Annotated in this window: 57 protein-coding genes and 3 pseudogenes (2 of these 60 only partly in view); 32 read left to right on the top strand and 28 right to left on the bottom strand. The window is 71.8% G+C overall.

Annotated features, from left to right (window positions below; all coding sequences use genetic code 11):
* Together ACZ42A_RS35940 and ACZ42A_RS35935 are read left to right on the top strand one after the other, a co-directional pair.
* Positions 1-297: the 3' end of a threo-3-hydroxy-L-aspartate ammonia-lyase gene (locus ACZ42A_RS35940; protein ID WP_468531539.1), read on the top strand. It extends 684 nt beyond the left edge of the window; only the last 297 of its 981 coding nucleotides appear in the window; its start codon lies beyond the left edge, outside the window; its stop codon occupies positions 295-297.
* A 152-nt stretch (positions 298-449) separates the two neighbouring features.
* A complete protein-coding gene (locus ACZ42A_RS35935; RefSeq protein WP_468531538.1) occupies positions 450-815 on the top strand; it encodes a cupin domain-containing protein in 366 nt (121 codons plus the stop codon).
* A gap of 74 nt (positions 816-889) precedes the next feature.
* On the opposite strand, the gene ACZ42A_RS35930 is transcribed toward ACZ42A_RS35935, so the two are convergent.
* The 3 genes from ACZ42A_RS35930 to ACZ42A_RS35920 all read right to left on the bottom strand — a co-directional run bounded on the left by ACZ42A_RS35930 (position 890) and on the right by ACZ42A_RS35920 (position 4062).
* Positions 890-2263, bottom strand: a complete 1374-nt coding sequence (locus ACZ42A_RS35930) for a vWA domain-containing protein (protein WP_468531537.1) — start codon at positions 2261-2263, stop codon at positions 890-892.
* Positions 2260-3117 (bottom strand): AAA family ATPase, encoded by an 858-nt coding sequence (locus ACZ42A_RS35925; RefSeq protein ID WP_468531598.1) that lies wholly within the window; start codon positions 3115-3117, stop codon positions 2260-2262. The genes ACZ42A_RS35930 and ACZ42A_RS35925 overlap by 4 nt, the downstream gene beginning before the upstream one ends.
* Positions 3118-3216: 99 nt before the next feature.
* Positions 3217-4062, bottom strand: a complete 846-nt coding sequence (locus tag ACZ42A_RS35920) for an NAD(P)H-binding protein (protein WP_468531536.1) — start codon at positions 4060-4062, stop codon at positions 3217-3219.
* 96 nt (positions 4063-4158) lie between these two features.
* On the opposite strand from ACZ42A_RS35920, the gene ACZ42A_RS35915 reads away from it, so the two are divergent.
* Positions 4159-4548: a winged helix-turn-helix transcriptional regulator gene (locus ACZ42A_RS35915; RefSeq protein ID WP_468531535.1), complete on the top strand. Its 390-nt coding sequence runs from the start codon at positions 4159-4161 to the stop codon at positions 4546-4548.
* Between the two features lie 18 nt (positions 4549-4566).
* On the opposite strand, the gene ACZ42A_RS35910 is transcribed toward ACZ42A_RS35915, so the two are convergent.
* Positions 4567-5343, bottom strand: a complete 777-nt coding sequence (locus ACZ42A_RS35910) for an SDR family oxidoreductase (protein ID WP_468531534.1) — start codon at positions 5341-5343, stop codon at positions 4567-4569.
* 199 nt (positions 5344-5542) lie between these two features.
* Here ACZ42A_RS35910 and ACZ42A_RS35905 point away from each other — a divergent pair, with 199 nt between their 5' ends.
* Positions 5543-6415: a helix-turn-helix transcriptional regulator gene (locus tag ACZ42A_RS35905; RefSeq protein ID WP_468531533.1), complete on the top strand. Its 873-nt coding sequence runs from the start codon at positions 5543-5545 to the stop codon at positions 6413-6415.
* Positions 6416-6455: 40 nt separating this feature from the next.
* Here the strand turns inward: ACZ42A_RS35905 and ACZ42A_RS35900 are convergent.
* Positions 6456-7040: pseudogene (locus tag ACZ42A_RS35900) on the bottom strand (GyrI-like domain-containing protein); the annotation flags it as partial.
* Between the two features lie 180 nt (positions 7041-7220).
* Between ACZ42A_RS35900 and ACZ42A_RS35895 the strand changes: the two are divergent.
* On the top strand, positions 7221-7538 hold the full coding sequence (locus tag ACZ42A_RS35895; RefSeq protein WP_468531532.1) for a hypothetical protein: 318 nt from the start codon (positions 7221-7223) through the stop codon (positions 7536-7538).
* Positions 7539-7576: 38 nt separating this feature from the next.
* On the opposite strand, the gene ACZ42A_RS35890 is transcribed toward ACZ42A_RS35895, so the two are convergent.
* Positions 7577-7759: a hypothetical protein gene (locus tag ACZ42A_RS35890; protein ID WP_468531531.1), complete on the bottom strand. Its 183-nt coding sequence runs from the start codon at positions 7757-7759 to the stop codon at positions 7577-7579.
* 89 nt (positions 7760-7848) lie between these two features.
* Between ACZ42A_RS35890 and ACZ42A_RS35885 the strand changes: the two genes are divergently transcribed.
* A complete protein-coding gene (locus ACZ42A_RS35885) occupies positions 7849-8331 on the top strand; it encodes a hypothetical protein (RefSeq protein WP_468531530.1) in 483 nt (160 codons plus the stop codon).
* A gap of 89 nt (positions 8332-8420) precedes the next feature.
* Positions 8421-9236 (top strand): Crp/Fnr family transcriptional regulator, encoded by an 816-nt coding sequence (locus ACZ42A_RS35880; protein WP_468531529.1) that lies wholly within the window; start codon positions 8421-8423, stop codon positions 9234-9236.
* 37 nt (positions 9237-9273) lie between these two features.
* On the opposite strand, the gene ACZ42A_RS35875 is transcribed toward ACZ42A_RS35880, so the two are convergent.
* The 6 genes from ACZ42A_RS35875 to rhaI form a co-directional block, all read right to left on the bottom strand.
* Positions 9274-9942: a LutC/YkgG family protein gene (locus ACZ42A_RS35875; protein ID WP_468531528.1), complete on the bottom strand. Its 669-nt coding sequence runs from the start codon at positions 9940-9942 to the stop codon at positions 9274-9276.
* A complete protein-coding gene (locus ACZ42A_RS35870) occupies positions 9939-11417 on the bottom strand; it encodes a LutB/LldF family L-lactate oxidation iron-sulfur protein (protein WP_468531527.1) in 1479 nt (492 codons plus the stop codon). Before ACZ42A_RS35870 ends, ACZ42A_RS35875 begins: the two co-directional genes overlap by 4 nt.
* On the bottom strand, positions 11414-12169 hold the full coding sequence (locus tag ACZ42A_RS35865; protein ID WP_468531526.1) for a (Fe-S)-binding protein: 756 nt from the start codon (positions 12167-12169) through the stop codon (positions 11414-11416). Before ACZ42A_RS35865 ends, ACZ42A_RS35870 begins: the two co-directional genes overlap by 4 nt.
* A gap of 132 nt (positions 12170-12301) precedes the next feature.
* Positions 12302-13738 carry a rhamnulokinase gene (locus ACZ42A_RS35860; RefSeq protein WP_468531597.1) on the bottom strand — a complete coding sequence of 479 codons (1437 nt, stop codon included), beginning with the start codon at positions 13736-13738 and terminating at the stop codon, positions 12302-12304.
* Between the two features lie 8 nt (positions 13739-13746).
* On the bottom strand, positions 13747-15786 hold the full coding sequence (locus ACZ42A_RS35855; protein WP_468531525.1) for a bifunctional aldolase/short-chain dehydrogenase: 2040 nt from the start codon (positions 15784-15786) through the stop codon (positions 13747-13749).
* A 108-nt stretch (positions 15787-15894) separates the two neighbouring features.
* Entirely contained in the window at positions 15895-17055 is a 1161-nt protein-coding gene (gene rhaI / locus ACZ42A_RS35850) for an L-rhamnose isomerase (RefSeq protein ID WP_468531524.1), read from the bottom strand.
* Between the two features lie 229 nt (positions 17056-17284).
* On the opposite strand from rhaI, the gene ACZ42A_RS35845 reads away from it, so the two are divergent.
* The 9 genes from ACZ42A_RS35845 to ACZ42A_RS35805 all read left to right on the top strand — a co-directional run bounded on the left by ACZ42A_RS35845 (position 17285) and on the right by ACZ42A_RS35805 (position 27158).
* Positions 17285-18802, top strand: a complete 1518-nt coding sequence (locus tag ACZ42A_RS35845) for a sugar ABC transporter ATP-binding protein (RefSeq protein ID WP_468531523.1) — start codon at positions 17285-17287, stop codon at positions 18800-18802.
* The gene (locus tag ACZ42A_RS35840; protein WP_468531522.1) at positions 18799-19839 is read left to right on the top strand and encodes an ABC transporter permease; all 1041 of its coding nucleotides are present in this window, start codon (positions 18799-18801) and stop codon (positions 19837-19839) included. Before ACZ42A_RS35845 ends, ACZ42A_RS35840 begins: the two co-directional genes overlap by 4 nt.
* Positions 19832-20803: an ABC transporter permease gene (locus ACZ42A_RS35835; protein WP_468531521.1), complete on the top strand. Its 972-nt coding sequence runs from the start codon at positions 19832-19834 to the stop codon at positions 20801-20803. Before ACZ42A_RS35840 ends, ACZ42A_RS35835 begins: the two co-directional genes overlap by 8 nt.
* A 79-nt stretch (positions 20804-20882) precedes the next feature.
* Entirely contained in the window at positions 20883-21965 is a 1083-nt protein-coding gene (rhaS, locus tag ACZ42A_RS35830; protein ID WP_468531520.1) for a rhamnose ABC transporter substrate-binding protein, read from the top strand.
* A 29-nt stretch (positions 21966-21994) separates the two neighbouring features.
* Positions 21995-22315 carry an L-rhamnose mutarotase gene (locus ACZ42A_RS35825; RefSeq protein ID WP_468531519.1) on the top strand — a complete coding sequence of 107 codons (321 nt, stop codon included), beginning with the start codon at positions 21995-21997 and terminating at the stop codon, positions 22313-22315.
* A gap of 22 nt (positions 22316-22337) precedes the next feature.
* On the top strand, positions 22338-23753 hold the full coding sequence (locus tag ACZ42A_RS35820; protein WP_468531596.1) for a BNR repeat-containing protein: 1416 nt from the start codon (positions 22338-22340) through the stop codon (positions 23751-23753).
* Between the two features lie 79 nt (positions 23754-23832).
* Positions 23833-24858, top strand: a complete 1026-nt coding sequence (locus ACZ42A_RS35815) for a LacI family DNA-binding transcriptional regulator (protein ID WP_468531518.1) — start codon at positions 23833-23835, stop codon at positions 24856-24858.
* 138 nt (positions 24859-24996) lie between these two features.
* Entirely contained in the window at positions 24997-26298 is a 1302-nt protein-coding gene (locus tag ACZ42A_RS35810) for an alpha/beta fold hydrolase (protein WP_468531517.1), read from the top strand.
* Between the two features lie 119 nt (positions 26299-26417).
* Positions 26418-27158, top strand: a complete 741-nt coding sequence (locus ACZ42A_RS35805) for a PIG-L deacetylase family protein (protein WP_468531516.1) — start codon at positions 26418-26420, stop codon at positions 27156-27158.
* A 7-nt stretch (positions 27159-27165) separates the two neighbouring features.
* Here ACZ42A_RS35805 and ACZ42A_RS35800 read toward each other — a convergent pair whose 3' ends face one another.
* A complete protein-coding gene (locus ACZ42A_RS35800; protein ID WP_468531515.1) occupies positions 27166-27366 on the bottom strand; it encodes a DUF5999 family protein in 201 nt (66 codons plus the stop codon).
* Between the two features lie 140 nt (positions 27367-27506).
* Between ACZ42A_RS35800 and ACZ42A_RS35795 the strand changes: the two genes are divergently transcribed.
* Complete coding sequence (locus ACZ42A_RS35795) at positions 27507-28337, top strand: pentapeptide repeat-containing protein (RefSeq protein WP_468531514.1); 831 nt, start codon at positions 27507-27509, stop codon at positions 28335-28337.
* Positions 28338-28459: 122 nt separating this feature from the next.
* A complete protein-coding gene (locus ACZ42A_RS35790; protein WP_468531595.1) occupies positions 28460-29185 on the top strand; it encodes a DUF2470 domain-containing protein in 726 nt (241 codons plus the stop codon).
* On the opposite strand, the gene ACZ42A_RS35785 is transcribed toward ACZ42A_RS35790, so the two are convergent.
* The 4 genes from ACZ42A_RS35785 to ACZ42A_RS35770 all read right to left on the bottom strand — a co-directional run bounded on the left by ACZ42A_RS35785 (position 29153) and on the right by ACZ42A_RS35770 (position 33186).
* Positions 29153-30313: a lactonase family protein gene (locus ACZ42A_RS35785; protein WP_468531513.1), complete on the bottom strand. Its 1161-nt coding sequence runs from the start codon at positions 30311-30313 to the stop codon at positions 29153-29155. The two genes, ACZ42A_RS35790 and ACZ42A_RS35785, sit on opposite strands and share 33 nt — an antisense overlap.
* A 61-nt stretch (positions 30314-30374) precedes the next feature.
* Entirely contained in the window at positions 30375-31628 is a 1254-nt protein-coding gene (locus ACZ42A_RS35780) for an FUSC family protein (RefSeq protein ID WP_468531512.1), read from the bottom strand.
* A gap of 53 nt (positions 31629-31681) precedes the next feature.
* Complete coding sequence (locus ACZ42A_RS35775; protein WP_468531511.1) at positions 31682-32176, bottom strand: FBP domain-containing protein; 495 nt, start codon at positions 32174-32176, stop codon at positions 31682-31684.
* 140 nt (positions 32177-32316) lie between these two features.
* Entirely contained in the window at positions 32317-33186 is an 870-nt protein-coding gene (locus tag ACZ42A_RS35770; protein WP_468531510.1) for a hypothetical protein, read from the bottom strand.
* A 248-nt stretch (positions 33187-33434) separates the two neighbouring features.
* Here ACZ42A_RS35770 and ACZ42A_RS35765 point away from each other — a divergent pair, with 248 nt between their 5' ends.
* Both ACZ42A_RS35765 and ACZ42A_RS35760 read left to right on the top strand, forming a co-directional pair.
* A complete protein-coding gene (locus tag ACZ42A_RS35765) occupies positions 33435-34724 on the top strand; it encodes an ROK family transcriptional regulator (protein ID WP_468531509.1) in 1290 nt (429 codons plus the stop codon).
* Between the two features lie 75 nt (positions 34725-34799).
* Positions 34800-35057, top strand: coding sequence for a hypothetical protein (locus ACZ42A_RS35760; RefSeq protein WP_468531508.1), 258 nt, complete (start codon positions 34800-34802; stop codon positions 35055-35057).
* A 182-nt stretch (positions 35058-35239) separates the two neighbouring features.
* Here ACZ42A_RS35760 and ACZ42A_RS35755 read toward each other — a convergent pair whose 3' ends face one another.
* From ACZ42A_RS35755 to ACZ42A_RS35745, 3 genes are all read right to left on the bottom strand, one after another.
* Entirely contained in the window at positions 35240-36268 is a 1029-nt protein-coding gene (locus ACZ42A_RS35755) for an SDR family oxidoreductase (protein ID WP_468531507.1), read from the bottom strand.
* A gap of 291 nt (positions 36269-36559) precedes the next feature.
* Entirely contained in the window at positions 36560-37225 is a 666-nt protein-coding gene (locus ACZ42A_RS35750; protein WP_468531506.1) for an HAD family hydrolase, read from the bottom strand.
* Positions 37226-37265: 40 nt separating this feature from the next.
* Complete coding sequence (locus tag ACZ42A_RS35745; RefSeq protein WP_468531505.1) at positions 37266-38294, bottom strand: PHP domain-containing protein; 1029 nt, start codon at positions 38292-38294, stop codon at positions 37266-37268.
* A gap of 138 nt (positions 38295-38432) precedes the next feature.
* Between ACZ42A_RS35745 and ACZ42A_RS35740 the strand changes: the two genes are divergently transcribed.
* Complete coding sequence (locus ACZ42A_RS35740) at positions 38433-39242, top strand: SDR family oxidoreductase (protein ID WP_468531504.1); 810 nt, start codon at positions 38433-38435, stop codon at positions 39240-39242.
* A 130-nt stretch (positions 39243-39372) separates the two neighbouring features.
* On the top strand, positions 39373-39609 hold the full coding sequence (locus ACZ42A_RS35735) for a hypothetical protein (protein ID WP_468531503.1): 237 nt from the start codon (positions 39373-39375) through the stop codon (positions 39607-39609).
* 12 nt (positions 39610-39621) lie between these two features.
* Here ACZ42A_RS35735 and ACZ42A_RS35730 read toward each other — a convergent pair whose 3' ends face one another.
* The 3 genes from ACZ42A_RS35730 to ACZ42A_RS35720 form a co-directional block, all read right to left on the bottom strand.
* Positions 39622-40854 (bottom strand): ricin-type beta-trefoil lectin domain protein, encoded by a 1233-nt coding sequence (locus ACZ42A_RS35730; RefSeq protein ID WP_468531594.1) that lies wholly within the window; start codon positions 40852-40854, stop codon positions 39622-39624.
* A gap of 242 nt (positions 40855-41096) precedes the next feature.
* Complete coding sequence (locus tag ACZ42A_RS35725) at positions 41097-41471, bottom strand: anti-sigma factor antagonist (RefSeq protein ID WP_468531502.1); 375 nt, start codon at positions 41469-41471, stop codon at positions 41097-41099.
* 159 nt (positions 41472-41630) lie between these two features.
* Positions 41631-42581, bottom strand: coding sequence for an NADP-dependent oxidoreductase (locus ACZ42A_RS35720; RefSeq protein ID WP_468531501.1), 951 nt, complete (start codon positions 42579-42581; stop codon positions 41631-41633).
* A 71-nt stretch (positions 42582-42652) separates the two neighbouring features.
* Between ACZ42A_RS35720 and ACZ42A_RS35715 the strand changes: the two genes are divergently transcribed.
* The 7 genes from ACZ42A_RS35715 to ACZ42A_RS35685 all read left to right on the top strand — a co-directional run bounded on the left by ACZ42A_RS35715 (position 42653) and on the right by ACZ42A_RS35685 (position 49142).
* A complete protein-coding gene (locus ACZ42A_RS35715) occupies positions 42653-43612 on the top strand; it encodes a GlxA family transcriptional regulator (RefSeq protein ID WP_468531500.1) in 960 nt (319 codons plus the stop codon).
* A 70-nt stretch (positions 43613-43682) separates the two neighbouring features.
* Positions 43683-44537, top strand: coding sequence for a hypothetical protein (locus tag ACZ42A_RS35710; protein ID WP_468531499.1), 855 nt, complete (start codon positions 43683-43685; stop codon positions 44535-44537).
* A 257-nt stretch (positions 44538-44794) separates the two neighbouring features.
* A complete protein-coding gene (locus ACZ42A_RS35705) occupies positions 44795-46531 on the top strand; it encodes a sensor histidine kinase (protein WP_468531498.1) in 1737 nt (578 codons plus the stop codon).
* Between the two features lie 5 nt (positions 46532-46536).
* Positions 46537-46947 carry a roadblock/LC7 domain-containing protein gene (locus tag ACZ42A_RS35700; RefSeq protein ID WP_468531497.1) on the top strand — a complete coding sequence of 137 codons (411 nt, stop codon included), beginning with the start codon at positions 46537-46539 and terminating at the stop codon, positions 46945-46947.
* Entirely contained in the window at positions 46944-47315 is a 372-nt protein-coding gene (locus ACZ42A_RS35695; RefSeq protein WP_468531496.1) for a DUF742 domain-containing protein, read from the top strand. The genes ACZ42A_RS35700 and ACZ42A_RS35695 overlap by 4 nt, the downstream gene beginning before the upstream one ends.
* Positions 47296-47901, top strand: coding sequence for a GTP-binding protein (locus ACZ42A_RS35690; RefSeq protein ID WP_468531495.1), 606 nt, complete (start codon positions 47296-47298; stop codon positions 47899-47901). The genes ACZ42A_RS35695 and ACZ42A_RS35690 overlap by 20 nt, the downstream gene beginning before the upstream one ends.
* Positions 47898-49142: a cytochrome P450 gene (locus ACZ42A_RS35685; RefSeq protein WP_468531494.1), complete on the top strand. Its 1245-nt coding sequence runs from the start codon at positions 47898-47900 to the stop codon at positions 49140-49142. The genes ACZ42A_RS35690 and ACZ42A_RS35685 overlap by 4 nt, the downstream gene beginning before the upstream one ends.
* A 63-nt stretch (positions 49143-49205) precedes the next feature.
* Here ACZ42A_RS35685 and ACZ42A_RS35680 read toward each other — a convergent pair whose 3' ends face one another.
* Both ACZ42A_RS35680 and ACZ42A_RS35675 read right to left on the bottom strand, forming a co-directional pair.
* Positions 49206-50948, bottom strand: a complete 1743-nt coding sequence (locus ACZ42A_RS35680) for a hypothetical protein (protein ID WP_468531493.1) — start codon at positions 50946-50948, stop codon at positions 49206-49208.
* Between the two features lie 328 nt (positions 50949-51276).
* Positions 51277-51554, bottom strand: a pseudogene (locus ACZ42A_RS35675) (amidohydrolase family protein); the annotation flags it as partial.
* Here ACZ42A_RS35675 and ACZ42A_RS35670 point away from each other — a divergent pair.
* A pseudogene (locus ACZ42A_RS35670) lies at positions 51548-51801 on the top strand (pyridoxamine 5'-phosphate oxidase family protein); the annotation flags it as partial. The pseudogenes ACZ42A_RS35675 and ACZ42A_RS35670 overlap by 7 nt on opposite strands.
* Positions 51802-51882: 81 nt before the next feature.
* Positions 51883-52275, top strand: a complete 393-nt coding sequence (locus tag ACZ42A_RS35665; RefSeq protein ID WP_468531492.1) for a VOC family protein — start codon at positions 51883-51885, stop codon at positions 52273-52275.
* Between the two features lie 45 nt (positions 52276-52320).
* Here ACZ42A_RS35665 and ACZ42A_RS35660 read toward each other — a convergent pair whose 3' ends face one another.
* Both ACZ42A_RS35660 and ACZ42A_RS35655 read right to left on the bottom strand, forming a co-directional pair.
* Positions 52321-52623, bottom strand: a complete 303-nt coding sequence (locus ACZ42A_RS35660; RefSeq protein ID WP_468531593.1) for a DUF4235 domain-containing protein — start codon at positions 52621-52623, stop codon at positions 52321-52323.
* Positions 52624-52649: 26 nt separating this feature from the next.
* Entirely contained in the window at positions 52650-53666 is a 1017-nt protein-coding gene (locus ACZ42A_RS35655; protein ID WP_468531491.1) for a glutathione S-transferase family protein, read from the bottom strand.
* Between the two features lie 477 nt (positions 53667-54143).
* On the opposite strand from ACZ42A_RS35655, the gene ACZ42A_RS35650 reads away from it, so the two are divergent.
* A complete protein-coding gene (locus ACZ42A_RS35650) occupies positions 54144-55061 on the top strand; it encodes a cation diffusion facilitator family transporter (protein ID WP_468531592.1) in 918 nt (305 codons plus the stop codon).
* Between the two features lie 148 nt (positions 55062-55209).
* Here the strand turns inward: ACZ42A_RS35650 and ACZ42A_RS35645 are convergent, their stop codons facing one another.
* Positions 55210-55586, bottom strand: partial view of a hypothetical protein gene (locus ACZ42A_RS35645; RefSeq protein WP_468531490.1) — the 3' portion only. Its footprint extends 70 nt past the window's final position; only the last 377 of its 447 coding nucleotides appear in the window; its start codon lies beyond the right edge, outside the window — the gene reads right to left on this strand; the stop codon is at positions 55210-55212.

Below are 55586 nucleotides of genomic sequence, written 5' to 3'. Positions count from 1 at the left end.
GTGCCGCGCACCATCGCCGACGGCCAGGCCCTGCACACGCCCGGCGAGCTGACCTTCTCCGTCAACCGGCACCTGGTCGACGAGATCGCCCTGGTGAGCGATGACGAGATCAGAGCGGCGATGCGATTCGCCTTCGAGCGGCTGAAGATCGTCGCCGAACCCAGCGGCGCCACCCCGCTGGCCGCGCTGCTCTCCGGCCGCGTCACGGACCTGCCGCGCCGCGTCGGCGTGATCATCTCCGGCGGCAACATCGACGCGGAGCGCTTCGCGCGGCTGTGCGGGGGCGGCGAGGACTGACGGTCGGCCGCCGGCCCTCGAATGGCGGCCCCCGACGCCCCGGGCGGACGATGGAGGTGAGGGGCCCGGCCGCCGCCGGTGCCGCCTGCGCCGCGGGGGAGACGGAGACCGGCCCCCGGCCGCGGCGGACGCGGCCGGAAGGGAGGAGCATCATGCTCGAGATGAAGGTGCTCGACAAGCCGGACGAGCGGCGGGAGTTCCCGCACGGACACATGGAAGCCGTCCACCTGACCGGGTGCGACTTCGCGGTGGCGACCTTCGAGCCGGGCTGGCGCTGGTCCCAGGACGTGGGACCGATCGCGGGCACGGACAGCTGTCAGATGAACCACAACGGCTACGTCCTCAAGGGCCACCTGCACATCCGCATGGACGACGGCACCGAGGCCGACGCGGGCCCGGGCGAGGTCTTCGTCTGCTCGCCCGGACACGACGCGTGGGTCGTGGGCGACGAGCCGTGCGTCGTCTTCGACTTCGAGGGACAGACCGCCAAGGAGTACGCCAAGCCCAAGGAAGGATGACCTGGCAGTCCCCCAGGAGGGATGACGTGGCAGTCCCCCAGGAGGGATGACCCGGCAGAATCCGGGAGCCCTTCTCACACCGGCAGCAACCGGCTGACCAGAACACCGAGCTGGTGCGCGGTGCGGCACTCGTGCATCGCCACCAGCTCCGCGTACTCGGGTGCGGCCGAGTCCCCGGTGCCCCACTGGGCGCGCGGCTCGGGATTGAGCCAGTACACGCGGCGGGCCTGCCCGGCGATCTGCCTCAACGCCGGAAGGTTCGGATCGGCCATGTTCGTCCGGGCGTCCCCCAGCACGAACACGGTCGTCCGCGGGCCCACCGCGGCGCCGTACCGCTCGGCGAACTCGCCCAGCGCGACGCCGTAGTCGCTGCTGCCGTGCCAGCCCGTCAGCCGGGCCTGCTCCCGGATGCGCCCGCTCAGCCCGTCGGCGTCGGCCGCGCCATGCTCCAGCAGCCCCGTGACCTCGTCGATCCGGTTGACGAAGGCGAACACCCGCACCTTGCTGAACTGGTCGTGCAGCGCCTGCACCAGCAGCATGGTGAAGTCGGAGAACCCGGCGACCGACCCCGACACATCGCACAGCAGCACCAGTTCGGGCCGCGCGGGCCGCCGCCGGCGCAGCACGGGCTTCACCGGAACCCCGCCCGTCGACAGCGAGCCGCGCAGGGTGCGCCTGAGATCGATCGAGCCGCGCGCGGCACGCCGGCGCCGGGCCGCCAGCCGCGTGGCCAGCTTGCGGGCGAGCGGCCGCACCGTCCGGCGCAGCTCGGCCAGCCGGTCCTTCCCGGCGTACAGGAAGTCCACCCGGTCCGCGGTCGGCGCCACCGCCCGCCGGGCGATCTCGTCACGCCCGCGCCGCTCGGCGACCCGGCGCCGCGCCTCCGCGGCCACCAGCCCGCGGAACACCTCGATGCGCCGCCGGACCTCGTCGTCGAGCAGCCGCCCGGCGAACCCAGCACCGCCGCCCCGCGCCCGCACGTCGTCCCGCACCCGGGCGAGCAGGGTCTGCGGGCGCAGCCGGTCGAGAGTCTGGTACGCCGACCAGCCGTCCGAGCCCGGTGAACTCCCGTATCCCCCGAAGCCGTCCACAGCCTCCGCCGCCAGCCGCTCCAGCAGCGCGACGTCGCCCGCGGCCAGCGCCGCCGCGATCCGCTCCCGCAGCTCTTCCCGGTCCGCCGGGCCGGCCGCGTTCGCCGCCCCGGGACCGCCGACGGCGCGTGGGAAGTACAGGTCGAAGACCGGGTCGAACACCCGTCGCTGTCCGGCGGTGTGCAGCAGCGTCGCGGCCAGCCCCTCGCGCAGCAGCTCCCGGTCGGCGAACCCCAGAGCCTCCACCGCCCGTGCCGCGTCCACCGTCTCGCCGGTGCCGACGCGCACCCCGTGCGCGCGCAGCGCGGCCACGAAGCCCGTCAGCCGGGCCGTGACATCGGCGGCCGCCGCGGTCACACCGCGTCCAGGTCGAGCTTGGCGGCCGCCTTCAGGACGTCGTCCTGGTGCTTGAGCACCACGCCGAGGGTGTCGCGTACGACGCCCTCGTCGAGGGTGTGCGCGCCGAGCGCGAGCAGGGTGCGGGCCCAGTCGAGGGTCTCGGCGACCGACGGCACCTTCCGCAGGTCCATCGCCCGCAGCGCCCCCACCACCCGGACGACCGACTCCGCGAGCGCCGCGTCGATCCCGGGGACCTTCAGCCGGACGATCCGCCGCTCCAGTTCCTCCTCCGGGAAGCCGATGTGCAGGAACAGACAGCGGCGGCGCAGCGCCTCCGACAGCTCCCGGGAGGCGTTGGAGGTGAGCACCACGAAGGGGCGGCGGGTCGCGGTGACAGTCCCCAGCTCCGGGACGGTGACCTGGAAGTCGCTGAGCACCTCCAGCAGCAGGCCCTCCACCTCGACGTCCGCCTTGTCGGTCTCGTCGATGAGCAGCACCTTCGGGTCGTCGCCCCGGATCGCGGTGAGCAGCGGGCGCGGCAGCAGGAACTCCTCGCTGAAGATGTCCGTCCGGGTCTCGTCCCAGCTCTCGTCGCGCCCGGCACTGATCCGCAGCAGCTGCTTGGCGTGGTTCCACTCGTACAGCGCCCGCGACTCGTCGACACCCTCGTAGCACTGCAACCGCACCAGCCGCGCCCCCGCGACCTGCGCCACCGCCTTGGCCAGCTCGGTCTTGCCGACCCCTGCGGGCCCCTCGACGAGCAGCGGCTTGCCCAGGCGGTCGGCGAGGAAGACGGTGGTGGCGACCGCCGGCGAGGCCAGATAGCCGGTCTCGGCGAGGCGGGCGGAGACGTCGTCGACGGAAGTGAACACCAGGGCCTCCAGATCGGCGTCGGTAACGGGCACCTATCTAAGCGCTTGTTCACCGACCGTGTCACGCCTTCGCCGACGACGGCGGCCCGCGGCCCGCCCTCAGCGGAAGGCGTCGGCGTTCCGCCGCGCCCAGCCGGCGAACGTGCCCGGAGCCCGGCCCAGCACCCGCTCCACATCCGGGCTCACCCGCTGTTCGCCCGGTGTGGGCTCGCCCAGGATGGACAAGGTCGTCTCGACCACGTCCGCCGGCATGAACGCCGCCATCCCGGCCGCGGCCTCCTCCTGGGACAGCTCCACGAAACGCACCGGCTCGCCGATCGCGGCGCCGACCGCCGCCGCCTGCTGCCGGGGCGTGACCGGCTCCGGCCCGGTCAGCTCGTACACCTCACCGGCGTGACCGTCCTCCCGCAACGCCACCGCGGCCACGTCGGCGATGTCATCCGGATCGACGACCGGCAGGCCGACGTCACCGAACGGCGCGGCGACCGTCCGCCCGGCACGCACCCGCTCGGCCCAGGCGTAGGCGTTGGAGGCGAAACCGCCGGGCCGCAGGATCGTCCACTCCAGCCCCGACCCCCGCACCGCGTCCTCGATGGCCCGCGCGACCCGCCCGTGCGAGGCGGACTCGGGCCGCGTCACCACGCCCTGCGACGACAACAGCACGACCCGCCGCACCCCGGCACCCTTGGCGACGTCCAGGACGTCATGGGTGCGCAGCAGATGCGCGCTGGGCCCGCCGTTCTGCAGGAACAGCGCCTCGGCGCCGTCGAGGACCGGCCGCAGGCTCTCCGCGTCCGTCAGATCGGCCCGCCGCTGCCGCACCCCGGCGGGTACGTCCGCCGCCGTGATCCCGCGCGAGGTCGCCGTCACCTCCGCGCCTCCCGCCACGAGCACCCGGACCAGCGCGCGCCCGACGTTGCCGGTAGCCCCCGTCACCACGTACATGTCCAACTCCCTTGTCACTCCGCCTGCTTGACGACGGAGCGACGCTAACAGGGCACGTATAGTAGGTACCTAGAGGAAAGTGACTACCCCGAGGGGATGCGCATGGGGGACAAGACAACCTGGCCGGCGCCTGCCGCGACCGACCCGGAACTCGCGTGCCCCGTCTCCCCGGTCGTGGACATCGTCTTCAGCCGCTGGACGACGCCCATCCTGTGGTCCCTGCACACCCACGGCCGTCAGAGGTTCGTCGAACTCGAACGCCGGATCACCGCGATCACCCCCAAGGTCCTGACGCAACGTCTGCGCCAGCTCGAACGCGACGGCCTCGTCGTCCGCACCTACCACCCGGAGGTCCCGCCACGCGTCGAGTACGAGATCAGCGACCTGGGCCGCAGCCTCGCCCCGCTCTTCGCCCACCTCGCCGAATGGGCCGCCGAGAACCTGGAGAAGGTGGAACGGGCCAGGGAGGCGTACGACGGCCCCTAGGGCGCGGTCTGGCCGGCCTCAGCTGGGCTGGCGGGTGGGCATGATGGTGACCTGCTGGAGGTTGACCCGAGGCGGGAGGCTCGCGACGAAGCCGACGGTCTCCGCGATGTCCTGGGACGTGAGCCACTCCATCGTCTCCTTGGAGCCCTCCAGCCACTCCAGCGCCCCCGCGTCGGTGACATGACTCTGCAGCTCGGTGCCGACGATGCCCGGCTCGATCGCCGAGACCCGGACGTTCTTCGCACCCAGTTCCGCTCGCAGGTGCCGGGAGAGATGGGTGACGTACGCCTTGGTCGCGGAGTAGACGGCGAAGTTCGGGAAGATGTTCTGCGCGGCGATCGACGACGTGTTGACCAGGTCGGCCACACCCCGCTCCTCGGCGGACTTCACCAGCTGCGGCGTGAACGCGCCGATGACGTTCATCAGACCGGTGATGTTCAGGTCGATCTGCCGCTGCCACTGGTCGGTGGCCAGCTCCTCGACCGGGGCCGGGAGCATGACACCCGCGTTGTTGAACAGCAGGTCGGCACCGCCGAGCTGGGCCGCCACCCGGTCCGCGGCCGCCCGCACGGTCGCGGCGTCGGTCACGTCGACCGCCAGGGCGAGCGCTTCGCCGCCGTTCTTCTCGATCCGGGTGACCAGTTCGTCCAGCCGCTCGGCACACCGCGCCAGGACGACGACACGGGCGCCGAGTTCGGCCAGGTGCTCGGCGGAAGCCTCACCGATACCGCTGGAGGCACCGGTGACGACCGCGACGCGGCCGGAGAGGGGACGGGCAGAGGTGTGCGTGGTCATGAGGACACCTTTCGAAGTGGGTGGGATCAGGGGCTCGGGTCTGCGGCCTGTCGCCGCCGGCCCCTTCACCAGAACACCACCCGCAGACGTCTCACGGGACGCCACAAAGGGCCCTGACCAGGCAGGTATTCGCAAGGCAGGTACTGGCAGTACCACCCGGCGCCCGCCGTGGCCCACTCTCGCCCGCCACACTGGGGGTATGGATGACCGCAGTCGCGAGCTCGCCGATTTCCTGCGCACCCGCCGGGCCCGGATCACCCCGGACCAGGCGGGGCTGCCCGCCGACGGCCGGGTCCGCCGTGTGCCCGGCCTGCGCCGTGACGAGGCAGCCCGCCTGGCCGGGGTGAGCACCGAGTACTACACCCGGCTCGAACAGGGCCGTGCGCAGAACCCGTCCCCCGAGGTCCTCGAAGCCCTGGCCCGCGCCCTTCAGCTCGACGCCTCCGAGCGCGAGCACCTCACCGATCTCCTGGCCCGCCCCGCCCCGGCCCGGCGCGCCCCCGCCGGCCCGCAGCGCGTGCGCCCCGGACTGCACCTGATGCTGCAGACCCTCGACCATGTGCCCGCCTTCATCCTCGGCCGGCGCACCGACGTCCTGGCGTCCAACCGCCTGGCCCGGGAAGTCCTGACCGACTTCGACGCCCTGCCTGCGACCCGGCGGAATCTGGCCCGCTACTACCTTCTGGACCCCGAGGCCCGTGCCCGCGTCGGCGACTGGGAGCGGATCGCCGCCGAGACCGTCGCCATACTCCGCCTCGAAGCCGGACGCTACCCGGACGACCGCCGGCTCGCCGACCTCGTCGGCGAACTCACCCTGAAGTCACCGGAGTTCTCAGCCTGGTGGAACGACCACCGGGTGCTGCGCCGCACGCACGGTATGAAGCACTATCACCACCCCCTGGTCGGCCACCTGTCCTTCTCGTACGAGTCCTTCCAGGTGCCCGGCGATGCCGAACAGACTCTGTGCGTCTACAACGTCGAGCCCGCGTCCGACACCGCCGAGGCCCTCCGGCTCCTCACCAGCTGGACTGCGCCGCAGCCGACGGGGATGCCGGAGGAACGAGGAGCGTAGACAGCGATCCTCGCCATCCCCATGCCCGAGTCCGGCTGCCTTAGATGCGCTCCACCGGGAGCCACAGTTCGGCGTCGGCCTCGGTCTTGTCCGCCGACAGGCGGGTGCGCAGGATCTCAGGGCCGGGTCGGCTGCGGTACGGGTTCGACGGGAACCACTCGGTGAACACGTCCCGCCACAGCTCCTGGATGGCCTGCGGCGCCGGCCCGGAGGTGGTGAAGACCGCCCAGGTGCCGGCCGCGACGGCCAGCGTGGTCGTGCCCTCGGGCGCGGCCGCGGAGGTGATCACACCGTGGTAGTAGTCGAGTTCGGTGCCCTCGGCGCGGCTGGGGTCCAGGTCGTCGCAGACCGCGACGATGCCGTGCGGCTCCTGGTCCGACAGCTTCTCCAGGCGCTCCAGGGTCTGCGGGGCGATCCCGCGGACAAAGTCCATGATCGCCCGGTTCGGCCCCGTATGTACCAGCGGCGCCCGGGTCTTGAGCCCGACGACGGTGAAGTCCGCCTTGTCCACAACGCGGTATCGCATACTGCTGCTCCCTTCGATGGTGAGACGGAAGGCCATCCGGGACTGGGAGCTGAGCGCGGCGCCGGTACGGCGGGCCTCGCCCGGTCCGATGCCGTGCACGACGGCGCCGGATCATGCCCGGTCTCCTTCCTCTTGACGATCACCACGCTAGGCAGCGCCTCCCATGCCGGACCCGACATCTTGTGCCCGATCAAGTCGGGTGCACGAGGCAGGGCGCCGCGGGGCGTGTCCCTCCCGAGCGATGCCAGGGTGACGGCCGCGAAGGAGATGATGAGGGGCATGAGTGATCGACACCATGACGGCCGGCTCTCCCAGCTGTGGGAGGAGCACATGCGCGCGCCGTTCCCCGCCGGTTTCCGTGGCGTGGACTTCGAGGGGGTGGACCTGGTTCTGCTCGACGCGGATGTCGCCGGTCTCGTCCAAAGGGAGCTCGACGGCGGGCTCGCCGATGAGGGCATCGCGATCCTCTGGGCATGCGTCGCGGACCTCGACAAGGTCCTGCCCCGCATCGACGACGACTACTGCACGTCCTACTACACGAGACTCCGGACGATGGCCGGAGTCACAGCAGCGCGATACATGCCCAGCACGACCTGACCACTTGTCACGGAGAGCCGTATGCGATCGCTGTGCTTCTACATCGCGGCACCTCGGGAGGTGGTCTTCGACGTGGTGGCGAGGCCGTATCCGGGCCGGACTCCGCGGGCGATGCGGGAGAAGCTGAACGTGCCGGAGCGCGGCAGCGACCTGGTGCCGGCCGAGCACTTCACCCCGATGTGCAGGTCATGGCCTACCGGCCCGTACGTAAGCGCCCTCACATACGTGCACCCTGCACGGCTCCTAGCGTCGGAGCCGACAGGAACAAGAAGAGGGGCGGAACACTCATGACAGGAGAGGGGCCCTCACCATGACCGCCACCTTGCGGGTATCGCCCACCACGGCCGTCATCCCGGTCCACGCGCTCTACGGCGCGACGGCCGGGCTGGTGGGCGGGGTCCGGTTCGGCATCTGGATGTCGGTGTCGCGGCCGATGGCGGACACCGCGATGATCACCATGGTGGCCGGGCTGCTCGGCTCCACCCACGCCTTCGTCGGCTGGCTGATCCACCTGGCCATCGCCGTCTTCGCGGGCATCGGCTTCGGCGTCCTGCTGGGCGAGTTCGCCCAGAGGCTCGCGCCCGCCGTCGTCCTCGGACTCGCCTACGGAGCCGTCTGGTGGACCGTGGGCGCCCTGTGGATCATGCCCGCCAACATGGGCATGCCGGTCTTCGAATGGAACGACGTCACCAGCTCCAGTCTCGGTGGCCACCTGGTCTTCGGGCTGCTCGCGGGGCTGACCTACGCCGGCCTCGCCCAAGCCATGGGCAGGCGGACCGGCTCGGCCGAGTGATGACGCCGGCCCCACTCGCCTCGCCGGACGGCCCCGGACCCCTGCCACAGGGTGCTGCCCAGCGCGGCAGCACCCCCGGCAGAGACCTTGTGCCCTACTGTCTGGCCGAGGGCACCGAGGCGCTGGCCAGCCCGCCGTGGGGCGCCGCGCCCCCGCCCTGGGCGCCGGGGCGACGGGAGGAGACCACGCACATGATCGAGCGCGACGACGAAGCCGACCGCACGTGGTGCATGTCCGAGGTCGACATCTTCCGTGACCTGTCCGAGCCGGAGATGGAGGCCATCGCCGCCGCGGCCCCCATGAAGACCTACTCCGCCGGGGAGATCCTCCACTCCCCGCAGCAGCCCAGCGAGGTGCTGTTCATCCTCAAGCGCGGTCGCGTGCGCATCTTCCGCGTCTCCGCCGACGGTCGCGCCCTGACCTGCGCGATCATCAGCCCCGGCACGATCTTCGGCGAGATGGCGCTGCTCGGCCAGCGCATGTACGACAACTTCGCCGAGGCCCTCGAGGACGTCACCGTGTGCGTGATGAGCCGCGCCGACGTGCACAAGTTCCTGCTGTCGGACGCGCGGATCGCCGCCCGGATCACCGAGATCCTCGGCCGCCGCATCGCCGATCTGGAACAGCGCCTGTCCGACAGCGTCTTCAAATCCGTCCCCCAGCGCATCGCCGCCACTCTGACGACCCTCGCCGCTCGCGCCGACACCCCCACGGGCAGGCTGCTGCCAACGGCACGCCACCCGCAGATCGCCCTCACCCACGAACAGCTCGCCGCCCTGGCCGGCACCTCACGCGAGACGACCACCAAGGTCCTCCACGAGTTCGCCGGCCGCGGCCTGCTCCGCCTGGCCCGCGGCCGCATCACCGTCCTGGACCCCGAGCGGCTGAACGACGCCGCCGGATGAACCGGCGCCACCAGGTCGGCCCCTTGCCGTCCGGCATCTACGAGGTGATGTCGCCGCTCGGCTGACCGGTCACCAGCACCACCTCCAACGTGCGCGGACCGTGCACCCCCTCCACCCGGTCCAGCTCGATATCGCTGGTCGCCGACGGGCCGGAGATCCAGGTCAGCGGGCGGGCCGGGTCGAGGCGTTCGAGCGCCTGTGGCACGGAGGAGACCACCTGCTCGGGAACCCGGACCACACAGACGTGGTGGTCCGGGACCAACGTGATACGGCGGCGGCCCTGGTCGGCACCGCCGTCCAGGACGATCGTGCCGGTCTCGGCGATCGCCACCGCGCACGCCGTGACCACGCTGTCCACCCGATCCAGCTCGTGAGGGGTCGACTCGGCCCGGTCCGGCACCCGCGCCGCCTCGGACTCCGCCAGCCAGCCCGGATCGAGCCCCGGCGGCACGAGCACCGTCCGCGAACCGTGCCCGGACAGCAATCCCGCGATCACCGCGGGCAGTTCGGCCGCCGCGCACCGGTGCACGATCGCCCGGTAGTCCGCCAGGTTCTCGGCCAGCAGGTCCACCGTCTCGGCGACGGTACGCCCGCCGTGCTCGCGCAGATAGTCACGGGCGACCGCCCGCTCGTACGGGGTGTCCTCGCGCGGCACATCGGCCAGCGCGCGCCGCACCCGGCCCAGGATCCGGTCCCTACTGCTCACTTGGCGCCGTCCTTTCCGCCGTGCGTCCGCTGCCACCAGTCCCGGAACGGTTCCGCCGGCAGCGGTGGCAGATCCCGGGTCCCGCTCCACGCCCGGCCGGGGCCCGGCAGGGTGCGCGGATGGAAGCGGCGGGTGCGGGAGGCCAGCCGCTGGCCCGTGCGCAGCGCTCCGGGGCGGGTGAAGGCCCAGCGGGCCGCCCGCATCGCCGCCCGCTCGGCCGCGTGCCCCTTCGCCGGCCGCAGCACCACCCGGTTGCCCTCGCGGGTCACCGGACCGCCCTGGGCGACCCGCTCCCGCAGATGCACCAGCACCTCGGGGATGTCGATGGCGACCGGGCACACCTCGTAGCAGGCGCCGCACAGCGACGACGCGTACGGCAGCGAGGCGTCGATCTCGCTGCCGGTGCCCCGGAGTTGCGGGCTCAGGATCGCCCCGATCGGACCCGGGTAGACCGAGCCGTAGGCGTGGCCGCCCGCCCGCTCGTACACCGGGCACACGTTCAGGCAGGCCGAGCAGCGGATGCAGCGCAGCGCCTGGCGGCCGACCTCGTCGGCGAGGGTGTCGGTGCGGCCGTTGTCGAGCAGCACCAGGTGGAAGGTCTTCGGTCCGTCCTCGTCCGTGGTCCCGGTCCACATCGACGTGTACGGGTTCATGCGCTCGGCCGTCGAGGAGCGGGGGAGGGTCTGCAGGAACACCTCCAGGTCCCGCCAGGTCGGCACGATCTTCTCGATGCCGACGACCGAGATCAGCGTCTCGGGGAGGGTCAGGCACATCCGCCCGTTGCCTTCGGATTCGACGACCACCAGCGTGCCGGTCTCGGCGACCATGAAGTTGGCGCCGGAGATACCGACCTTGGCCCGCAGGAACTTCTCCCGCAGGTGCAGCCGGGCCGCCTCTGCGAGTTCGGCGGGGGTGTCGGTCAGGCCCTCGGGGGCCGGGCGGCCCCACTCGGCCATCTCCGAGCGGAAGATGTCGCGGATCTCGCCGCGGTTGCGGTGGATTGCGGGCACGAGGATGTGCGACGGGCGGTCCTTGCCCAGCTGCACGATCAGCTCGGCGAGATCGGTCTCGTAGGCGCGGATGCCCTCCGCCTCCAGGGCCTCGTTGAGCCCGATCTCCTGCGTGGCCATCGACTTGACCTTGACGACCTCCGACTCGCCGGTCGCCTTGACCAGTTCGGCGACGATCCGGTTGGCCTCCGCCGCGTCGGCCGCCCAGTGCACGACCCCACCGGCGGCCGTCACCGACTCCTCCAACCGCACCAGGTACTCGTCGAGGTGTCGGAGCGTATGGTCCTTGATCCGCTTCCCGGCCTCGCGCAGCTCCGCCCAGTCCTCGACCTCGGCCACCGCCTTGGCCCGCTTGGCGCGGATCGTGTGGGTGGCGTGCCGCAGATTGCCGCGCAGCGTCGGATTGCGCACCGCCTCGTGCGCCGCCGCCGGGAAGGCCGGCATGCCGACGAAGGTTCCGCTCATGCCAGGGGCTCCTCTTCCGTGCTCGCCAGGATCTCCGCGATGTGCACCGGGCGCATGCCCGTCCTGAGCCGCGCCATGGTGCCGCCGATGTGCATCAGACAGGAGTTGTCGGCCGCGCACAGCACCTCCGCGCCGGTCGACTCGGCGTTGCGGACCTTGTCGGCGCCCATCGCCGCGGAGACGTCGGAGTTCTTCAGCGCGAACGTGCCGCCGAAACCGCAGCACTCCTCCGCGCCCGGCAGCTCCACCAGCTCCAGCCCCTTCACCGCCGCCAGCAGCCGCCGCGGCCGGTCGCCGAGGCCCAGCCCGCGCAGCCCGTGACAGGTCGGGTGGTACGTCACCGTGTGCGGGTAGTAGGCGCCGACGTCCGTCACCCCCAGCACGTCCACCAGGAACTCCGTCAGCTCGTACGTCTTCGGCACCACGGGCGCCAGCGTCGCGGCCAGCGTGTCCCCGCGGCCCTCCGCCCGCGCCCGCTCGCCCATCCGCGGATACAGCTCCCGCACCATCGCCCCGCACGACCCGGACGGCGTCACGATCGCCTCGTACTCCCCGAAGACATCCGCGAAATGCCGCGCCAACGGCTCCGCCTCATGCCGGTAGCCCGTGTTGTAGTGCGCCTGCCCGCAGCAGGTCTGGGCCATCGGGAAGTCGACCTCCACGCCCAGCCTGGTCAGCAGCTTCACCACGGCACGCCCGGTGTCCGGATAGAGCGTGTCGTTGACACAGGTCAGGAACAGAGCGACACGCATCGCGGCTCCTCGTGGTCGATCATCGGATGAGTGCAGGGTAGTTCGGGGGTGACGGGCGGGGGAGGAGGCCGGGCCCCGGCCCGCCGAGCGGACGGGCCGGAGCACGGCCGGCGGTCGGAGCACGGCCGGCGGTCAGCGCGCGGCGAGCCGGTCCTGGGCCGCGCGCCAGCGGGCGGTGTCCCCGCGCGGTTCGTAGCGGGTCAGCGGCTGGGTGCGGGTGAGCAGCCGGCGCATGTCGGCGCGGTCGCCGACCAGCTCGTGGGCCCGCGCCTGCACCAGCACATTGCCGAGGGCCGCCGCCTCGGTCGGCCCCGCCACCACCGGCAGCCCGCAGGCGTCGGCGGTCAGCTGGCACAGCAGCGCGTTGCGCACCCCGCCGCCGACCACATGCACGACGTCCACGGACGTCCCGGCGAGCCGCTGGGCGTCCTCGACGGCGCGCCGGTGGGCGAGGGCGAGGGAGTCGAGGATGCACCGGGTGATCTCGGCGGGCGACTCCGGCACCGGCTGCCCCGACGCCCGGCACGCCTCGGCGATCCGCTCCGGCATCCGCCCCGGCGCGAGGAACGCCGCGTCCCCCGCGTCCACCACGGACCGCAGCGTCGGCACCACGGCCGCCGCCCGCAGCAGCTCGCCCAGATCCGGCTCGCCCCAGGCCCGTACGCACTCCTGGAGCAGCCACAGACCCATGATGTTCCGCAGGTAGCGGACCGTGCCGTCCAGCCCCAGCTCATTGGTGAAGTTCGCGGCCCGGCTCTCCTCGGTCAGCACCGGCGCGGTCAGCTCCAGACCGGCCAGCGACCAGGTGCCGGTGCAGATGTACGCGAACCGCTCCCCGGTCGCCGGTACGGCCGCCACCGCGGACGCGGTGTCGTGCGAGCCGACCGCCGTCACCGGAACCGGACCCGTGAGCCCGGTCTCCTCCAGCACCTCGGGGCGCAACAGACCCGCCGGATCCCCGGGCTGCCGCAGCGGCGCGAACAGGCTCAGGTCGATGCCCAGCCGCGCCGCCACGTCGTACGCCCAGTCCCGCGTGCGCGGGTCGACGAGCTGGGTGGTGGACGCGTTCGTCAGCTCGGTGCCCTGCTCGCCGGTCAGCCAGTAGGCCATCAGGTCCGGGATCAGCAACAGCCGCTTGGCGTGGGCGAACTGCGCGGACGAACGGGCGGCGGTCAGTTGGTAGAGCGTGTTGAACGGCGCGTACTGAAGCCCGGTCGCCGCGTACAGCTCCGCCGCGGGCACCGTCGCCCACACCGACTCCGCGACGCCCTCGGTGCGCGTGTCCCGGTAGTGCACCGGGTTGCCGAGCAGTGCCCCGTCCGCGTCCAGCAGACCGTAGTCCACGGCCCAGCTGTCGATGCCGACGGAGTCCACCTGGCCGGTCGCCCTCAACCCCTCCAGCACCCCCGCGTACAGCGCGAGCACATCCCAGCGCAGTCCCTCGGGCAGCCGCACGGGCCGGTTGGGGAAGCGGTGCGCCTCGGTCAGCTCCAGTTCGTGCCGGCCGACGCGGCCGACCATGACGCGCCCGCTGGACGCGCCGAGGTCGACCGCGGCGTACGACTTCACGAGCGCGCTCACCGCAGGAAGGCGGCGGCGACGCCCGCGTCGACCGGAACGTGCAGACCCGTGGTGTGCGTCAGGTCCCCGCCGGTCAGCGCGAACACGGCGTTCGCCACATGCTCCGGCAGCACCTCCCGCTTCAGCAGCGTCCGCTGGGCGTAGAACTCGCCCAGCTTCTCCTCCGGCACCCCGTACACGGCCGCCCGCTGGGCACCCCAGCCGCCCGCGAAGATGCCCGAGCCGCGCACGACCCCGTCCGGGTTGACCCCGTTGACGCGGATGCCGTGCTCGCCCAGCTCGGCGGCGAGCAGCCGCACCTGGTGGGCCTGGTCGGCCTTGGTGGCGGAGTACGCGATGTTGTTCGGCCCGGCGAACACGGCGTTCTTGCTGGCGATGTAGACGATGTCGCCGCCCAGCCCCTGCGCGATCATCACCCGCGCCGCTTCCCGCGACACCAGGAACGACCCGCGGGCCATGATGTCGTGCTGGAGGTCCCAGTCCTTCGCGGAGGTCTCCAGGAGCGGCTTGGAGATGGAGATGCCGGCGTTGTTGACGACGAGATCCACCCCGCCGAAGGCCAGCAGCGCCGCCTTGAACGCCTCGGCGATCCGCTCCTCGGAGGTCACGTCCACGGCCACGGCGACCGCCTTGTCCGGCCCGCCCAGCTCCTCGGCCACCGCCGCCGCGTTCTCCGCGTTCAGATCGGCGACGACGACACACGCGCCCTCGGCGACCAGCCGGTGCGCGATCGCCCTGCCGATCCCGCTGCCCGCGCCGGTCACCAGCGCCACCCGGGTCGCCAGCGGCTTCGGCTTCGGCATCCGCTGGAGCTTGGCCTCCTCCAGCGCCCAGTACTCGATCCGGAACTTCTCCGACTCCTCGATCGGCGCGTACGTCGACACCGCCTCGGCGCCCCGCATCACGTTGATCGCGTTGACATAGAACTCGCCCGCCACGCGGGCCGTCTGCTTGTCCTTGCCGAAGCTGAACATGCCCACGCCCGGGACCAGCACGATCGCCGGGTCGGCGCCGCGCATCGCGGGGGAGTCGGGCTCGGCGTGCCGCTCGTAGTAGGCGGCGTACTCCTCGCGGTACGCGGCGTGCAGCTCCTTCAGCCGGGCCACCGCCTCCTCCAGCGGAGCCGTCGGCGGCAGGTCCAGCACCAGCGGCCGGACCTTCGTCCGCAGGAAGTGGTCCGGGCAGGAGGTGCCGAGCGCGGCGAGCCGCGGGTGCTCGGCGCGGGCCAGGAAGTCCAGCACCACGTCGGCGTCATCGAAGTGCCCGACCTGCGGCTTGTCCTGCGAGGCGACGGCCCGCACATAGGGCGCCAGCGCCGCCGCCCGCTCCCGCCGCTCGCCCTCGGGCAGCGCCTCGAACCCCTCGATCACGGGCCCGAACGGCTCGGCCTTCCCGCGCTCCTCCAGGAACTTCTCCGCGGTCCGGATGATGTGCAGCGAGTTCCGCTCGCACTCCTCCGCGGTGTCCCCCCACGCCGTGATCCCGTGCCCGCCGAGAACGCACCCGATGGCCTGCGGGTTGGCCTCCTTGACGGCCGCGATGTCCAGCCCGAGCTGGAACCCGGGCCGCCGCCACGGCACCCACACCACGCTGTCCCCGAAACACTCGGCGGTCAGCTTCTCCCCGTCGGCCGCACACGCCAGCGCGATCCCGGAGTCCGGATGCAGATGGTCGACATGCGCGGCGTCGACGAGCCCGTGCATGGCCGTGTCGATCGACGGCGCCGCCCCACCCTTCCCATGCAGGCAGTAGTCGAACGCGGCGACCATCTCGTCCTCGCGCTCCACACCCGGGTACACATCGACGAGCGCCCGCAGCCGGTCCAGCCGCAGCACGGCCAGCCCCGCCTCGGTAAGCGTCCCGAGATCACCCCCGGACCCCTTCACCCACATCAGCTCCACATCACCTCCCGTCACGGGGTCGGTGTCGGTGCCCTTGGCCGACGCGTTCCCGCCGGCGTAGTTGGTGTTCCGGGGATCGGCTCCGAGCCGATGGGACCGGGCAAGAAGAGCGGCGGCCTCAGGATGGGTTGCCATGACAATCGGTTCCTTCGAAAAGAGGGTGCCTACAGAAAGGGGCGCGGGGAACTGCGCGACCAGCCACATACGGCCCGCAGTCCGCGTACGACAGAACCCGGCAGACGCTCACGCCCCCCAACCGGCCTGCTGCCCACCCACCCGCTCAGCCACGATCTTCTCGGCCCACCCGGAACGGGCGTACGCGGCAAGCGGCTCGGGGTCCAGCCCCATCTCCTCCCGCACCTCACGAAGAAGCGGCCGCACATCGGTGTTGAACGCATCCATCAGCACGGCATTGGCCCCGAGCACGTCCCCGGAGGCCTGGGCCTCAGCCAAAGCCACGCGGTCGACCAGAAGCGCCTTGGCAGTCGCTTCCTGGACATTCATCACCGAACGGATGATCGCCGGGATCTTCGCCTCGATGTTGTGACACTGATCGAGCATGAACGCCACGTCCGGAGTGAACCCGCCCCCGCGGACCACCTCGTACATGATCCGGAACAGCTGGAACGGATCCGCCGCCCCCACCATCAGGTCGTCGTCCGCGTAGAACCGCGAGTTGAAGTCGAACCCGCCGAGCTTCCCCTCCCGCAGCAGCGTCGCCACGATGAACTCGATGTTGGTGCCCGGCGCGTGGTGCCCGGTGTCCACCACGACCTGCGCCTTCGGACCCAGCTTCAGACAGTGGGCGTACGCCGTCCCCCAGTCCGGCACGTCCGTCGTGTAGAAGGCCGGCTCGAAGAACTTGTACTCCAGCAGCATCCGCTGCCCCTCGCCCAGCCGCGCGTACACCTCGGCGAGGCCCTCGGCGAGCCGGTCCTGGCGGGCCCGGATGTCGTCCTGCCCGGGATAGTTCGTCCCGTCCGCGAACCACAGCTTCAGATCGGCGGAGCCCGTGGCGTCCATGATGTCGACGCACTCCAGCAGATGGTCGACGGCCTTGCGCCGCACCGCCGCGTCCGGGTGGCAGATGCTGCCCAGCTTGTAGTCGTCGTCCTGGAAGGTGTTGGAGTTGATGGCGCCGAGCCGCACGCCGCGCTCCTCGGCGAACTTCGCCAGTGCCGGGTAGTCGTCGACCTTGTCCCACGGGATGTGCAGCGCGACGGTCGGGGCGACGCCGGTGAACTCGTGGACCTTGGCGGCGTCCTCGAGCTTCTCCTGCGGGGTGCGCGGCACACCCTTCTGGGCGAACACCTTGAAGCGGGTCCCGGAGTTCCCGTACGCCCACGACGGCGTCTCGACGGCCTGGGTCTTCAGCGCGGCCTTCACCGCGGCGACATCGGTCACTGCTGGGCTCCTACCGATTCAATGAAACGATTCAGTAGGGCAAGCTATGAGTCCCTCGGAGGGGTGTCAAGCACTCTGACCAACCCCGCTCTTCGTGACCTCGCGGTGACCTTCGACTATCGAAATTTTTTCGACACGGACCCATTGACGTGACATGGCTGGCCTGCCTAACGTCCCGGCAACCCAGTTGAAACCTTTCACGACGCACCGCGTCGTCGAGGAGCCCCCAATGACCCACCCGTCCGACACGGGGCCGCCCCCGGTGCTGGCGCTCGAGGGCGTCTCCAAGTCCTTCGGCGCCGTACGCGCCCTGCGGGACGTGTCCCTGGAGCTGTTCCCGGGCGAGGTCCACGCCCTCGCCGGGGAGAACGGCGCGGGCAAGTCGACCCTCATCAAGACGCTCGCCGGAGTGCACCGGCCGGACGCCGGCCAGGTGCTGCTCGACGGCGCGCCCGTCGTCTTCCACGGCCCCGGCGACGCCCGCGACGCCGGCATCGCCGTGATCTATCAGGAGCCCACGCTCTTCCCCGACCTGTCGATCGCCGAGAACATCTTCATGGGCCGGCAGCCCAAACGCGCCCTCGGCCGCATCGACCACAAGACCACCCGCGCCGCGACCGCCGCACTGATGCGGCGCCTCGGCGTCGACCTCGACCCCGACCGCCCCGCGCGCGGGCTGTCCATCGCGGACCAGCAGATCGTGGAGATCGCCAAGGCGCTCTCCTTCGACGCCCGCGTCCTGATCATGGACGAGCCGACCGCCGCGCTCACCGGCAGCGAGGTCGCCCGCCTCTTCGGCGTGGTCCGCACCCTCAAGGAACAGGGCGCCGCCGTCCTGTTCATCTCCCACCGGCTGGAGGAGATCTTCGAGATCTGCCAGAAGGTGACCACCCTGCGCGACGGCGCCTGGATCGCCAGTGAACCCCTCGCCGGGATGACCGAGGACGACCTGGTCCGCCGGATGGTCGGCCGCGACCTCGAGGAGCTGTACCCCAAGCAGGACGTGACACCCGGCGAGGTCGCGCTCAGCGTGCGTCGGCTGACCCGCGAGGGCGTCTTCACCGACGTCTCCTTCGAGGTGCGGCGCGGGGAGATCGTCGGCCTCGCCGGACTGGTCGGCGCGGGCCGTACCGAGGTCGCCCGGGCCGTCTTCGGCGTCGACCGCTGGGACGCCGGGGAGGTCTCCGTGGACGGCAGGCCCCTGGTCAACGGCGCCCCCTCCACCGCCATGGCCGCCGGACTGGCCCTCGTCCCCGAGGACCGGCGCGCCCAGGGCCTGGTGATGGACATGTCCATCGAGCGCAACATCGGTCTCACGGGTCTTCGTACGACCGTGAAGGCGGGCCTCATGGACCGCGGCGCCGAACGCAGCCGCTCCCTCGACTGGGCCGTCAAGCTCCAGGTGAAGTACGCCCGGATCGCCGACGCCGTCTCCACGCTGTCCGGCGGCAACCAGCAGAAGGTCGTCCTCGCCAAATGGCTCGCCACCCGGCCCAAGGTGCTGATCGTCGACGAGCCGACGCGCGGCATCGACGTCGGGACCAAGTCCGAGGTGCACCGCCTGCTGTCCCAGCTCGCCGCGGACGGCGTGGCCGTCCTGATGATCTCCTCCGACCTGCCCGAGATCCTCGGCATGGCCGACCGCGTGCTGGTGATGCACGAGGGCCGGCTCACTGCCGAGATCCCGCGCTCCGACGCCACCGAGGAAACCGTGATGGCAGCAGCCACGGGGAGGGCCGCCGCGTGACGGTTACCGCTCCTCAGCAAGCGCCCGTGTCGGACGCGCCCAAGTCCGGCGGCACCCGCCTCGTCGACCGCGTCTTCAAGATGCGCGAGCTCGCCATCCTGGTCGTCTTCCTGGTGATGATCGCCGTCACCCAGGCCGGCAACAGCGAGTTCCTCTCCGAGCAGGGCATCAAGGACCTGCTGCTGAACGCGACCATCCTGGTCCTGGTCGCCACCGGCCAGTCCCTGGTCGTCATCACCCGCAATGTGGACCTGTCGGTCGGCTCGACGCTCGGCATCAGCGCCTTCGCCGCCGGAACGTATCTCCAGGGCGGCGGCAATTCCGTGGTCGCCATCCTCCTCGCCGTACTGATGGGTGTCGGGTTCGGCCTTCTCAACGGCCTGCTGGTCAGCCTCGGGCAGGTGCCCGCGCTGGTCGTCACCCTCGGCACGCTCTACATCATCCGCGGCATCGACTCCATCTGGGTCGGCTCCCGGCAGATCACCGCGGCCGACCTGCCCGGCTCCTTCGTCGACTTCGGCTCCGGCGGTATCTCCGCGGTGCCGTACCTGGCGCTGATCGCCCTGGCCGTCCTGGTGGCGACCGCGTACTACCTCAAGCACTTCGGCAGCGGCCGCGAGCTGTACGCGCTCGGCTCCAACCCCGAGGCCGCCCGGCTCGCCGGCATCCCCGTCCGCAAGCGGATCCTCGCCGCGTACACCTTCTGCGGGGCGCTCGCCGGACTCGCCGGCGCGATGTACCTGGCCCGGTTCGGCAACGTCGACTCCGGCACCGGCAACGGTTACGAACTCACCGTCGTCAGCGCCGTCGTCGTGGGCGGTGTGGTCTTCACCGGCGGCTCCGGCAGCGTCTACGGCGCGGCCCTCGGCGCGCTGCTGCTGACCTCCATCAACAGCGTGCTGCCCGCCCTCGGCGTCAGCTCGGTCTGGGTGCTCGCGATCAACGGCATCCTGCTCATCCTCGCCATCGCGGTCGACCGGGTCGTCGCGCTGCGGGTGGGCTCCGCCCTGAAGAAGAGGAATGCTCGCCATGCCTGAGTCCCTGACGCGTGCGGTCCGGTGGGACACGGTCGTCGGTGCGCTGCTGATCGTTCTGCTGTTGTTCTCCTTCTCCTTCGTGGAGGGATTCGGCAACGCGCTGAACCTGTCGTTCCTGATCGGCAACACGCTGCCCATCGCGTTGATCGCGCTGCCGATGACGCTGCTGGTCGTCTCCGGTGAGATCGATCTGTCCGTCGCCTCCACCGCGGGTCTTTCCGGTGCGGTGATGGGCGCGCTGTGGAACCAGGGGATGGCGATCGAGACGATCATTCCCATGTGTCTGCTGCTCGGTGTGGTGTGCGGGCTGGTCAATGGCCTGCTGGTCACCAAGCTGGGGCTGCCCTCCCTCGCCGTCACCATCGGCACCCTCGCCGCCTACCGGGGCATCGCGCAGATCGTGCTCGGGTCCGACGCGGTGACCGATTTCCCTGCGCAGTATCTGGACTTCGCGGCGGGACGGATGGGTGACACGTTTGTTCCGTACGCCTTCCTGCCCTTCCTGGTGCTGCTGGCGATCGCCGTGGTCGCGCTGCACGCCACGCCGTTCGGGCGGTCGCTGTTCGCGATCGGGGCGAGTGAGGAGGCGGCGCGGTTCGCGGGGATCCGGGTCAAGCGGCAGAAGCTGATTCTGTTCACGCTGACCGGGCTGATGGCCTCGCTGACCGGTGTGTTCTGGGCCCTGCACTACGCGAGCGCGCGCTATGACAACGCGACCGGGCTGGAACTCTCTGTTGTCGCCGCTGTCTTGCTCGGTGGTATCGACTTCGACGGTGGCAAGGGGACGCTCGGTGGTGCGATCGCCGGTGTCTTCCTGCTGGGTGCGCTGCAGAACGTCATGAGCCTTCAGGACGTTTCCGCTCAGTCGCAGATTGTCGTTACCGGTGTGTTGCTCGTTCTTTCCGTCCTCGGGCCTCGGGTCGCGCGGCAGATCGCCGTTGTACGCGCTCAATCGTCCGGCTGACTGGCCGTCCGTGGCTGGTCGCGCAGTTCCCCGCGCCCCTAAAGGGGCATCCACTCACCCCTGTCAATAAGGACCCCTCATGCGTAAGTCATCCCTCCGCCGCACCTCTGCTGTTCTCGCCGGCGTCACCTCCCTCGCCCTCGCCCTGACCGCCTGTGGTGGCACCACCAAGAAGGACGTGGCCAACGAGGGCGGCTCGGCGGCCGCGGCCGGCAAGGCCGACCCCAATGCCGAGCTGAAGAAGGGTCTGACCGTCGGCTTCCTGCCCAAGCAGGTCAACAACCCGTACTTCACCACCGCCGACAAGGGCGGCGAGAAGGCGCTGAAGGAGCTGGGGTCCAGCTACAAGGAGGTCGGGCCGTCCAGCGCGACCGACACGTCCGGGCAGGTCTCCTACGTCAACACCCTCACCCAGCAGCAGGTCGACGCGATGGCCGTGTCCGCGCAGGACCCGGGCGCCCTGTGCACCGCGCTGAAGCAGGCGATGAGCAATGACATCAAGGTCGTGACGTACGACTCGGACACCAAGCCCGACTGCCGCAACGCCTTCGTCTCGCAGGCGTCCGCCGAGGACCTGGGCCGCACCGAGGTCCAGCTGCTCGCCGAGCAGATCGGCTACAAGGGCGAGATCGCGATCCTGTCCGCCGCGCAGACCGCGACCAACCAGAACACCTGGATCGAGTTCATGAAGGACGAGCTCAAGGATCCGAAGTACAAGGACATGAAGCTCGTCAAGATCGCCTACGGCAACGACGACGCCCAGCAGTCCTTCCAGCAGACCCAGGGCCTGCTCCAGGAGTACCCGAACCTGAAGGGGATCATCTCCCCGACCACCGTCGGCATCAAGGCCGCCGCCCAGTACCTGTCGGGCTCCAAGTACAAGGGCAAGGTCAAGCTGACCGGCCTCGGCACCCCGAACGACATGCGCAAGTACGTCAAGAACGGCACCGTCGAGGCGTTCGAGCTGTGGGACCCGGCGAAGCTGGGCGAGCTGGCCGCCCGTACCGCCGTCGCGCTGGCCTCCGGGCAGATCACCGGCAAGGAGGGCGAGACCTTCACCGCCGGATCCATGGGCGAGTACACGATCGGCAAGGACGGCGTGATCAGCCTCGGCAAGCCGACCGTCTTCGACGCCAAGAACATCGACGACTACAACTTCTGATCCCCCTCACCCGCCGGGAGTGGTACTTCATGCAGCGCGTCTGTTTCCTGCTCAAGGTCCGCGAGGACCGCATCGCCGAGTACCGCGAACGCCACGCCGCCGTGTGGCCGGAGATGCTGGACGCTCTCTCGGCCACCGGCTGGCACAACTACTCGCTCTTCCTGCGCGACGACGGCCTGCTCGTCGGCTACCTGGAGACCGAGGACTTCGAGGCCGCGCTCGCCGGGATGGAGGCCACGGACGTCAACGCCCGCTGGCAGGCCGAGATGGCCCCCTTCTTCGAGTCGCTCGACGGTGCCCGTCCCGACGAAGCGATGAAGCCGCTCACCGAAGTCTTCCACCTCGCCTGATCCGGAGCCGCTCATGAGTCCCCTGAGAAGACGTACCGTGCTGGCCGGTGCCCTGGCGGCCGCCGCGGCAGCCGCTCCCGGCGTCGCGCGGGCCGCCGTCCCCGGCCCCTCGGTCACCCGCACGGCCACCACGACCCTCGACAGCCAGGCGATCTACTTCGTCTCCTATGACGGCCTGGTCAACAACAACTCCTTCCAGAAGAACGGCCTGCTGACCTACAAGGGCTACCAGTACGCCGTCTGGTACACCGCCGACCGCAACGCCGTCGTCGGCCGCCGCGCCCTCGGCGCCACCACCTGGCAGACCGTCAAGGTCGGCCACACGCTCCGGTACAACGACTCCCACAACGTCATCTCCATGGGCGTCTCGAAAGTCGACGGCCGGTTGCACCTCAACATGGACTCCCACAGCGACGGCTTCACGTATGTCAAGTCCGTCGCCGGGCTCATGGACAATCCGGCAGGGCTGAGCTGGACCGCGAGCCGGTTCGGCGCACCCCAGTCCACGCTCGACGGGCTCGCCCTCACCTCCCAGTTCACCTATCCGCAGTTCGTCTCCACCCCCGAGGGCAGGCTCCAGCTCAGCTACCGCGCCGGCGTCTCCGGCAACGGCCGCAACGCCCTCGCCGAGTACGACGGCACCAAGTGGACGGCGCTGGGGGAGTGGACCAGCTCCACGGGGACGTACACCAGCGAGCACGGCTCGTCCACCGCCCGCAACATGTATCTGCACGGCATCGACTACGACCGCAACGGCCGGCTGCACGCCTTCTTCACCTGGCGGGAGCAGAACGCGGCGGTGATGTGCGCGAGCGGCGGCATCACCAACCACGACACCGGCTACGTCTACTCCGACGACCGCGGCCGCACCTGGCGCACCAACGCGGGCACGGTCGTCGGCGTCACGGGCGGCTCCGACCGGGTGTCCGTGGCCGACGCGGGTCTGGTCGTGGACCCGCTGAACCCCGATCATTCCCTGATGAACCAGGAGAGCCAGTTCACCGACTCCGCGGGCCGGCCGCACGCGATCATCTCCTACGTCCCCGGCCGCTTCGGCCAGTGCACCACGAACTACGTCGCCGACCGCACCGCCAACGGCCGGGCCTTCCACGTCCGCCGCAACGCCTCCGGCACCTGGCAGAAGACCGAGATCCCGGTCCCGCTGAACTCCAGCCAGCGCACCAAGCTGATCCTGGACACGTACGACAACGCGTACGCGGTCTTCCCGTACGGCAGGATCGCCGGAGCCTCCGCGGCCTCCGGGTACACCGACTGGAGGCTGCTGTACGACGGCGCTGGCCTGAACGCCTTCGGCGAGGTGGTGATCGACGAGACCCGGGTCGCGCAGGACGGCGTCCTGTCGGTGATGTACCAGGAGAAGTCCAGCGGTACGACCCCGTCGGCGCTGCGCGTCGTCGACTTCCGTCTGCCGTCGTGACCAAGGTCGCTCAGGGGCGGCATGGCGGTAGTGTGAAGGCCTTCCCGCCGCCCCTCGTCTCCCTGGAGGTCCCTGCCTGATGGCCCAGTCGGTGGGTATCAAGGACGTCGCCCGCGCCGCCGGAGTCTCCGTGGGCACGGTGTCGAACGTCATCAACCGTCCGGACACGGTCGCCACCGAGACCCGGGCGCGCGTGCTGTCCGCGATCGACCGGCTCGGCTATGTCCGCAGCGAGTCCGCGCGCCAGCTGCGCGCGGGCCGCAGTCGGATCATGGGGCTGCTCGTGCTCGACATGGGCAACCCCTTCTTCGTCGACGTGGCGCGTGGCGCCGAGCGCGCCGCGCGCGAGGCCGGGCTCGGCGTGATGGTCTGCAACAGCGCCCAGGAGCCGTCGGAGGAGGCCGAGTACCTGTCGCTCTTCGCCGAGCAGCGGGTGCGCGGCGTGCTGCTCACCCCGGCCGACGCCACCGGGCGGAACATCGAGGCGTTCCGCCGGCACGGCATCCCGTTCGTGCTGGTCGACCGGGTCGCCGAGGGCACCACCGAGTGCTCGGTCTCCGTCGACGACGTGGCGGGCGGCGCGCTGGCCGTACGGCATCTCGTCGACGCCGGGCACCGGGCCATCGCGTACGTCAGCGGTCCGCCCGGCCTGAACCAGGTGCGCGACCGCCGCACCGGAGCGCTGAACGCGCTCGCCGAGGCCGGTCTCGGCCCGGAGGCGCTGCGCGAGCTGCCCACCGAGCGGCTCGACGTCGCCGCGGGCCGGGACGCCGGCGCCCGCCTGCTCGGCCTCGCCGACCGCCCGACCGCCGTCTTCTGCGCCAACGACCTGCTCGCCCTCGGCGTGCTCCAGGCCATGTACGCGGCCGGCGTCAGCGTCCCCGACGACCTCGCCATCGTCGGCTACGACGACATCGAGTTCGCCGCCGCCGCGGCCGTCCCGCTCACCTCGGTCCGGCAGCCCGCCGTCACCATGGGCGCGCTCGCCGCCGAGCTGCTGCTGGAGGAGACCGAGTCGGACACCGGCCGCCGCCCCCACGAACACCGCCGGGTCGTCCTCCAGCCGGAGCTGGTCGTACGCCGCTCCAGCCTGGCGGGGCGCTGAACGGCCGGTCAGTGACGGACATACCGGGCGCTGAACCGCCGTTCAGCAGCCATTCATGATCCCTGCCCCCGCCGGGCGGCCGGACATGTGCTGAACTGGGACGCGATCCGCACCCGCCCGACCGCACCGGGAGACCAGTTGAGCGTCAGCTACCGCCAGCCCGGCGTCGTCCTCACCGACCGCCACTTCACCGTGCCCCTCGACCACGCCGATCCGGCGGGGGAGACGATCGAGCTCTACGCGCGCGAGGTCGTCGCCGGCGACAAGGCGCACCAGGACCTGCCCTGGCTGGTCTACCTCCAGGGCGGTCCCGGCTTCGGCGCGAACCGGTTCGTCGGCAAGCAGGCCTGGCTCGGCCGCGCCCTGAAGGAGTACCGCGTGCTGCTGCTCGACCAGCGCGGCACCGGCCACTCCACCCCGGCCAACCGCCAGACCCTCCCGCTGCGCGGCGGCCCCGCCGAGCAGGCGGACTACCTGGCCCACTTCCGCGCGGACGCGATCGTCCGGGACTGCGAGCTGATCCGCCGCGAGGTCACCGGCGGCGCCCCCTGGACCGTCCTCGGCCAGAGCTTCGGCGGCTTCTGCACGGTCAACTACCTCTCCACCGCCCCCGAGGGACTGTCCGCCGCCGTCATCACCGGCGGACTGCCCTCCCTGGACGCCCACGCCGACGACGTCTACCGGGCCGCCTACCCGCGCGTCGAACGCAAGGTCACCGCCCACTACGCCCGCTACCCGCAGGACGTCGAACGGGCCCGCCGGATCGCCGACCACCTCCTCAGCCACGACGTGGTGCTGCCCAACGGCTACCGGCTCACGGTCGAGGCCTTCCAGTCCCTCGGCATCCTCCTCGGCGGCAGCGAGGGCAGCCACCGGCTGCACTACCTCCTGGAGCACGCCTTCGTCCGCACCCCGCAGGGCCCGGCGCTCTCCGACGCCTTCCAGGAGGAGGTGCAGGGCCTGCTGTCGTACGCCGGACACCCCCTGTACGCCCTCGTCCACGAGGCGATCTACGGCCAGGACGAGCGCCCCACCGCCTGGGCCGCCGAGCGCGTCCGCGCCGAGTTCCCGCAGTTCGACGCCGCCAAGGCACTCGCGGGCGACGGGCCGCTGCTGTTCACCGGCGAGACCATCCATCCCTGGATGTTCGACTGCGACCCCGCCCTGCGCCCCCTGCGCGAGACCGCCGACCTCCTGGCCGCCCGAGCGGACTGGAAGCCGCTGTACGACCCAGCACGCCTCGCCGCGAACGAGGTGCCGGTCGCGGCCGCGATCTACCACGACGACATGTACGTCGACACCGCCCACTCCCTGGAAACGGCCCAGTCGATCCGCGGCCTGCGCACCTGGGTGACGGACGAGTTCGAACACGACGGAGTACGAGCAGGCGGCCCACGGGTCCTGGACCGCCTCCTCGCACTTGTAAGAGACGAGGCGTGAAGATGCCTCAAGGGGCGCGGGGCTGTATCGATATGCGGCTCCGCCGCGTGGGCGCGACCAGCCACAACGAACCCGCGGACAGAAACGGGCAGTTATCCCCACGGCGCTACGCTGCGACCATGACAGAGATCACCCAACTCCAGCCCATGCCCGAAGACTGGCACCGCGCCCTGGCGGTAGTCGCCCATCCGGACGACCTGGAGTACGGCTGCTCCGCGGCCATCGCCCAGTGGACGGAGGCCGGCCGGCACGTGGCATACGTCCTCGCCACCCGCGGCGAGGCCGGCATCGACACGCTGGACCCGGCCCAGTGCGCCCCGCTGCGCGAGCAGGAGCAGCGGTCCAGCGCGGCGGTCGTAGGCGTGTCGAGTGTGGAGTTCCTGGATCACAGCGACGGAGTCATCGAGTACGGCACCGCGCTGCGCCGCGACATCGCCGCCGCGATCCGCCGGCACCGCCCCGAGCTGGTGATCACCCTGAACCACCGGGACACCTGGGGCGGCGTCGCCTGGAACACCCCGGACCACGTCGCCGTCGGCCGCGCCACCCTCGACGCGGCCGCCGACGCCGGCAACCGCTGGATCTTCCCGGAACTGGCCGAGCAGGGCCTGGAGCCGTGGAACGGGGTGCGCTGGGTCGCCGTCGCCGGTTCCGCCACCCCCACCCACGCGGTGGAGGCGACGGAGGCGGGCCTGGAGGCGGCGGTGCGTTCGTTGCTCGAACACCGGGCGTACATCGAGGCGCTGACGGACCAGGACCCCGAGACGTACGTCCGGGAGTTCCTGACCATGGCCACGCAGGGGGCGGGGGAGCGGTTCGGCGGGAAGCCGGCGGTGGCGTTCGAGCTGTTCGCCCGCTGACCCGACGTCAGACCGCGGCCGCCACCGGGCCGGTGGTGCGGTGCGGGCGCACCACCCGGCCGTCCGGCAGCAGCTCACCGGTGTCGTCGAACACGATGGTGCCGTTGCACAGCAGACTCCAGCCCTGTTCGGGATGGGCCGAGACGATCACGGCGGACTGGTGGTCCGGGCTGTCGGAGGTGGGGCAGGGCGGCTGGTGGCTGCACATGGCGTCTCCTCGATGCGACCAGAGGCCGGCTGATGTCTCCGTAGTAGCCGAGGTTGTTTTCCGTTGGATGAGAGGACCCCCACACCGGCGGAAACGCGGCGGTGAGTTTTCGCTCCGGGCGCCCGATTAGGGTGGAGCGCATGCGTGATCACCAAGGCGACCTGGCCGAGCTGCGCGGCGACTGCGGCAGCTGCTTCGGGCTGTGCTGTGTCGCCCTGCCCTTCGCCGCCTCGGCGGACTTCGCCCTGGACAAGGCGGCCGGCAAGCCCTGCCCCAACCTCCAGGGCGACCACCGGTGCGGCATCCACGACCGGCTGCGGACCGAAGGGTTCACCGGCTGCACGGTCTACGACTGCTTCGGCGCCGGTCAGCAGGTCTCCCAGGTCGTCTTCGGCGGCGAGGACTGGCGCGGCGGCTCCCGGGAGCACGCCCGCCGGATGTTCGACGTCTTCCCCGTCGTCCGTCAGCTGCACGAACTGCTCTGGTACCTCACCGAGGCCCTGACCCTGCCCGCCGCCCGCCCGCTCCACGCCGACCTGCGCCGCGCCCGGGAGCGCACCGAGGCGCTGACCCGGCGGACCCCCGAGGAGATCGCGGCGCTGGACGTCGCCGCCCACCGGCAGGAGGTCAACGTCCTGCTGCTGAAGACCAGCGAGCTGGCCCGGGCGGGCACGCGGGGACGCAAGAAGGACCGCCGGGGCGCGGACCTGATGGGCGCCCGCCTCAGGGGCGCCGATCTGCGCGGCGCCAACCTGCGCGGCGCCTGGCTGATCGCCGCCGACCTGACCGGCGCGGATCTGCGCGGCGCGGACCTGATCGGCGCCGACCTGCGGGACGCCGACCTCACCGACGCCGATCTGACCGGCGCGTTCTTCCTGACCCAGCCCCAGGTCAACGCCGCCCGGGGCGGGGCGGGCACCCGGCTGCCCGAGTCGGTGACCCGCCCGGCGCACTGGACCGGAGCGAGCTGAGCGAGAACGCCTCGCGGACGCGCCGGTGATCCGAAAGATTCGCCCGGCGTGGTTGGCGTACACCCCGATCTTCGATAGGTTAGGCAAGGCTTACCTAAGGAGGATTCAGGATGGGTGACGGGATGGGCGACAGCCACGTCTGGGCGGCGGCGCCCGCCGCGGCGGAACGGGCCCGGTCGGTGCTGGCCGCCGCCTGGTCGTGTTCGGTGGCCACGGAGGGCGTCCGCGAGGATCTCGTCGGCGCGCACACCGTGACCGAGGACGGCAGGGTGGTCCTGCACGTGCCCGACGACAGCGCGCTGCTCGCCGCCGCGATCTGCGCGCCGCGCGGGGAGCCGTCCGCCGTCCTGGAGTTCGCCGACGTCGCCCCCGTCCCGCTGCGGAACCGGATCCGCGCCCGGCTCTGGCTCGCCGGCTGGTTCACCGTCCAGGAGAGCAGTCTCGCCTTCCAGGCCACCCGCGTGGTGCTGCACAAACCCGCGGGCGCGGAGGTCATCGACCTCGACGAGTTCGCCGCGGCCACGCCCGACCCGCTGGCCACGGCCGAGGCCCGGCTGCTGACCCACCTCGCCGACGCCCACCCCGACGCCGTCGAACGGCTCACCCGCCTCGTCGAGCCGGGCAGCCTGCACGGCGCCCTGCGGGTCCAGCCGCTCGCCGTCGACCGGCACGGGCTGACGCTGCGGATCGAACGGCGCCGCGCCCACGGCGACGTACGCCTCGCCTTCCACCGGCCCGCCGACGACGTCGCGCAGCTCACCGAGCGGATGCATGTGCTGCTCTCGCAGGCGAGCGCCGCGAACTGCCCGCGGACCCTACAGCGGCAGCGCGCAGACGGCGACGGGTGAGGCGAACGGCTCGCCCGCGAGCCGCAGGCCGCCGGTCGCGCGGTCCACATGGAAGACGCTGACGGTGCCGGACCGCTGGTTCGCCGCGAACAGCAGCCGCCCGTCCGGCGAGAAGGCGATGTGCCGCGGGAAGTCCCCCGCCACCGGCACCGTGCCCAGCAGCCGCAGCCGGGCGCCGTCGTCCTCCACCGCGTACCGGGCCAGGCTGTTGTGCCCCCGGTTGGCGAGACAGGCGTACGCGCCGTCCGGCGTCACCACAAGCTGCGCGGGGTGGTTCGTGACGTCGCCGCCCGCCCCCGTGGGCTGCCCTTCGCCGATGTCGAGGCGTCCGCTGCCCGGGTCGTAGGCGCAGACCGCGACCGTGTCGTCGAGCTCGTTCGCCAGATAGGCGTACCGGCCGCCGGGGTGGAAGGTGAGATGCCGCGGACCGGCGCCCGGCCGGGTACGGGCTCGCGCGACCTCCGTGAGGGTGCCCCGGCGCTCGTCCAGCCGGTAGGTGTGGACGGTGTCCGTGCCGAGGTCCACGGCGAGGACATGCCGGCCGTCCGGAGCGGTGAGGAACTGGTGGGCGCGCGGTTCCGGGCCCGGGTGCGCGACCAGGTCGGTGCGCTCGCCCAGCGCGCCGGAGTCGTCGATCGGGTGCACGGCCACGCTGCCGGAGGTGTAGTTCGCGCTCAGCAGCCAGCGGCCGTCCGGGTGCACGGACAACTGGCAGGGGCCCGCGCCGCCGGTGCTCCGGCTGCCCAGGAGCTTCCGGTCGGCGAGCCGTACGGCGCTCACCGCGCCCTCGGTCCGCTCGCTCACCGCGTACAGCGTCCGCCCGTTCGGATGGGCCGCGAGATACGACGGATCGGGCACGCCCGTGAGCGTGCCGGCGCCGGTGATCCGGCCCGTCGCCGGGTCGTACGAGGCCACGCCGATGCCGGTGCCGCCGCCCTCGGCGGAGGTGTAGGTGCCGAGGTACAGGGGGCGGGGTCCGGAGGGTGTGGGCGAGGCCTGCCCCGAGGTGCCGGGGCGTGTCGTGGGTGCCTTGGCCGCCTCGGGCTCGGGTTCCGGCGAGGCTCCGCAGGCGGCTGTCGCGGGCAGCGCCGCCAGTGTGCCCAGGAAGCGGCGCCTGCTCCAGCCCATCGATGCCCACCTCGGTCCGTCGGTCGTCGTCCGGTCGTCCGAGGTTCTCATGCCGTGGTTCTCATGCCGCGCGACGGGCGGCGGCCAGCCGGTCCCGCAGCCGGCGCCGGGTGATCCGGGCCCGGTCCCGTGTCCGGGTGAGCCACGGCCGGCGTTCGCGCTCCTCCCGGGTGCTGCGGTCCAGTTCCTCCAGCAGCCGGCGCGAGCGGTGCTCGATGTCCAGCTCGTCGATGATGCGGTTCGCCTCGGCCAGCACCGCGCCGTGCAGCTGCCACTGCCGGGGGTCGCGGCGCACCTCCTCGAGCAGCATCTCGGCCAGCCGGTCGCGCGTCGCCGCCGCCGTCTGCAGCTCGGCGGCCAGCCGCTCCTCGGCGGATTCGGCGTTGCTGCTGACATGGGTGGTGACCAGCACCGCGAAGCTGACGATCGCGTCCGCGATCTCGGACAGGAGCTGTTCCACGAGGGCGCCGGTCTGCGGCTCGAACAGCGGCTCCGGATCGCGCTCCTTCGCCAGATCGGTGAGGGAGCGCGCGATCACCCGCAGGACGACCATGACGATCTCCAGGGTGTCCAGGCCGGTGCGCAGCACGATCCGGTGCAGCAGGCCCTCGCGCACCCGCGGATTGAGCCGCAGGCTGTCCTCGGCCTGCCGCAGCGCCGCGTCCACCTGCACGATGTCGTGATCGAGGCGGCGCGCCTCGTGCAGCCGCTCGGCCGCGCGCTCCACCGGGGTGCGGCCCGCCGCCTCCTCGCCGACCCGCAGCATCAGCTGCCGCATCCGGCGGGCCAGCCCCTCGATCGACTCGCCCGCCTCGCCGACCCACACGGGTGGCGGGAGCAGCACATTGATGCCGAGCCCGACGACGGCGCCGATCAGCGTCTCCAGCACCCGGGCCCAGGCGTACTCGCCGACGGCGGTGACGCCGAGGACCAGCATGGCGCTGATCGCCACTTCCGCCACGTACTCGTCGACCCGCACCAGATGGCCCACCGCCAGGGAGACCATGATCACCAGCGCGAGGCTCCACCAGGTCAGACCCACCAGCAGGCTGAAGGCGATAGCGACCAGCACGCCGGCCACCACCGAGTTCACCCGTCGGATGCCGTTGGTGAGAGTGGCGTACAGGGTGACCTGGACGACCAGCAGGGCGGTCAGCGGCGCGGTGAGCGGGGCCGCCTCGGGGCTCAGGCGCAGAGCGATGACGTACGCGACGGTCGCGGCGAACGTCGACCGCAGGGCCTGGACGACCACGGGCTCGCGACTCCGCTTCACCCATCGCGCGACGGATGTCGGCCACTCACGTACAACTCGCATCCCTTGGGCTGTTCCCCGTCACTGTGGACGTCGAACGTCCCCATGGGCTCCGTTCAGGCGTACAGCTTGTCCATGAAGGCGAACAGGTTGCCCGTGGTGCGGGCGATCTGCTCCTCCAGGGTCAGGCTCTCCTCGAAGCGGGCGCCGGACTCGGGCACCTTCTTGCCGCGGACGTAGAGGGAGCAGGCCAGGTCGGTGCACATGTACAGGCCGACCGAGTTGCCCTCGCGGCCCGCCGCGCCGGCCTTGCGGGCGGTCATCAGGGAGACGCCGCCGCGCGGATGGCCGGTCAGGCACAGGGCGCACATGCTGCGCTGGAGGAAGCCGCGCTGCGGGGGCGGGAAGCGGAGGCTGACGCCGACCGGGCGGCCGTCGCGCTCGACGACCAGATAGCTGCGGTCGGGTGCCCCGGGATCCCGCCAGCCCAGGAAGTCGAGGTCGTCCCAGGGGCGTTCCGCGAGGTCCCGGGGGAGCGGGAGCCGCTTGGCCTCGCCCTTGGAACAGTTGACGAAGGAGCCGCGGATGTCCTTCTCGGCCAGCGGGCGCATGGGATGCCTCCTGAAGATGCTCGAATCCTGAAGATGCTCGAAGCCTCGGAACCGCGAAACCTAGGGCGTCTAGGTTTCGCGGGGTTCAGGGTAGACAGCCGATGGATGGACGTGCCATCGATTTATCGGGTGACCGCGGGTCAGAGCCAGAGAACCGCGATGACCTGGTACGGGACGAGGAACAGCCCGAGCACCAGCAGCGGGATGCCGCCGAGGACCACACCGAGGGTCCGGCCGATCCAGCTGCTCACCGGCAGCGCGGCGGCGGCGCGTTCCGGCTTGCGCGGGTCGTAGGTGATGTGCACCCGCTCCGGCTTGGTGGCGGCGGGACGGGCGGAGCTGTCGGGTTCCACGAAGCGCTGGACACCCTCCGCGTCGGTGAAGGTGAACATCCGCTTCTTGCCGTCGTGGCGGTGGAAGGTCGCCAGCACGGTGATGCCCCGGGCGCGCAGGATCGCCCGGTTGTACAGCGCCGCACCCGCGAGACCCAGGATCGCGGCACCGCCGACCAGCGGCTTGATCCCGAGGACGTAGAGCACCGCGGCGAGGAAGGCGCCCTGCCAGATCAGGGTCACGAATCCGGCCACGTACAAGCCCACGACGGCGACCACGCCGAGCAGGGCCAGTACGGCGACCGGGTCCGGCCGGCCGCGTCGGCGGGGCGGCATGGCCTCCTCCACGACCAGCTCCACCCCGTCGCGGGGCCGCTCGTCCGCCGCCCGGAGCGGAACCGCCCGGTCGACCGCGGCCACGAACGCGGCGACGGCCGCCGCCTTCCGGTTCGTCACCTCGTACACGGTGGGCGTTACCCCGGGCGGAGCGGTCAGCGCGATCCGCACGGTGCGCCCGCCGGGCCCCTCCGCCCGCACTCGCTCGACGGCGGCCAGCGGTATCCGTCTTCGTGTGCCCGCCTGCTCCATGTGCACGGCGTCCGCCTCCAGCCAGAGGGAGCCGGAACGCCCGCGCAGCGCCACGGACGGCAGAGCGGACCGAGTGGAATGCGTCGTCATGGCCGAACAGTAGCCATCGCAGGCGGTGTTCGTCCCCGGGCTGCGGTGCGACGACGGATCCCGGATGGCGCCGGGCGTACCTGAGGCGTTCCGTACCCTGTACCGCAAGCGCGCCCCGAACGCCGACGAGGCGGCCGCCACCGGGGCGGGCCGGCCTGGCCGACGGGTGCCCCGCTTAGCTCATCCCATTAATTAAGTGGTTGAGTAATATCGGGAGGGCAGGCCGGGACGGGTTGGGGAGGAGCCACATGGCGGAGCGGAACGGGCGCACGGTACGCGACCTCAGGCGGGCCAACCGGACGGCCGTGCTCCAACGGCTGTACTTCGACGGGCCGCTCAGCCGGTTCGAGCTGGGCCCCGCCACCGGCCTCAGCTCCGGCTCCGTCAGCAACGTGGTCGCCGACCTCGTCGCCGATGGCCTGGTCGAGGAGGCCGGCAGTGTCGACTCCGACGGCGGCCGGCCCCGCACCCTCCTGCGGGTGGCGCCCGGCAGCGGCCACATGATCGGCGTCGACGTCGGCGAGACCCGGGTCCGGATCGAGCTGTTCGACCTCACGCTCACCGAACTCGCCCGCGCCGAACGCCCCCTGGGCCAGCGGCGCTACGACGTCGACGTGATCGTCGGCCACATCCGGGACGGGGTCGCCGAGGTCACCGAGACCGCGGGCGTCGACCCCGAGCGGCTGCTCGGCGTCGGCATCGGCGTCCCCGGCATCGTCGAGCACACGCCGGACCGCGGAGCCGTGGTGCACGGCCAGACGATCGGCTGGGACGCCGTCCCGCTGGAGGAACTGCTGCGGGAGGGCTCCCCGCTCCCGGACACCGTGCGGTACTTCATCGACAACGGCGCCCGCACCCTCGGGCAGGCCGAGATGTGGTTCGGCGGCGGCCGGGGCGCCCGCAACGCCGTCGTCGTCCTCTTCGGCTCCGGCGTCGGCGCCTGCCTGGTCACCCCCGAGGTGGAGCACGGACGGGCCGTCGAATGGGGGCATCTGACCGTACGGGTCCGGGGCCGCCGCTGCCGCTGCGGCGCGCTCGGCTGTCTGGAGGCGTACGCCGGTGCCGAGTCGCTGCTGGAGCGCTGGCGCGAGGAGGGCGGCCGGCCGCCCGAGGACGCCGACGAGGAGACCGCGCTGACCGCGATGCTCGCCGCCGCCTATCCCGCCGACGGCGTCGCGGCCGACCCCGCCGCGCTCGCCGTGCTGGAGGAGACCGCCGAGTATCTGGGCGCCGGCCTGTCCGACCTGATCAACCTCTTCCAGCCGGAGCGGATCCTCATCGGCGGCTGGGCCGGGCTCCAGCTCGGCGCCGGGTTCCTGCCCGCCGTACGCAAGCACGCGACGGCGTACGCGCTGCGCCACCCGGCCGAGCAGGTCACCATCGACCTCGGGCGGCTCGGGCCCGACGCGGTCACCGTCGGCGCGGCGATCCTGCCGCTGGCCGACTTCTTCGCCCGCGGCGGCCGCCGCCCGGAGGCCGTGCCCGAGGGGCCCGCACCGGCCTGGCGGGCGGTGCTGGAGGACCGGGCACCGCGCTGATCGGCGGGGTTCCGGCGCGCGGCGCGGGGTACTCGCGTGGCGCCCGACCAGCCCGCGAGCCGAGAGGAGCACGCCGTGGACGAGCACCGCGAGGAAGAACCGGGCCGCGAGCCCGAGCCCGTGCCGCGGGACCTGCAGGACCAGCAGGCGGGGGAGGGCGAGGACCGCTGGGACGTGCCGACGGGGCCCTCGGGGCCGCAGGGCACCGAAGGGACCGAGGGCGAGGGCGAGTCCGCCGACGTCCCCGACATCGACGAGGCGGGCACCGGCAGGCGAGGCGCCCCCGAGCCCGGAGACGTCGACCACCCGCCACCGGACGAGTCACCGGCCTGACCTCGACGAGAGCCTGACCCGACAAGCCGCCGGCATTCGTGCCGCCGAGAGCTTGGGGGGTGGGCGCGGTGGCACCCCGTCCCGCGCGGTGGCACCCCGTCCCGCCGGGCCGCGCAACGCCGGTACCCCAGCCACAACGCCGAGCACCGCACGAACCCGAGCACCGCACGAACCGGGGGCGCTCACCCCACCTTCCGCCCCCGCATCGGCGCCGTCTCCGCCCCGGCCCCCTGCTGCAGACCCTCCAGAAACTCCTCCAGCACCTCGGTGGCCGACCGACTCGGCTGCCAGTTCAGCTCGGCCCGGGCACGGGAGCAGTCCATCAACGGCAACCTCAGCACCGCGTCGAACAGATGCGGCGAAGCCGGCAGCAGCCGCAGCCCCCAGGCCGCCGCGATCGCCGACCGCGCCGCGGTGCGCGGCATCCGTACCGGCCGCGTCTTCAGCATCCCGCCCAGCAACTGCGCGTCCACCGGCGGATCGGCGGCCAGATTGAAGGCACCCCGGACCTCGGTGTGCAGCGCCAGCCGGTAGGCCTCGGCCGCGTCGTCGGTGTGCAGCGCCTGCACCCGCAGCCCCGGAATGTCCGGCAGGAACGGCAGCAACTCCGGACGGGCCAGCGGCCCCGGCAGGAACCGGCCGCCGAAGATCCGCCGCTGCTCGCTCGCCGACTCCCGCTTGAACAGGAACGCCGGCCGCATCCGCACCACACGGATCTCGGAGTGCTCCCGTTCGAACGTGTCGAGGGCGCGTTCCAGATAGGCCTTCTCCCGGCAGTACGCGGCGTCCGGCCAGCCGTGCGTCGGCCACGACTCGTCCACCATGCGGTCCTTCGGACCCGGCGAGTACGCCCCGACCGACGACGCGTGCACCAGCGTCCGCACCCCGGCAGCGGCCACCGCGTCGAACACCCGTATGCCACCGAGCACGTTCGTCCGCCAGGTGCGCGCCGGATCGTGCGTCGGCTGGAACGCCCAGGCCAGATGGATCACCGCGGCCGCGCCGCGGAGCTCGCTCACCAGGTCCGTCCGGTCCGACGCCAGGTCGACCCCGTGCCACTCCGTCTTCGGCGGCGCCCACTCGGGAATCCGGCGGGCCAGCCCCAGCACCGAGTCGACCTGCGGATCCTCCGAGAGCAGGCGCACCACGCTGGTGCCCACGTTGCCGGTGGCGCCCGTCACCACGACCCTGCTGCCCGCTGTGCTGCTCACTGTCGGCTCCTCTCGGCCGTACGCTCCGCGGGCGGGCCGAGTACCCCACGAGGGGCAGGAAAAAAGGAAAAAGCCCCGACCGGACGGGGGAATCACGGTCGGGGCGGCCTGTGGTGGGCGCGGATGGCGGTCGCCTCTCGGCGAAAGGCTCCACAGGGCTTCAGCCGAACGATCGTCCCTGTGGGCAAAAGGTGAGGCCCGGGGACACTGTCCCATCCGCACCCACGGTCGGTTCAACGGGCAACCACTTCGGGATGTTCCGGCATCCGCCGCCCCGGGCGGTGATCTGCGTCACGCCTCCGCCGCGAGGGGACTCTCCGCCAGCGACGCCAGCAGATCGGCGGGATCGTCGTACACCGCGTCCGCGCCCGCCGCCTCCAGGTCAGCGCGCGGAATGCCGCCGCACAGTACGCCGACACACCGGACCCCGGCCCGGCTGCCGGCCTCCATGTCCCACACGGTGTCGCCGACGAACACCGCCCGTTCGGCCGGCACCCCGGCCAGCTCCAGGGCATGCTCGACCGGCTCGGGGGAGGGCTTGCCCGCCTGCACGTCCTCCGCGCTGGCGGTCGCGGTGATCGCCTCCTCCGCGTCGATGGCGCGGCGCAGCGCCGACAGCTCGACGCCGCTCGCGGAGGTGGCGAGGACGACCTTCCAGCCGTCGTCGTGCAGCCGCCGCAGCAGGTTTCCGGCGTCCCGGAGCGCGGGCAGCCGGTCGAAGTACTGCCCGTACAGCGCCTTGTGCGCGGCGCTCAGGTCGCCGTCCCGGTCCTTGTCGCGGTCGTCGCCCAGCAGCCGGGCGATCAGATCGCCGGAGGGCAGCCCCACCGCACGGTGCACGGCATGCATCGGCACCCGGTGTCCCGCCTGGCGAAAGGCCTCCCACCAGGCCGTGACATGGAGGTGGTTGGTGTCGACGAGCGTGCCGTCGACATCGAACACCGCCGCACGTTCCATGATCCACGTCCCTTCCGCGCTCCGCGCACGAGTTGCCACGTCAGGCCGCCGGAACCCGCCCCTCCCGGGTCCAGGCCAGCAGCTCCTCCGCCGACCAGGCGGTCACCACCCGCTCGGGCGGCACCCCGCACTCCTCCGCGCGGGCACATCCGTTGATCTGCCAGTCCAGCTGGCCCGGCGCATGGGCGTCGGTGTCGATCGAGAACAGCACGCCCGCCTCGACCGCCTGGCGCAGCAGCCGGCGGGGCGGGTCCAGGCGCTCGGGACGGCTGTTGATCTCCACCGCCGTGCCCGACTCGGCGCACGCGGCGAACACCTCGTCCGCGTCGAACTCCGACTCCGGCCGCCCCCGCCCGGTCACCAGCCGCCCGGTGCAGTGCCCCAGGACGTCCGCGTGCGGATCGCGCACCGCGGCCACCATCCGGCGGGTCATCGACCGGGCGTCCATGCGCAGCTTGGAGTGCACGGACACCACGACCACATCGAGCCGGTCCAGCAGCTCGGGTTCCTGGTCCAGCGAGCCGTCCTCGAGGATGTCGCACTCGATCCCGGTGAGCAGCCGGAACGGCGCCCAGGTCTCGTTGAGCGCGGCAACCACGTCCAGCTGCTCGCGCAGCCGGTCGGCGGACAGGCCGCGGGCCACCGTCAGCCGCGGCGAGTGGTCTGTCAGGGCCGTCCACTCGTGCCCCAGCCGGATCGCGGCCAGGCCCATCTCCTCGATCGGGCTGCCGCCGTCCGACCAGTCCGAGTGCACATGGCAGTCCCCGCGCAGCCTGGCCCGCAGCGTCTCGCCGCCCCGGTGCGCGGGCGGCGCCACGGCCGCGCTCTCCAGCTGCTCCAGATACCCCGGCACCTGCCCGGCCAGGGCCTCCCGCACCACCTGGGCGGTCTTCGGCCCGATGCCCTTGAGCGACTCCAGCGACCCGGCCCCGGCCCGCTGCCGCACCTCGTCCTCGGGCAGCTCCGCCAGCACCCGGGCCGCCGTACGGAAGGCGCGGACGCGGTACGTCGGCGCCAGCGACCGCTCCAGCAGGAAGGCGATCCGGTCCAGGGCCTCGACGGGGTCCATCGCCACCTCCTCGTCCAGGCCTCCAGGGTTCCCCAGCGCCCGGCACCCCGCACGACGGACCGGGCGGTTTGCCCCCTCCCTCCCCGGGTACTGCCGACAACCGCAGCGCGCCGACGTCCCCGACCCGAGGAGGCCGCGATGTCCGTCCCCACCGCACGGCACCCCAAGGCCGCCGTGATCACCGGTGCCGACTCCGGCATCGGCAAGGCCACCGCCGTACGGCTGGCCCGTGCGGGCCTGGACGTCGGCATCACCTGGCACCGCGACCTGAAGGGCGCCGAGGAGACCGCCGAGGAGGTCCGCGCCCACGGGCAGCGGGCCGAGGTGGCGCACATGGACCTCACCCGGCTGCCCGACGCCGCGGACACCGTCGACGAGCTGGCCGACCGGCTCGGCCGCCTCGACGTGCTGGTCAACAACGCCGGGACGGGAACCGCCACGCCCTTCCTCGACCTGAAGCTGTCCGACGTCCGCGCGGTCATCGACATCGACCTCGTCGGCCCCTTCCTGTGCGGGCAGCGGGCCGCCCGGCACATGATCCGGCAGGGCGACGGCGGCCGGATCGTCAACGTGACCTCGGTGCACGAGCACCAGCCGCGGGTGGGCGCCGCCCCGTACTGCGCCGCCAAGGGCGGCCTCGGCCTGCTCACCCAGGTCATGGCCCTGGAACTGGCGGAGCACGGCATCACCGTCAACGCCGTCGCCCCCGGCGAGATCGCCACGCCCATGACCGGCCAGGAGGACACCGACGTCAGCGACGAGCGCCGCCCCGGCGTCCCGCTCGGCCGGCCCGGGGATGCCCGGGAGGTCGCCGCCGTGATCGCCTTCCTGGCCGGCCCCGACGCCTCGTATGTCACCGGCGCCTCATGGACCGTCGACGGCGGAATGCTCCGCATGGGCCCGCAGGCCGGATCCCACCTGACCAGCGACGACTGGCGGCGCCCCTGAGACCCTGCGGCCGCGCGGCAGTTCTTCGGCCGGGGCGCCACCGAGGGAGCCGTCGAGGCGTGGTCTCGGAGCTGCTCACCGGGTGACGTGTCCGGATGCCATTGGCTTGAACCGTCCTACCCTTTATGACATGACCGAAGTCGCGAGTCCCCATATATCCCATCCGCGGATCATGGTGCTCGGGGTGCAGCCGGGCAGGCCGCCGTTCCGCATCGTGGAGATCGACGGACAAGTCGTCGGTGAGGCCCGGACCGTCACCGACGTCCTGGAGACCGCTGCCGCCTTCGGCATCACGGTGCACGACCTGGACGACCCGGACGTGGTGCGCTGGGTGGGCGGCGACAAGTTCACCTGGAAGCCGCGCTAGCGCGCCGGGAGGTCAGCCGACCGTCCACTTCTGGTTGGCGCCGCCGGTGCACGTCCACAGCTGCAGCCGGGTGCCGTTCGCCGGATTGTTGCCGGTGACGTCCAGGCACTTGTCGGCCTGCGGATTGACGATGTCGTGCGCCGCGGTGACCACCCACCGCTGGTTGGCGCCGCCCGTGCAGTCCCAGAGCTGGACCGGGGAGCCGTCCGCGGTGCCGTGATCCCTGACGTCCAGGCACTTGCCGAGCGCCCGGAGCGTCCCGTCCGCGCCCACCGTCCACTGCTGGGCGGGGGTGCCGTTGCAGTCGTAGAGCTGGACGGGGGTGCCGTTGGCGGGATCGGCGCCCGCGACGTCCGCGCACTTCCCGGCCAGGCCCCGGACGGCGACGCCGGTGGCCGTGTCGCTCGTCGTCACCGACACGTGGTCCACCACCAGCGTCTGCGGGAAGACGGTGGAGCCGTCCGGGTCGCCGGGCCAGTAGCCGCCCACCGCCAGGTTCAGTATCAGGAAGAACGGCTTGTCGAACACCCACTGGCGGCCGCCCAGGTCGGCGGGGGTACGGCGCTGGTAGACCCGGCCGTCCACGGACCAGGTGATCGAGCCGGGCGCCCAGTCGACGGCGAAGGTGTGGAAGGCGTCCGCGAAGGCCTGGCCGTTCGGCAGCGAGTAGGCGGCGCCGATGCCGCCGGAGCCCGAGTAGCCGGGGCCGTGGATCGTGCCGTGGACCGTGGAGGGCTCGAAGCCGACGTTCTCCATGACGTCGATCTCGCCGGAGTTCGGCCAGCCGACCTGCCCGAGGTCGGTGCCGAGCATCCAGAAGGCGGGCCACATGCCCTGCCCGCGCGGGATCTTCATCCGGGCCTCGACATGCCCGTACTGGGCGGCGAACTTCCCTGCGGTGTTCAGCCGGGCCGAGGTGTACTGACAGGTGCCGTACCAGCACTGGTAGCCCGCCGGGTTCTCGCGGCGCGCGGTGATCACCAGATGGCCCTGGCCGTCCAGGGCGGCGTTGCGGGTGCCGGCCGTGTAGTACTGCCGCTCATGGTTGTTGACGTTGTCGCCGGTCTCGGTCTGCCACTTCGAGGCGTCGACCGCGGCGCCGGCGGGCCCGTCGAAGGTGTCCAGGAACGTCACCGCCCGCACCCCGGCGTCGGCCGGTTCCGCCTCGGCGGGCGCGGTCGCGGCGGAGGCGATCAGCGTCGCGGACAGGGCGGCGACCAGCCACCGGAGCGGCCTTCCGCGCAGGGACCTTCTGGGCAGCGGTCTTCCGTGGAGCGGACGTGGGGAGGCCACGGCTCTTCCCTTCCGTACGGCGCGAGGGTGCGCCGACTCAGGTGGGGGGTGAAGGATTGCTCTTGATTTAAGAGGTGAGCTAAGGGGGGCCGTCAATACCTTGGTATGAACCAGAAGTTGAGTCCGGCCGGACCCTGGGAAGGCGACCGGACGGTGGGCGCCAGGCAGGTGGCGCGGATCCTCGTCCGAGGCCCTCAGAGCGCGGGGCTCTCCGGCCGGTGCAGCGCCGCGTCCAGTGTCGGCACCGGGGGCAGCAGCCGGGACAGGCCCGTGACCCGCAGCACCCGCAGGGTGGGCGGGTGGGCGCAGACCAGCGACAGCCGTCCGTCGCGGGCGAGCACCCGGCTGCGGGCCCGGTACAGCAGCCGCAGCCCGGAGGCGTCGAAGAACTCCACCGGGCTGAGGTCGATCACGATCCGCGGGGCGGGTGGTGCCGTCGCGTCGTCCAGATGCGGGCCGATCTCCTCGGCCGCGACGATGTCGATCTCCCCGCGGAACTCCAGGACCGTGTGGCCACGGTCCTGGCGCACCCGCAGGTACCGGGAGAGCGGTGCAGGCTCCTGCTGCACGACGACATCGCCTCCAACCAGCCCCGAGTCAGCGCACAACTGCGCGCCCTGCCTTGCAAGTTACCCTCGCGGACTGAATTTCAGCATGTTCGATTGACATATGTCTGTGAATTGCGACCGAGTTCTTTCGTGTCGTGAACAAAGGGTGACGACACGGTCTCAGTCCATCAGCAGCACCAGCTTCCCGGTGGTCCGTCCGGTGTCGCCCAGCCGGTGCGCCTCGGCGGCCTCGGCCAGCGGGAAGGCGCCCGCGATCGTGGCCCGCAGCGCACCCTCCTCGACGAGCCGCGCGATCTCCAGCATGCCGGTGCGATCGGCGTCGACGAGCATCCGCACCGCCCGCACCCCGAGCCGGTCGGCCTCCTCGTAGAAGTCGTCCGAGCCGACCGGGAGGATCGAGACGACCACCCCGCCCGGCCGCAGCACCCGCAGCGAGCGCGTGGAGTAGTCACCGCCGATGGTGTCCAGGACGACGTCGGCGTCTTTCACCGCCTCGGCGAAGTCGGTCTCCCGGTAGTCGATCACCTCGTCCGCGCCCAACTTCCGCAGGAACGCGTGCTTGCCCGCGCTCGCCGTGCCGATCACATACGCCCCGCGCGCCTTGGCGATCTGCACGGCCACATGCCCGACCCCGCCGGCCGCCGCATGGATCAGCACCCGCTGCCCGGCCCGCAGCTCCGCCGTCTCCACCAGCGCCTGCCACGCGGTCAGCGAGACCAGCGGCAGCGCGCCCGCCTGGGCGTGGTCGATCCCGGCCGGCTTGGGCGCCAGGGCGCGGGCCGGGACGGTGACGTACTCGGCGTGCGAGCCGTGGCCGAAGGGGTACGGCAGCATGCCGAAGACCTCGTCGCCGGGCCGGAAGGCGGCGACCCCGATCCCGGTCGCCTCGACCACCCCGGAGACGTCCCAGCCGAGGACGAAGGGCGGCTCGCCCAGGAAGCCTCCGGTGGCCCGGTGCTTCCAGTCGGTCGGGTTGACGCCGGCGGCACGCACCCGCACCAGCACCTCGTTCGGCCGCGGGGCGGGCCGCTCCCGCTCAACGATCTTCAGTACCTCGGGACCGCCGAGGACGTCCTGGCTGACGGCGCGCATCGTGTTCACATCGCTCATGGTGAACCAGCCTGCCGGGGTCCGCCCGCCCGGGGAATGGCAAGATTGCCACGCTCCGATAGAATCGTGCCATGGTGCGTGGCGAACGGCGGACGGAACGGGTCGTGGTCCTGGCGCTCGACGGCGTCTATCCCTTCGAGCTGGGCATCCCGAGCCGGATCCTCGGCGCGGCGGACGGCCGGTACGAGGTGCGGACCTGTTCGGCCGACGGCCGCCCGGTGCGCAGCAACGCCGACTTCACCATCGGCGTCCAGCACGGCCCCGAGGCCCTGGAGGAGGCGGACACGGTGGTCGTCGCCCCGATCTCACCGTCCGACGTGACCGCCGACCTCCCCGACGAGGTACGGTCGGCCCTCGCCCGCATCCGGCCCGGCACCCGCATCGTCTCCATCTGCACCGGCGCCTTCGTGCTCGCCGCCGCCGGACTCCTGGACGGCCACCGGGCCACCACCCACTGGCAGGTGGCGGACCACTTCCGGCGCCACTACCCGCACATCGAACTCGACCCCGACGTGCTCTTCGTCGACGACCACCCGGTCCTCACCTCGGCCGGCGCCGCCTCCGGCGTCGACGTCTGTCTGCACCTCGTCCGCAAGGACCACGGCAGCCACCTCGCCAACACCGTCGCCCGGCGCTGCGTGGTGCCGCCGTTCCGGGACGGCGGCCAGGCGCAGTACATCGAGCAGCCCGTCCCCGAGACGGGCGCCGCGAGCACCGCCGCGACCCGCGCCTGGGCCCTGGAACGCCTCGGCGACCCGCTGACCCTCTCCGACCTCGCCGCCCACGCCCGCATGAGCCTGCGCACCTTCGCCCGCCGCTTCCACGACGAGGTCGGCCTGAGCCCCGGCCGCTGGATCATCCAGCAGCGCGTCGCCCGGGCCCGGCACCTCCTGGAGGCCAGCGACCTGACGGTGGACCAGATCGCGGGCCGCGTCGGCTTCGCCACCGGCGCGTCCCTGCGCCAGCACCTGCACGCCACGATCGGCGTCTCACCGCAGGCCTACCGCCGCACTTTCCAGGCGAACCGCTGAAGCCGACCCAACGTTTTCCGGTCCCGGCACGTCGTAGGAGGGACGACGTTCCCCCGGAAGAGGTTGGCGTATGCGCAGGAGTCTGGTGGCGGTGGCGGTGCTCGTGGGTGCCGCGGTGGTGGGCTGCGGTGCGGGCGACGCGGACATCCTGGTCGAGGGCACGCCGCCCGCCAGTCCGTACCGCGGTCCGCTCCATGTGGCGGCGCCCGACCTCGACGAGGACGGCCGGCGTGCCGCCTGGGTTGAGTCGGGGGCGGCGGGCCGGGCGCTGGAGTGCGACGGGGACATCCACACCGGCGGCGCGGGGGAGCGCTGGAGCGAGGGCGACGGCGGCGACACGCCCGAGGAGGGGCTGGCCGCCTGGTTCGACATCGAGCAGCCCGACGTGCCGCGCTCCGGCTACCGCGTGGAACGCGAGGAGCGCGACCGGGTGCTGTTCTCCTACGACGTGGGCGGACGGACGAAAGTCGCGGTGGTCGTCGCCAAGGACCGGAAGAACGCCCCCGGTTGGGGGCCGGAGACCAGCGCCTCCTGCGACCCCGCCGAACTGCCGGAGAGTTTCACCGACTCCCGGTGGTACGAGATCTGGACCGACGAGCACGGCGACCGCGTCCCGTTCGCCACGGTGCACAGCGGCGAGGGGCCGAGCCACTGCGACTGGCAGCGGGCCCACTTCCTGACCCTCGGCCGCGAGCCCGGCAGCAGGCTCTACGCACGCGACCCCGAAGGCGTCCTGCCGGACGGCATGCTCACCTCGCCGTACGACGGTGACGCCAGCCTGCCCGCAGGCGCCCGCGACACCGGGTACCGCCATGGCGACCGTGCCCTCTGGGTCGTCGACGGCGACCCGTCCACGGTCTACGTTCGCACTCCGAACGGGACCGAGACCTGGCCCCGGGTGGCGGACGGAATGGGCTGCCGCTGACCGCGAATCCCCGCCTTCGACAGCAACCCAGCAGGTGGGCAAGGGCACTTGTCGACTCGAACACGGATGGCGGAGAGTGACGGAACCCTCACCTCCGCAGCGGCCGTGAGGTTGATCCTTTCGGGTTGAAACCAGATAAGCTCCGGTCCGGCGCTGCGAGTTGACCCGATCGCGACGGGCCGCTCGCGGTGTGTACTCATGAGTGCGGTCCCCCATGCACACCCCCCTGTTCGATTGTGTTGCTTCGAAGGATGCAGATGGAACTCGCCACTCCGCCGCCGGCGGCGCGGCCCCCTGTCGCCTGGTACAGCTGGTGGCTGATGCCACTGGCCTTAGGAGGCGGGACGGTTGCCGCCACGTTCATGAGCTCGGAGCGAATAACCGCGGCCGTCGCCGGTGCCGCGGCGACGGCGGCGAGCTCGGTCTGCGTACGCCTGCTGGTGCGCACCCAGACCCGACTGCGCCGCGCGGAGAGCGGGTTCCGCACCGCCCAGGCCGAGCACTCCCAGCAGTGGCAGCAGCATGTCGCCGGCCTGGAGAGCCGGCACAACGCCGAGCGCTCCGCCCAGGAGGCCCGGCTCGCCGAGCAGTCCCAGGCCTACGAGGCACGACTCGCCGAGCAGGCCGAGGGATACGAAGCCCGACTCGCCGAGCAGGCCGACGGCTACGAGGCCCGGCTCGCCGAACAGGCCGAGACCCACGAGGCCCGGCTCGCCGAGCAGACCGGCCTCTGGCAGGAGCAACTCGCCCACCAGCAGGCCGCCGTGGCCCGGCTCGCCAACGAGCAGCTGCCCGACGCGCTGAAGCGGCTGCGCGCCGGTGACGCCATCGACGACCTGCTGCCTTCGGTGAACCAGTGCGCCAAGGTCGCGCCCGAACTCCAGGCCGACCTTCGCAAGGTCCTGCGCACCGCGCTGATCGGCGTCGAGGAGGAGTTCAACCGCTCGACCTCCGCCGAGCAGGCCGTGATCAGCATCGGTAACCGCATCCACGTGCTGACCAGCAAGCTCCGCGGCCGACTGCACGAGATGCAGGGCGAGCACGGCCGGCTGCCGGCCGTCGCCCGGGGCCTGATGGAGCTCGACCAGGCGATCGGCCCGGCCGACTGTCTCGCCGCCAGCATCGGCGTGCTCGGCGGCTCCGACCGGCCCGGCCGGCAGTGGCAGGAGCCGCAGCGCCTGCTCAGCGTGGTCCGTGGCGGCATCGGCCGGATCAAGGACTTCCACCGCATCGACGTACGTCACCTGCCCGAACTCGGTGTCGACGGCGGCCTGGTGGACCACCTCACGCTGATCTTCGCCCACCTGCTGGACAACGCCGCCCGCTACTCGCCGCCCACCGAGCCGGTGCTCGTCTCCGGCAAGGAGGTCCCCAACGGCGTCGGCATCGAGATCCAGGATTCCGGCAAGGGCCTGAGCGAGGAGAAGAAGCGCGAGGCCGAGCACGCCCTCACCGGCACCGCCCCCGGCGCGGGCCTGGGCGGCATCTCGGAGGACGCGAACATCGGTCTGCGCGTCGTCGGCATCCTCGCCCGCCGGTACGGCATCCGCGTCACCTTCGCGGACTCGCCCTGGCTGGGCACCTCGGTGGTCGTCGTGGTCCCGCACAAGTACTTCAGCCCGCTGCCGGCGGCCACCCCCGCCGTCCCGGCCACGACCGCCGGCAACGCCGCCGCGCCCGCCACGGTGCCCGCCCAGGGTCCCGCGGAGCCGGCCGACGCCGTGGACACCACCCCCGGCGGACTGCCCCGGCGCCGCGGCAGGCGCGGCGAGTCGGCCCGGCATCAGCCGGCCGAGCGCACGGCCGCGGCCGAGCGCCCCCGGCCGGCCGAGACCACAGCCGTCCCCGCCGTCCCGCCGGACGCCTCCTTCGCCGGCCTGGCCGCCTTCGCCACCGCCGGACGCCCGCCCGGCGAGGACGACGGCGCGGCCGCCGACCGCGCACCCACCGCCGGACGCGAGTCCGCAGAGCACCGCACTGAAGAGAGCGACTAGTCCACATGACGCAACAGGGAACCGACGTGAGCTGGGCGCTCCGCGATCTGGTGGAGAGCATCCAGGAGATCCGCTTCGCCCTCGTGGCCTCCAGCGACGGCAAGGCCATCACCTCCTACGGCGCCGAAGACCCCGACGACGTGGACCGCTTCGCGGCCGTGGTGGCCGGCCTGCAGGCCCTCGCCCAGCCGGTCGCCGAGCAGTTCCCCAGCTACGCGGGGAACCTGCGCCTCGCGATGATCGAGGTCGACGGCGGCCACCTCTTCGTGGTCCGCGCGGGTGTGGAGACGTACCTCGGCGTGCTCGCCCGCGAGGGCCTGGACCAGGGCCTGCTCGGCCACCAGATGAGGGACCTGGCCCGCAGAATGGGAGAACTCCTCGGCACCACTCCGCGCCTGGAGGAGCACTCTGGATGAGTGCTCCCCGCCGGCCGACGGACCCGTCCGGTCTCGAGCGCTACTACGTCCTCACCAAGGGACGCAGCGGACCGGGCGGTTCGGCGTCGAGCCTCGACGTGGCGACCCTCATCGTCTCCCGCGCCGCCCCGGAACCGGGCATGCAGCACGAGTACACGGAGATCCTGCGGCGCTGCCGCGCTCCGCTGTCGGTGGCCGAGCTCGGCGCCCACCTGGGGCTGCCCTTCAACATTCTCGCGGTGCTCCTCGCCGACCTGCTCGAGGCAGGCCGCGTCGAAGCCCGTGACCCCATCCCGGCGCACGACGCCGGTCGCGGGCCCGACCTCGCGCTCCTGGAGGAGGTACTCAGTGGACTTGAAAGGCTTTGACCGGCCCGGCGCCCCGGCGTCCGGGGACACCCGCTCGGTGAAGGTGATGATCGCCGGCGGGTTCGGCACCGGGAAGACCACCCTGGTCCGGTCGGTCAGTGACATCAAGCCGCTCACCACCGAGGAGACCCTGACCCAGGCCAGCGCCGACGACGACCGGCTCATCGGCGTCGCCGAGAAGACGGAGACCACCGTCAGCCTGGACTTCGGCAAGATCAGCCTCAACGACAGCCTGATGCTGTACCTGTTCGGCACGCCCGGCCAGGAGCGCTTCTGGTTCCTGTGGAACGGCCTGTTCAAGGGAGCGCTCGGCGCGGTCGTCCTGGTGGACACCCGCCGCCTCGCCTCCAGCTTCCGGGCGATCGAGGAGATGGAGCGGCAGAACGTCCCGTTCGTCGTCGCGCTGAACGTCTTCCCCGACTCCAAGGACTATCCGGTCGAGGAGATCCGCGACGCCCTCGACATCTCCCCGCACACCCCGATCGTGGCCTGCGACGCCCGCGACCGGGCCTCCAGCCGTGACGTCCTGGTCACCCTGATACGTCACTTGAAGGACCGCTCTGCCGTCGCACTGGAGTCCCGATGAACGCCCAGCCCTTAAACGATCCGGAGGCGCCGCGCGGTTGTCCCTTCGGCCATGACACCGAGCTCACCCGGCTGTACGGGCCGGAGGCGGCGACCGACCCGCAGGGCATCTACGAGCGGCTGCGCAAGGAACACGGCCCCGTCGCGCCGGTGCTGCTGGAGGGCGACATCCCCGCCTGGCTGGTACTGGGCTACCGGGACAGCCGGCGAGTGCTCGACAACCCCCTGCAGTTCCCCCGGGACGCGCGGACCTGGCGGGACTGGCGGGAGGGCCGGGTCGCGGACAACCATCCGCTGGTTCCGATGCTCGCCTGGCGTCCCGACTGTGTGTCCCAGGACGGCGAGGCGCACCGCCGGCTGCGCGGTGCCGTCAGCGACGGGCTGCAGTCCGCCGCCGACCGCGGTGTCCGGCGCCACGCCACGCACTTCGCCAACAAGCAGATCGACGCGTTCGCGGACTCCGGCCGCGCCGATCTGGTGGCGGACTACGCCGACTATCTGCCGATGCTCGTGGTGGCCCGCGTTCTGGGGCTTGCCGAGGCGGAGGGGCGTCGCCTGGTCGAGTCCTGCGCCCAGGTGATGAAGGGCGGCGAGGACGCCGTCATGCACGACGGCGTGATCAGGGAGATCTTCGGTGAACTCGCCGAGCGCAGGCGGTCAGAACCGAGCTCCGACCTCGCCACCAGCCTGCTGGAGCATCCCGCGGCGCTCGACCACGACGAGGTCGTGGCCCACCTGCGCGCGGTGCTGATCGCCGCGCACGTCACGACCAACCTGCTGGCCCGGGTGCTGGAGCTGGTCCTGACCGACGCCTCCCGGCTCTCCGGGCTGATCAGCGGTCAGCTGAACATCTCGGCGGTGGTGGAGGAGGCCATGTGGAACTCTCCGCCGCTGGCCGTCCTGCCGGGGCGCTTCGCCGCCAGCGATGTCGAACTGGGCGGGCATCGCATTGAGGAGGGCGACCTGCTCGTTCTCGGTCTCGCCCCGGGCAACCTCGACCCCGAGATCCGGCCCGACCCAAGTGTCTCGGTGCACGGCAACCAGGCGCACCTGGCGTTCGGCTCGGGCCCGCACGAGTGCCCCGGGCAGAACATCGGGATGTCCATCATCGAGGTCGCGGTGGACGTCCTGCTGCACCGTCTGCCGGGCCTGCGCCTGGCCGTGCCGCCGGAGGAGCTCACCTCGACCGCGTCCACATGGATGTCCCTGCTGGACAGCCTGCCGGTCGAGTTCGAGGTGTAGGCCCCCAGACGCCGCTGCCCCGCCGGGCAGCGGCGCCCTCTCACACGGAGCAGGATTGAGGCGTCAGCCGTCGAGCCAGTCGCCTGCGAGGTCCGAGGGACGGTATCCCGTGGCGTTCCAGAGGAAATGCGGGTGGGCGCAGCCGAACATGTAGGCGAGCAGTGCGGTGTCCTCCCTCCCGGTCTGAGGGTCGTGCAGGGTGTGGTAAAACTCGGCTCCGACCGCGCCGGAGTCTTGTTGGACATCACGAGCGCGGGCCGTGGACGGTGCGGCGCCGGCTGCCTCCACGGCGGCGATGTACGTACGGCGCAGGATCTCCCATGTGCTGTCGGTGTTGCCGTGCCAGGGGCCGTGCAGTGCTTCGAAGGCATGGAGCTCGGCGTCGAAGAGAGGCCATGTCTCGGGGTGCTGGGCTCGGCAGCGTGCGGACAGCTCGGCGGTCCGGGCGCTCAGAGCCGGCGCGGTGGGTCGCGGGGCGATGGTGAGGCTGGTGCCGTGGCTGAGGATGCCGGTGCACGCGTTGGGCTGAAGGTCGCACAGCGGGCACTCCTGGGCCGGGGGCAGGCCCTGGGTGATGCCGTCGAACCACAGGGCGTGGCGCCCCGTGAGCCCCAACCAGACGATGGTGCTGGTCATCAGCCAGGTGTTCCACATCGGGGGATGCGCCTCGGGCATGCAGCCGTATTTGATGAGAGCGATGGCGGCGGCAGCGTAGAGGGCCTTGGTGTGGGTGGGCATGTCGGCGAGCCAGAAGTTGCTGATCTCGCCGGTGAGGGCGTCGGCTCGTACGTCGACCATGTCGTCGACGACGCGGCACAGCAGCAGGGAGGCGAGGTGCTCTTCCTGCCAGAGTTCGGTGTCGGGTGAGACGTGCCAGAACAGGCAGTCCATCATTTGCAGGAGTGAGTAGGTGCTCTGGCTGAGCGGGTTGGTCTGGGGGAGTACGACGCTGCCCGCGTGATGCTGTTGGAGCCAGTACTCGTCCGCGGATCGCTTATGGGCTGCGTAGAGTCCGCAGACCAGGGCCCGTGCGGTGTTGGTGCTGAAATTCTCGGCCAGGCGGCCTTCGATGAGTTGGGTGAGGTGCGTGGTATCTATGGTGTCGATCACGCGTTTGTATTCGTGGAAGAGCAGGATGTCGTCCTCGAAGCGGTGGCGGTAGCCAAGGTCTCGTTCAAGGTCGTTCAACTGCCGGGCCAGGACCCATCCACCGGTCAGGACGCTGTCGAGTTCCCGGTGGTACGGCCAGGTCTTGACGGTGAGGGGACGACCGGCGCTCTGCCGCCAACCGTAGTCAGCCAGCGTGCGTGCGGGGGGCGTGGGCAGCCGACGGCACAGAGAGCAGGCGCAGACGGTTGCCTGCTCCTCCTCGCGATCGAGGGCGCGCGGCGGGGTGAGTGCCCGGCTCCTCCAGGCCCCTTCCAGCATCGCGCACGTCAGTCGGCAGACCTCGATATCGGTGCTGACTTGGGGGAAAGCTGCTTCGATCACGCGCAGGCTGGCGTCGAGTCGCCTCAACCTGGCGTGTCCCTCCTCGTCGGGCGGGAGGAACGCGCGCGGCGCCAGATGAAGGGCTCCCTCCACATGCAGCGTGGTGCTGGAGCCGGGGGATCCGAGCGCGTCCAGCCGCTGCTGAGCAGCGTCCTGGAAATCTCGGTACTCATCCGTGCACCCATCTATGTGTTTCTCGAAGAGGCGGGCCAGGGCGTTCCCCGCCTCCGCCGGCTGGAGCTGGGCGTTTGGCTGTGCCGGGAGCAAGCTGTCGGTGGACGTCTCCGGACCACCGCCTACGACTCGAGATTTCACACCGGTCTCCCTTCAAGCTGTGGTCCTGGCAACGGAATCGATCGGCCGTGGTTGTCGGCCGGTCGTGTCCCCCACGGCGGACTCATCCGCGACCGGACGTCCTGCGGCATGCGATTCCTTTCGGGAGGCGGCAGCGCAAAGTCCCCCGCCCCTGCGTGCGGGCGGTCACCGTGACCGCCCGCGCACTCGAACTGGGTTTCGTGATGCGAAAGTTGAACCGAAAAGCGGTACGAGGCTGCCCAGAGCGGAAATGATCTACGCGTAACCGGACCGTGATCTCCGTTACTGTTCAAGCCTCTTGAGCTGCGTATACTCGCGCGCCCTCGACTTAAGTGAGAGATACACGCGTCTCGGCGATCGCCTCGACCGGCCCGTCGAACGGATCGCGGTCCAGGACCACGAGATCCGCCAGCGCGCCCGCGCCAGGTGGTTCACATACGCCGAGCCCGCCGTGTAGGCGGTCAACGCCTCGGCGAGTCCGATCCGTTCGCCGGGCAGGAACACCGGCGTGTCGCCGCCGTCCGGTGCCACGCGGTTGACCGCGACATGGATGCCGTGCAGCGGATCGGGGCTGCGCACCGGCCAGTCGCTGCCCGCGGGACGCGTGGGTCGCCACAGCCGAGGTCGACGGAGGCGTGCCGTATCTCGTCCCCCTGTCCTTCGTCTGGGACGGCTCGACCCTGCTGCCGGCCACGTCGGCCGACAGCCCGACGGCCGGAATCTGAGGACGACCGGCAGAGGACGCCGGGGTTTCGGACCGAGCCGTGACGTCGTCATGGTCGAGGGCACGGTCGATACGCCACTGGACGGGCGGGAGCTGATGCGCGACGGAGAGTGGCTGGTCGCGGACTGAAACGGCCTGGCCGGGACACCCGGAGGGGATGCAGGGCGGCGGGACAGGACCGTCCCGCGCCCCGGACCCTTCGGAGGAGTCATGCCACTGGTGAAATCGGGCTTCGTGGTGCTCGACTGTGCCGAGCCGGAGAAGCTCGCCGTGTTCTACCGGGAACTGCTGGAGGCCGAGCAGACGGAGGCGACCGCCAACCGCGTGGAGATCAGGGGCGCCGACGGCACCAGGCTCGCCTTCCGCCGCGACATGAACGCCACCCCGCCGAGCTGGCCGCGCCCCGAGAACTCCCTCCAGGCCCACCTGGAGTTCGTCGTCGAGGACCTCGACGCGGCGGAACGCCGGGTCGTCGCCCTCGGCGGCCGGCCCACGGACGCCAAGGATCCCTCCGGCCGCTCCGAATCCCGGGGCTGCGCCGACCCGGCCGGCCACTCCTTCACCCTGCGCCGCGCCACGCCGTCGGCGCCCAAGCACGGCTGAACCCGGACCGGCCGAGGGCGCCGGTCCGGGTGCCCCACGGCCCCGTCAGTCCCGGCCGCCCTTCCCCCGCGCCGGCCACACGCCGGTCGTCCGGGCGATGGCCTTCGCTCCGGTGCGGTCGACCGCGCTGCGCACCGTGGCGAAGATGGCGCCCTGGATCGCGGCGGCCAGCAGGATCTCGCCCCAGCGGCGGTCCGGGTCCAGCGCGTCCGGCGCGTCCTCCTCGTGCCGGAGCGCCATCCAGACCTTGCGGAAGGCGAGGCTCGCCAGCGCGCCGCCCGACCAGCCCAGCAGCCAGCCGATCGGCTGGTAGGCGACGGGCAGTTTCCGCTTCTTGCTCTTGGCCACCTGGGTCTCCTCCTGCTCTCGTACGGTCACGGCCGCCCGTCGGGCGGCACCTCCTCGCCGGGCCGCACCGGCCCCGGCGGTGTGCCGTCCCCGAACGGACGTCCGCCCAGCTCCTCGCGGTGATGGGCCGTCAGCCAGCCGGACAGGTCCGGTCCGAGGGGCACGATCCGGGTCGGGTTGATGCCCGTGTGCACCTGGTAGTAGTGCCGCTTGATGTGGTCGAAGTCGACCGTGTCACCGAATCCGGGCGTCTGGAACAGATCGCGGGCGTACGCCCACAGCACCCGATTCTCCGTCAGTTTCCAGCGGTTGCACTTGAAGTGGCCGTGATACACGGCGTCGAACCGCACCAGCGTGGTGAACAGCCGGAGGTCCGCCTCGGTGATCGTGTCGCCGACGAGATACCGCTGCCGGGCCAGCCGCTCGGTCAGCAGCTCGAGCCGGCGGAAGACACCGGAGCAGGCGGCCTCGTACTCCGCCTGCTCCGTGGCGAAGCCCGCCCGGTAGACCCCGTTGTTGACGTCCTTGTAGACCTCCGCCATCACCTCGTCGATCTCGTCCCGCAGCCGCTCCGGATACAGGTCCGGCGCCCCCTCCCGGTGCAGGTTCGACCACTCGGTGGCGAAGTCCAGGGTGATCCGCTGGTAGTCGTTGGTGACCAGCTTCCCGGTCGGGATGTCGACGATCGCGGGGACGCTGACCCCGCCCGGGTAGCCGGTCTCCCGCTTGTCGTAGGCCTCGCTGAGGAAGCGGATGCCGAGCACCGGGTCGCGGCCGTCCAGGTCCAGGGTGAACCGCCAGCTGCGGTCGTCCTGGATCGGGTCGGCGATCGCGAGGGACACCGAGGCGTCCAGACCCAGCAGCCGGCGGGAGATCACCGCCCGGCTCGCCCACGGACAGGCGCGGCTGGCCACCAGCCGGTAACGCCCGGCCGCCACCGGCCAGCCGTCCCGGCCGTCCGCCGTGATCCGGTCCGTGAAGTGGCTCTTCGACCGCTGGAACGACGTCCGGCCGTAGGCGATGTTGCCGCCTGCGCCGCTCATCCCTGGCTCCTTTCCGCACGCGGGCCCCTGCCGACGGGTTCCCGAGTTCCCCCGTTCCCGCCGTCCGCACGGTGTGATCCGCTCCGGCCGGGGCAACCGTCGAAGGTGAGCGGGACATCCTCGAACGCGGACGGGAAGCACCGGAGGACACAGGACGGCGAGCACGGCGGAGGGGAGGAGGCGAGCCCGCGGGCCGTACGCGAGGCCCCGCAGCCGACGGGGCCCGACCGGGTCGTACACGAGGCGCCGCAGGCAGCGGGGCCCGACCGGGTCGTTCACGAGGCCCCGCAGGCAGCGGGGCCCGACCGGGTCGTACACGAGGCGCCGCAGGCAGCGGGGCCCAATCGGGTCGTACGCGAGTCAGCGCATGCGGCCGGGCCCGACCGGGTCGTACGCGAGTCAGCGCATGCGGCGGAGCCCCACCGGACGGCCGCGCACCGGCAGCGGCGGAAGGCGGACCGCAGGACCCGCGTCACCGTGCTGGTGGCGCTCGCCGCCAACCTGGTGATCGCGGCCGCGAAGACCGCCGGCGGCCTGATCGCGGGCTCGCCGGCGCTGCTGTCCGAGGCCGCGCACTCCATCGCCGACAGCCTCAACGAGGTCTTCCTCCTCGCCGCGCTCCGCCGCAGCCGCCGCCCCGCCGACCGGCGCCACCCCTTCGGTTACGGCAAGGAACGGTTCTTCTGGTCGCTGCTCGCGGCCGTCGGCATTTTCGTCATGGGCGGCTGCTTCTCCTTCTTCCAGGGCTTCGAAGCGCTCACCCGGGGCACCGAGGAGACCGTCGGCGGCTATGTCGCCGGCATGATCGTGCTCGGCGTGGCGCTGCTCGCCGAGGGCGCCTCCCTGCTGCGGGCGCTGCACCAGCTGCACCGGCAGGGCGTCGCCGACGGGCTGCGTGACCCGGCGCTGCGGACGGTCGTCGCCGAGGACGGCACGGCGGTGGTCGGCGTGTCCCTCGCCCTCGCCGGGATGGCGCTGCACCTGGCGACCGGGCAGGTGGTGTGGGAGGCGGCCGCGTCGCTCGCCATCGGCACCCTGCTGGTGTACGTCGCCTACCGGCTGGGCCGGGACGCCCGCGACCAGCTGATCGGGGAGGCCGCCGATCCGGAGGCGAGCGGCCGGATCCGCGCCCTGCTGCGGGCCCAGCCGGAGATCGACAGCGTCGAGGCGCTGTTCACCATGAAGACGGGGATCGACTCGGTGCTGGTCGCCGCGCGGATCGACCTGGTCCCCGGCCTGGACAGCGAGCGGGTGGAGGAGGTGGCGGTCCGGATCAAGCGGTCGATCGGCCGTACCGTCCCCGAGGCCGACCAGATCTTCCTCGACGTGACCGACCGGCCCGCACAGGAGGCACGGGAGAGCCCCGCCGCGACGGGGGAACGCGGCGGGGCCTGAGATGCGCGTGCCCGGCCCACGCCACTTCATGCGTGCGGGCGCGGAAATCTTTCGGACGTTTCGCGGGCGCCCGCTCCCACCCTCGGTCTTCTCCGCGCCGCTGTCCGGCAGGCTCGTGCCCCGGTAGCCGCCGGATCGCCGGTGACCGTCAGAACAGGGTCTCCTCCTGGGGAGGCTCAGCCGGGAGTCGGTTGTCGTCGCGTTGCGGACCGGACGGCCGGCCGGAGAAGACCGCCACTCCCTCCACGTCCACGTCGGGTTCGTCAGGGGCGGGCGCATACAGGGCGATGCCCAGCCCTGCGAGCGTGCATCCCGAGTCGTCCAGGCGGACTTCGACCCCTTGTGCCCGCAGATCGGTGAGGATCTCCCCGAAGGGCCTGCCGGAGAGAGGCACGCCGGCGTAGGAGAGGCCGGCTCGCGGTGTCGCCTCGATGCGATCGAGCTGATCCGCCGCATTGAAGGAGAGGAGGAGTCCGGCGTCCGGGTAATGGTCCGTCGGGGGCTCGTCCGGAGTTCGGCGGAACG

The sequence above is a fragment of the Streptomyces sp. NPDC030838 genome (assembly GCF_055572035.1).
The sequence above is the reverse complement of the archived record's forward strand: the minus strand, read 5'-3'. Positions and strand labels throughout refer to the sequence as shown.

Excerpts from the sequence above, each read along its gene's own strand:
- ACZ42A_RS35935 (WP_468531538.1), top strand. The coding sequence starts at position 450 with ATGCTCGAGATGAAGGTGCTCGACAAGCCGGACGAGCGGCGGGAGTTC.
- ACZ42A_RS35920 (WP_468531536.1), bottom strand. The coding sequence starts at position 4,062 with ATGTACGTGGTGACGGGGGCTACCGGCAACGTCGGGCGCGCGCTGGTC.
- ACZ42A_RS35915 (WP_468531535.1), top strand. The coding sequence starts at position 4,159 with ATGCGCATGGGGGACAAGACAACCTGGCCGGCGCCTGCCGCGACCGAC.
- ACZ42A_RS35910 (WP_468531534.1), bottom strand. The coding sequence starts at position 5,343 with ATGACCACGCACACCTCTGCCCGTCCCCTCTCCGGCCGCGTCGCGGTC.
- ACZ42A_RS35905 (WP_468531533.1), top strand. The coding sequence starts at position 5,543 with ATGGATGACCGCAGTCGCGAGCTCGCCGATTTCCTGCGCACCCGCCGG.
- ACZ42A_RS35895 (WP_468531532.1), top strand. The coding sequence starts at position 7,221 with ATGAGTGATCGACACCATGACGGCCGGCTCTCCCAGCTGTGGGAGGAG.
- ACZ42A_RS35885 (WP_468531530.1), top strand. The coding sequence starts at position 7,849 with ATGACCGCCACCTTGCGGGTATCGCCCACCACGGCCGTCATCCCGGTC.
- ACZ42A_RS35870 (WP_468531527.1), bottom strand. The coding sequence starts at position 11,417 with ATGAGCGGAACCTTCGTCGGCATGCCGGCCTTCCCGGCGGCGGCGCAC.
- ACZ42A_RS35865 (WP_468531526.1), bottom strand. The coding sequence starts at position 12,169 with ATGCGTGTCGCTCTGTTCCTGACCTGTGTCAACGACACGCTCTATCCG.
- ACZ42A_RS35855 (WP_468531525.1), bottom strand. The coding sequence starts at position 15,786 with ATGGCAACCCATCCTGAGGCCGCCGCTCTTCTTGCCCGGTCCCATCGG.
- ACZ42A_RS35845 (WP_468531523.1), top strand. The coding sequence starts at position 17,285 with ATGACCCACCCGTCCGACACGGGGCCGCCCCCGGTGCTGGCGCTCGAG.
- ACZ42A_RS35835 (WP_468531521.1), top strand. The coding sequence starts at position 19,832 with ATGCCTGAGTCCCTGACGCGTGCGGTCCGGTGGGACACGGTCGTCGGT.
- rhaS (WP_468531520.1), top strand. The coding sequence starts at position 20,883 with ATGCGTAAGTCATCCCTCCGCCGCACCTCTGCTGTTCTCGCCGGCGTC.
- ACZ42A_RS35825 (WP_468531519.1), top strand. The coding sequence starts at position 21,995 with ATGCAGCGCGTCTGTTTCCTGCTCAAGGTCCGCGAGGACCGCATCGCC.
- ACZ42A_RS35815 (WP_468531518.1), top strand. The coding sequence starts at position 23,833 with ATGGCCCAGTCGGTGGGTATCAAGGACGTCGCCCGCGCCGCCGGAGTC.
- ACZ42A_RS35805 (WP_468531516.1), top strand. The coding sequence starts at position 26,418 with ATGACAGAGATCACCCAACTCCAGCCCATGCCCGAAGACTGGCACCGC.
- ACZ42A_RS35800 (WP_468531515.1), bottom strand. The coding sequence starts at position 27,366 with ATGTGCAGCCACCAGCCGCCCTGCCCCACCTCCGACAGCCCGGACCAC.
- ACZ42A_RS35795 (WP_468531514.1), top strand. The coding sequence starts at position 27,507 with ATGCGTGATCACCAAGGCGACCTGGCCGAGCTGCGCGGCGACTGCGGC.
- ACZ42A_RS35790 (WP_468531595.1), top strand. The coding sequence starts at position 28,460 with ATGGGCGACAGCCACGTCTGGGCGGCGGCGCCCGCCGCGGCGGAACGG.
- ACZ42A_RS35785 (WP_468531513.1), bottom strand. The coding sequence starts at position 30,313 with ATGGGCTGGAGCAGGCGCCGCTTCCTGGGCACACTGGCGGCGCTGCCC.
- ACZ42A_RS35780 (WP_468531512.1), bottom strand. The coding sequence starts at position 31,628 with ATGCGAGTTGTACGTGAGTGGCCGACATCCGTCGCGCGATGGGTGAAG.
- ACZ42A_RS35775 (WP_468531511.1), bottom strand. The coding sequence starts at position 32,176 with ATGCGCCCGCTGGCCGAGAAGGACATCCGCGGCTCCTTCGTCAACTGT.
- ACZ42A_RS35770 (WP_468531510.1), bottom strand. The coding sequence starts at position 33,186 with ATGACGACGCATTCCACTCGGTCCGCTCTGCCGTCCGTGGCGCTGCGC.
- ACZ42A_RS35765 (WP_468531509.1), top strand. The coding sequence starts at position 33,435 with ATGGCGGAGCGGAACGGGCGCACGGTACGCGACCTCAGGCGGGCCAAC.
- ACZ42A_RS35750 (WP_468531506.1), bottom strand. The coding sequence starts at position 37,225 with ATGGAACGTGCGGCGGTGTTCGATGTCGACGGCACGCTCGTCGACACC.
- ACZ42A_RS35745 (WP_468531505.1), bottom strand. The coding sequence starts at position 38,294 with ATGGACCCCGTCGAGGCCCTGGACCGGATCGCCTTCCTGCTGGAGCGG.
- ACZ42A_RS35740 (WP_468531504.1), top strand. The coding sequence starts at position 38,433 with ATGTCCGTCCCCACCGCACGGCACCCCAAGGCCGCCGTGATCACCGGT.
- ACZ42A_RS35735 (WP_468531503.1), top strand. The coding sequence starts at position 39,373 with ATGACCGAAGTCGCGAGTCCCCATATATCCCATCCGCGGATCATGGTG.
- ACZ42A_RS35720 (WP_468531501.1), bottom strand. The coding sequence starts at position 42,581 with ATGAGCGATGTGAACACGATGCGCGCCGTCAGCCAGGACGTCCTCGGC.
- ACZ42A_RS35715 (WP_468531500.1), top strand. The coding sequence starts at position 42,653 with ATGGTGCGTGGCGAACGGCGGACGGAACGGGTCGTGGTCCTGGCGCTC.
- ACZ42A_RS35710 (WP_468531499.1), top strand. The coding sequence starts at position 43,683 with ATGCGCAGGAGTCTGGTGGCGGTGGCGGTGCTCGTGGGTGCCGCGGTG.
- ACZ42A_RS35705 (WP_468531498.1), top strand. The coding sequence starts at position 44,795 with ATGGAACTCGCCACTCCGCCGCCGGCGGCGCGGCCCCCTGTCGCCTGG.
- ACZ42A_RS35700 (WP_468531497.1), top strand. The coding sequence starts at position 46,537 with ATGACGCAACAGGGAACCGACGTGAGCTGGGCGCTCCGCGATCTGGTG.
- ACZ42A_RS35695 (WP_468531496.1), top strand. The coding sequence starts at position 46,944 with ATGAGTGCTCCCCGCCGGCCGACGGACCCGTCCGGTCTCGAGCGCTAC.
- ACZ42A_RS35685 (WP_468531494.1), top strand. The coding sequence starts at position 47,898 with ATGAACGCCCAGCCCTTAAACGATCCGGAGGCGCCGCGCGGTTGTCCC.
- ACZ42A_RS35665 (WP_468531492.1), top strand. The coding sequence starts at position 51,883 with ATGCCACTGGTGAAATCGGGCTTCGTGGTGCTCGACTGTGCCGAGCCG.
- ACZ42A_RS35655 (WP_468531491.1), bottom strand. The coding sequence starts at position 53,666 with ATGAGCGGCGCAGGCGGCAACATCGCCTACGGCCGGACGTCGTTCCAG.